Source organism: Actinophytocola sp., assembly GCF_035942955.1.
Taxonomy (GTDB): Bacteria; Actinomycetota; Actinomycetes; order Mycobacteriales; family Pseudonocardiaceae; genus DASYTH01.
On sequence record NZ_DASZCQ010000049.1, the window covers coordinates 1 to 55,282 of the forward strand.

The 55,282-nt window shown below is 69.7% G+C and carries 58 protein-coding genes, 1 tRNA gene and 1 pseudogene; 32 read left to right on the forward strand and 28 right to left on the reverse strand.

What is annotated here, in order from left to right:
• From VGX25_RS04795 to VGX25_RS04830, 8 genes and pseudogenes are all read right to left on the reverse strand, one after another.
• Positions 1 to 285 (reverse strand): DUF222 domain-containing protein (locus VGX25_RS04795; RefSeq protein ID WP_326916361.1); only part of this gene is annotated, 285 nt, incomplete at its 3' end.
• A 116-nt stretch (positions 286 to 401) separates the two neighbouring features.
• Positions 402 to 1,629, reverse strand: a pseudogene (locus VGX25_RS04800) (IS3 family transposase).
• Between the two features lie 52 nt (positions 1,630 to 1,681).
• Positions 1,682 to 2,548: an amidohydrolase family protein gene (locus VGX25_RS04805; protein WP_326916362.1), complete on the reverse strand. Its 867-nt coding sequence runs from the start codon at positions 2,546 to 2,548 to the stop codon at positions 1,682 to 1,684.
• Complete coding sequence (locus VGX25_RS04810) at positions 2,545 to 4,104, reverse strand: AMP-binding protein (RefSeq protein ID WP_326916363.1); 1,560 nt, start codon at positions 4,102 to 4,104, stop codon at positions 2,545 to 2,547. Before VGX25_RS04810 ends, VGX25_RS04805 begins: the two co-directional genes overlap by 4 nt.
• A 2-nt stretch (positions 4,105 to 4,106) precedes the next feature.
• Complete coding sequence (locus VGX25_RS04815; protein ID WP_326916364.1) at positions 4,107 to 5,351, reverse strand: ABC transporter substrate-binding protein; 1,245 nt, start codon at positions 5,349 to 5,351, stop codon at positions 4,107 to 4,109.
• The gene (locus VGX25_RS04820; RefSeq protein ID WP_326916365.1) at positions 5,293 to 6,378 is read right to left on the reverse strand and encodes a branched-chain amino acid ABC transporter permease; all 1,086 of its coding nucleotides are present in this window, start codon (positions 6,376 to 6,378) and stop codon (positions 5,293 to 5,295) included. The genes VGX25_RS04815 and VGX25_RS04820 overlap by 59 nt, the downstream gene beginning before the upstream one ends.
• On the reverse strand, positions 6,371 to 7,264 hold the full coding sequence (locus VGX25_RS04825) for a branched-chain amino acid ABC transporter permease (protein ID WP_326916366.1): 894 nt from the start codon (positions 7,262 to 7,264) through the stop codon (positions 6,371 to 6,373). Before VGX25_RS04825 ends, VGX25_RS04820 begins: the two co-directional genes overlap by 8 nt.
• Positions 7,261 to 8,802: an ATP-binding cassette domain-containing protein gene (locus tag VGX25_RS04830; protein ID WP_326916367.1), complete on the reverse strand. Its 1,542-nt coding sequence runs from the start codon at positions 8,800 to 8,802 to the stop codon at positions 7,261 to 7,263. The genes VGX25_RS04825 and VGX25_RS04830 overlap by 4 nt, the downstream gene beginning before the upstream one ends.
• Positions 8,803 to 8,907: 105 nt before the next feature.
• Between VGX25_RS04830 and VGX25_RS04835 the strand changes: the two genes are divergently transcribed.
• Both VGX25_RS04835 and VGX25_RS04840 read left to right on the forward strand, forming a co-directional pair.
• The gene (locus tag VGX25_RS04835; RefSeq protein ID WP_326916368.1) at positions 8,908 to 9,750 is read left to right on the forward strand and encodes a PaaX family transcriptional regulator C-terminal domain-containing protein; all 843 of its coding nucleotides are present in this window, start codon (positions 8,908 to 8,910) and stop codon (positions 9,748 to 9,750) included.
• Between the two features lie 4 nt (positions 9,751 to 9,754).
• Positions 9,755 to 10,540 carry a nucleotidyltransferase domain-containing protein gene (locus VGX25_RS04840; protein ID WP_326916369.1) on the forward strand — a complete coding sequence of 262 codons (786 nt, stop codon included), beginning with the start codon at positions 9,755 to 9,757 and terminating at the stop codon, positions 10,538 to 10,540.
• A gap of 3 nt (positions 10,541 to 10,543) precedes the next feature.
• On the opposite strand, the gene VGX25_RS04845 is transcribed toward VGX25_RS04840, so the two are convergent.
• A complete protein-coding gene (locus VGX25_RS04845; protein WP_326916370.1) occupies positions 10,544 to 10,999 on the reverse strand; it encodes a GNAT family N-acetyltransferase in 456 nt (151 codons plus the stop codon).
• Between the two features lie 79 nt (positions 11,000 to 11,078).
• On the opposite strand from VGX25_RS04845, the gene VGX25_RS04850 reads away from it, so the two are divergent.
• The gene (locus tag VGX25_RS04850) at positions 11,079 to 12,083 is read left to right on the forward strand and encodes an iron-containing redox enzyme family protein (RefSeq protein ID WP_326916371.1); all 1,005 of its coding nucleotides are present in this window, start codon (positions 11,079 to 11,081) and stop codon (positions 12,081 to 12,083) included.
• Here VGX25_RS04850 and VGX25_RS04855 read toward each other — a convergent pair.
• The 7 genes from VGX25_RS04855 to VGX25_RS04885 form a co-directional block, all read right to left on the reverse strand.
• A complete protein-coding gene (locus VGX25_RS04855; RefSeq protein WP_326916372.1) occupies positions 12,056 to 12,274 on the reverse strand; it encodes a CDGSH iron-sulfur domain-containing protein in 219 nt (72 codons plus the stop codon). The genes VGX25_RS04850 and VGX25_RS04855 overlap by 28 nt on opposite strands.
• Complete coding sequence (locus tag VGX25_RS04860) at positions 12,246 to 12,926, reverse strand: HemK2/MTQ2 family protein methyltransferase (protein WP_326916373.1); 681 nt, start codon at positions 12,924 to 12,926, stop codon at positions 12,246 to 12,248. Before VGX25_RS04860 ends, VGX25_RS04855 begins: the two co-directional genes overlap by 29 nt.
• Before the next feature lie 890 nt (positions 12,927 to 13,816).
• Positions 13,817 to 14,263, reverse strand: a complete 447-nt coding sequence (locus VGX25_RS04865; protein ID WP_326916374.1) for a L,D-transpeptidase — start codon at positions 14,261 to 14,263, stop codon at positions 13,817 to 13,819.
• A 1,211-nt stretch (positions 14,264 to 15,474) separates the two neighbouring features.
• Positions 15,475 to 15,630, reverse strand: a complete 156-nt coding sequence (locus VGX25_RS04870) for a hypothetical protein (RefSeq protein WP_326916375.1) — start codon at positions 15,628 to 15,630, stop codon at positions 15,475 to 15,477.
• Between the two features lie 1,030 nt (positions 15,631 to 16,660).
• On the reverse strand, positions 16,661 to 17,293 hold the full coding sequence (locus VGX25_RS04875) for a hypothetical protein (protein WP_326916376.1): 633 nt from the start codon (positions 17,291 to 17,293) through the stop codon (positions 16,661 to 16,663).
• A 13-nt stretch (positions 17,294 to 17,306) separates the two neighbouring features.
• Positions 17,307 to 17,648 carry a hypothetical protein gene (locus VGX25_RS04880; RefSeq protein WP_326916377.1) on the reverse strand — a complete coding sequence of 114 codons (342 nt, stop codon included), beginning with the start codon at positions 17,646 to 17,648 and terminating at the stop codon, positions 17,307 to 17,309.
• A 1,198-nt stretch (positions 17,649 to 18,846) separates the two neighbouring features.
• Positions 18,847 to 18,999, reverse strand: a complete 153-nt coding sequence (locus VGX25_RS04885) for a hypothetical protein (protein ID WP_326916378.1) — start codon at positions 18,997 to 18,999, stop codon at positions 18,847 to 18,849.
• A gap of 330 nt (positions 19,000 to 19,329) precedes the next feature.
• Between VGX25_RS04885 and VGX25_RS04890 the strand changes: the two genes are divergently transcribed.
• The 5 genes from VGX25_RS04890 (at position 19,330) to VGX25_RS04910 (ending at position 23,739) form a co-directional block, all read left to right on the forward strand.
• The gene (locus VGX25_RS04890; RefSeq protein ID WP_326916379.1) at positions 19,330 to 19,596 is read left to right on the forward strand and encodes a hypothetical protein; all 267 of its coding nucleotides are present in this window, start codon (positions 19,330 to 19,332) and stop codon (positions 19,594 to 19,596) included.
• Between the two features lie 674 nt (positions 19,597 to 20,270).
• Complete coding sequence (locus tag VGX25_RS04895; protein ID WP_326916380.1) at positions 20,271 to 20,678, forward strand: Lsr2 family protein; 408 nt, start codon at positions 20,271 to 20,273, stop codon at positions 20,676 to 20,678.
• Between the two features lie 891 nt (positions 20,679 to 21,569).
• Entirely contained in the window at positions 21,570 to 22,010 is a 441-nt protein-coding gene (locus VGX25_RS04900) for a helix-turn-helix domain-containing protein (RefSeq protein ID WP_326916381.1), read from the forward strand.
• A complete protein-coding gene (locus VGX25_RS04905) occupies positions 22,007 to 22,558 on the forward strand; it encodes a hypothetical protein (RefSeq protein ID WP_326916382.1) in 552 nt (183 codons plus the stop codon). Before VGX25_RS04900 ends, VGX25_RS04905 begins: the two co-directional genes overlap by 4 nt.
• A 29-nt stretch (positions 22,559 to 22,587) precedes the next feature.
• On the forward strand, positions 22,588 to 23,739 hold the full coding sequence (locus VGX25_RS04910; protein WP_326916383.1) for an MAB_1171c family putative transporter: 1,152 nt from the start codon (positions 22,588 to 22,590) through the stop codon (positions 23,737 to 23,739).
• Between the two features lie 409 nt (positions 23,740 to 24,148).
• Here the strand turns inward: VGX25_RS04910 and VGX25_RS04915 are convergent, their stop codons facing one another.
• The gene (locus tag VGX25_RS04915) at positions 24,149 to 24,463 is read right to left on the reverse strand and encodes a hypothetical protein (protein ID WP_326916384.1); all 315 of its coding nucleotides are present in this window, start codon (positions 24,461 to 24,463) and stop codon (positions 24,149 to 24,151) included.
• 422 nt (positions 24,464 to 24,885) lie between these two features.
• Here VGX25_RS04915 and VGX25_RS04920 point away from each other — a divergent pair, with 422 nt between their 5' ends.
• Positions 24,886 to 25,440: a hypothetical protein gene (locus VGX25_RS04920; protein WP_326916385.1), complete on the forward strand. Its 555-nt coding sequence runs from the start codon at positions 24,886 to 24,888 to the stop codon at positions 25,438 to 25,440.
• Positions 25,441 to 25,725: 285 nt separating this feature from the next.
• Here VGX25_RS04920 and VGX25_RS04925 read toward each other — a convergent pair whose 3' ends face one another.
• The gene (locus VGX25_RS04925) at positions 25,726 to 27,879 is read right to left on the reverse strand and encodes an NACHT domain-containing protein (RefSeq protein ID WP_326916386.1); all 2,154 of its coding nucleotides are present in this window, start codon (positions 27,877 to 27,879) and stop codon (positions 25,726 to 25,728) included.
• A gap of 426 nt (positions 27,880 to 28,305) precedes the next feature.
• On the opposite strand from VGX25_RS04925, the gene VGX25_RS35605 reads away from it, so the two are divergent.
• A complete protein-coding gene (locus VGX25_RS35605; RefSeq protein WP_414635715.1) occupies positions 28,306 to 28,917 on the forward strand; it encodes an SAVED domain-containing protein in 612 nt (203 codons plus the stop codon).
• A 119-nt stretch (positions 28,918 to 29,036) separates the two neighbouring features.
• Here the strand turns inward: VGX25_RS35605 and VGX25_RS04930 are convergent.
• A tRNA-Arg gene (locus VGX25_RS04930) sits at positions 29,037 to 29,109 on the reverse strand.
• A 97-nt stretch (positions 29,110 to 29,206) separates the two neighbouring features.
• Here VGX25_RS04930 and VGX25_RS04935 point away from each other — a divergent pair.
• From VGX25_RS04935 to VGX25_RS04980, 10 genes are all read left to right on the forward strand, one after another.
• Positions 29,207 to 29,542: a metalloregulator ArsR/SmtB family transcription factor gene (locus tag VGX25_RS04935; protein ID WP_326916387.1), complete on the forward strand. Its 336-nt coding sequence runs from the start codon at positions 29,207 to 29,209 to the stop codon at positions 29,540 to 29,542.
• Positions 29,539 to 30,261, forward strand: a complete 723-nt coding sequence (locus VGX25_RS04940; protein WP_326916388.1) for a DUF4440 domain-containing protein — start codon at positions 29,539 to 29,541, stop codon at positions 30,259 to 30,261. The genes VGX25_RS04935 and VGX25_RS04940 overlap by 4 nt, the downstream gene beginning before the upstream one ends.
• Positions 30,262 to 30,276: 15 nt before the next feature.
• A complete protein-coding gene (locus VGX25_RS04945; RefSeq protein ID WP_326916389.1) occupies positions 30,277 to 30,981 on the forward strand; it encodes a VOC family protein in 705 nt (234 codons plus the stop codon).
• Between the two features lie 17 nt (positions 30,982 to 30,998).
• Positions 30,999 to 31,922, forward strand: a complete 924-nt coding sequence (locus VGX25_RS04950; protein ID WP_326916390.1) for an ATP-binding cassette domain-containing protein — start codon at positions 30,999 to 31,001, stop codon at positions 31,920 to 31,922.
• Between the two features lie 100 nt (positions 31,923 to 32,022).
• Positions 32,023 to 33,213, forward strand: a complete 1,191-nt coding sequence (locus VGX25_RS04955) for an ABC transporter permease (RefSeq protein WP_326916391.1) — start codon at positions 32,023 to 32,025, stop codon at positions 33,211 to 33,213.
• 54 nt (positions 33,214 to 33,267) lie between these two features.
• On the forward strand, positions 33,268 to 33,915 hold the full coding sequence (locus tag VGX25_RS04960; RefSeq protein ID WP_326916392.1) for a response regulator transcription factor: 648 nt from the start codon (positions 33,268 to 33,270) through the stop codon (positions 33,913 to 33,915).
• A gap of 88 nt (positions 33,916 to 34,003) precedes the next feature.
• Complete coding sequence (locus VGX25_RS04965; protein WP_326916393.1) at positions 34,004 to 35,413, forward strand: ABC transporter substrate-binding protein; 1,410 nt, start codon at positions 34,004 to 34,006, stop codon at positions 35,411 to 35,413.
• A 9-nt stretch (positions 35,414 to 35,422) separates the two neighbouring features.
• Entirely contained in the window at positions 35,423 to 36,463 is a 1,041-nt protein-coding gene (locus VGX25_RS04970) for an ABC transporter ATP-binding protein (RefSeq protein WP_326916394.1), read from the forward strand.
• Between the two features lie 2 nt (positions 36,464 to 36,465).
• Entirely contained in the window at positions 36,466 to 37,419 is a 954-nt protein-coding gene (locus tag VGX25_RS04975) for a sugar ABC transporter permease (protein ID WP_326916395.1), read from the forward strand.
• Entirely contained in the window at positions 37,419 to 38,315 is an 897-nt protein-coding gene (locus VGX25_RS04980; protein WP_326916396.1) for a carbohydrate ABC transporter permease, read from the forward strand. Before VGX25_RS04975 ends, VGX25_RS04980 begins: the two co-directional genes overlap by 1 nt.
• Here the strand turns inward: VGX25_RS04980 and VGX25_RS04985 are convergent.
• On the reverse strand, positions 38,305 to 38,838 hold the full coding sequence (locus tag VGX25_RS04985) for a hypothetical protein (protein ID WP_326916397.1): 534 nt from the start codon (positions 38,836 to 38,838) through the stop codon (positions 38,305 to 38,307). The two genes, VGX25_RS04980 and VGX25_RS04985, sit on opposite strands and share 11 nt — an antisense overlap.
• A gap of 189 nt (positions 38,839 to 39,027) precedes the next feature.
• The gene (locus VGX25_RS04990) at positions 39,028 to 39,228 is read right to left on the reverse strand and encodes a hypothetical protein (RefSeq protein WP_326916398.1); all 201 of its coding nucleotides are present in this window, start codon (positions 39,226 to 39,228) and stop codon (positions 39,028 to 39,030) included.
• 48 nt (positions 39,229 to 39,276) lie between these two features.
• Here VGX25_RS04990 and VGX25_RS04995 point away from each other — a divergent pair, with 48 nt between their 5' ends.
• The 6 genes from VGX25_RS04995 to VGX25_RS05020 all read left to right on the forward strand — a co-directional run bounded on the left by VGX25_RS04995 (position 39,277) and on the right by VGX25_RS05020 (position 45,363).
• Positions 39,277 to 39,594 carry an EthD family reductase gene (locus VGX25_RS04995; RefSeq protein ID WP_326916399.1) on the forward strand — a complete coding sequence of 106 codons (318 nt, stop codon included), beginning with the start codon at positions 39,277 to 39,279 and terminating at the stop codon, positions 39,592 to 39,594.
• Between the two features lie 168 nt (positions 39,595 to 39,762).
• The gene (locus tag VGX25_RS05000; RefSeq protein WP_326916400.1) at positions 39,763 to 40,959 is read left to right on the forward strand and encodes a GNAT family N-acetyltransferase; all 1,197 of its coding nucleotides are present in this window, start codon (positions 39,763 to 39,765) and stop codon (positions 40,957 to 40,959) included.
• Positions 40,960 to 41,010: 51 nt separating this feature from the next.
• Positions 41,011 to 41,706, forward strand: a complete 696-nt coding sequence (locus tag VGX25_RS05005) for a response regulator transcription factor (RefSeq protein WP_326916401.1) — start codon at positions 41,011 to 41,013, stop codon at positions 41,704 to 41,706.
• Positions 41,707 to 41,797: 91 nt separating this feature from the next.
• Positions 41,798 to 43,186 (forward strand): HAMP domain-containing sensor histidine kinase, encoded by a 1,389-nt coding sequence (locus tag VGX25_RS05010; RefSeq protein WP_326916402.1) that lies wholly within the window; start codon positions 41,798 to 41,800, stop codon positions 43,184 to 43,186.
• A 37-nt stretch (positions 43,187 to 43,223) separates the two neighbouring features.
• Positions 43,224 to 44,015, forward strand: coding sequence for a DeoR/GlpR family DNA-binding transcription regulator (locus VGX25_RS05015; protein ID WP_326916403.1), 792 nt, complete (start codon positions 43,224 to 43,226; stop codon positions 44,013 to 44,015).
• An 85-nt stretch (positions 44,016 to 44,100) separates the two neighbouring features.
• Complete coding sequence (locus VGX25_RS05020; RefSeq protein WP_326916404.1) at positions 44,101 to 45,363, forward strand: S1C family serine protease; 1,263 nt, start codon at positions 44,101 to 44,103, stop codon at positions 45,361 to 45,363.
• A 110-nt stretch (positions 45,364 to 45,473) separates the two neighbouring features.
• Here VGX25_RS05020 and VGX25_RS05025 read toward each other — a convergent pair whose 3' ends face one another.
• The 5 genes from VGX25_RS05025 to VGX25_RS05045 are packed head-to-tail and all read right to left on the reverse strand — an operon-like array spanning position 45,474 to position 48,925.
• Positions 45,474 to 45,887 (reverse strand): hypothetical protein, encoded by a 414-nt coding sequence (locus tag VGX25_RS05025; protein WP_326916405.1) that lies wholly within the window; start codon positions 45,885 to 45,887, stop codon positions 45,474 to 45,476.
• Positions 45,884 to 46,996: a molybdopterin-dependent oxidoreductase gene (locus tag VGX25_RS05030; protein ID WP_326916406.1), complete on the reverse strand. Its 1,113-nt coding sequence runs from the start codon at positions 46,994 to 46,996 to the stop codon at positions 45,884 to 45,886. The genes VGX25_RS05025 and VGX25_RS05030 overlap by 4 nt, the downstream gene beginning before the upstream one ends.
• Positions 46,993 to 47,604: a class I SAM-dependent methyltransferase gene (locus VGX25_RS05035; protein ID WP_326916407.1), complete on the reverse strand. Its 612-nt coding sequence runs from the start codon at positions 47,602 to 47,604 to the stop codon at positions 46,993 to 46,995. The genes VGX25_RS05030 and VGX25_RS05035 overlap by 4 nt, the downstream gene beginning before the upstream one ends.
• On the reverse strand, positions 47,601 to 48,275 hold the full coding sequence (locus VGX25_RS05040) for a TIGR04282 family arsenosugar biosynthesis glycosyltransferase (RefSeq protein ID WP_326916408.1): 675 nt from the start codon (positions 48,273 to 48,275) through the stop codon (positions 47,601 to 47,603). Before VGX25_RS05040 ends, VGX25_RS05035 begins: the two co-directional genes overlap by 4 nt.
• Positions 48,272 to 48,925: a glycosyltransferase family 2 protein gene (locus VGX25_RS05045; RefSeq protein ID WP_326916409.1), complete on the reverse strand. Its 654-nt coding sequence runs from the start codon at positions 48,923 to 48,925 to the stop codon at positions 48,272 to 48,274. Before VGX25_RS05045 ends, VGX25_RS05040 begins: the two co-directional genes overlap by 4 nt.
• A gap of 139 nt (positions 48,926 to 49,064) precedes the next feature.
• Here VGX25_RS05045 and VGX25_RS05050 point away from each other — a divergent pair, with 139 nt between their 5' ends.
• Genes VGX25_RS05050 through VGX25_RS05060 form a run of 3 tightly spaced genes read left to right on the forward strand, consistent with a single transcriptional unit; the run spans position 49,065 to position 52,240 of the window.
• Entirely contained in the window at positions 49,065 to 50,483 is a 1,419-nt protein-coding gene (locus VGX25_RS05050) for a hypothetical protein (RefSeq protein WP_414635716.1), read from the forward strand.
• Between the two features lie 4 nt (positions 50,484 to 50,487).
• Positions 50,488 to 51,174 (forward strand): response regulator transcription factor, encoded by a 687-nt coding sequence (locus tag VGX25_RS05055; protein WP_326916411.1) that lies wholly within the window; start codon positions 50,488 to 50,490, stop codon positions 51,172 to 51,174.
• A 13-nt stretch (positions 51,175 to 51,187) separates the two neighbouring features.
• Entirely contained in the window at positions 51,188 to 52,240 is a 1,053-nt protein-coding gene (locus VGX25_RS05060; RefSeq protein ID WP_414635717.1) for a sensor histidine kinase, read from the forward strand.
• Positions 52,241 to 52,247: 7 nt separating this feature from the next.
• Here the strand turns inward: VGX25_RS05060 and VGX25_RS05065 are convergent, their stop codons facing one another.
• Positions 52,248 to 53,309, reverse strand: coding sequence for an NAD-dependent epimerase/dehydratase family protein (locus VGX25_RS05065; RefSeq protein ID WP_326916413.1), 1,062 nt, complete (start codon positions 53,307 to 53,309; stop codon positions 52,248 to 52,250).
• Between the two features lie 105 nt (positions 53,310 to 53,414).
• Here VGX25_RS05065 and VGX25_RS05070 point away from each other — a divergent pair, with 105 nt between their 5' ends.
• Both VGX25_RS05070 and VGX25_RS05075 read left to right on the forward strand, forming a co-directional pair.
• Complete coding sequence (locus tag VGX25_RS05070; protein ID WP_326916414.1) at positions 53,415 to 53,921, forward strand: molybdenum cofactor biosynthesis protein B; 507 nt, start codon at positions 53,415 to 53,417, stop codon at positions 53,919 to 53,921.
• Entirely contained in the window at positions 53,918 to 54,085 is a 168-nt protein-coding gene (locus VGX25_RS05075; RefSeq protein ID WP_326916415.1) for a hypothetical protein, read from the forward strand. The genes VGX25_RS05070 and VGX25_RS05075 overlap by 4 nt, the downstream gene beginning before the upstream one ends.
• On the opposite strand, the gene mscL is transcribed toward VGX25_RS05075, so the two are convergent.
• Positions 54,073 to 54,480: a large-conductance mechanosensitive channel protein MscL gene (gene mscL / locus VGX25_RS05080; RefSeq protein WP_326916417.1), complete on the reverse strand. Its 408-nt coding sequence runs from the start codon at positions 54,478 to 54,480 to the stop codon at positions 54,073 to 54,075. The two genes, VGX25_RS05075 and mscL, sit on opposite strands and share 13 nt — an antisense overlap.
• A 104-nt stretch (positions 54,481 to 54,584) precedes the next feature.
• Between mscL and VGX25_RS05085 the strand changes: the two genes are divergently transcribed.
• Entirely contained in the window at positions 54,585 to 54,899 is a 315-nt protein-coding gene (locus VGX25_RS05085; protein ID WP_326916416.1) for a PadR family transcriptional regulator, read from the forward strand.
• Positions 54,900 to 55,282 lie beyond the last annotated feature (383 nt).

The following is a 55,282-nucleotide window of genomic DNA, read 5'->3' on the forward strand; positions in this document are numbered from 1 at the left end:
GTACTCCTCGATCCACCCCTGATCCAACGCCACCAACGTCTGCGGCAGCCGGTCAACCAACGTACGGGCGAACTTCAGCCGGCATCGGGCGGCCCGGTCGGAGATGTGCAGCTGGGTGGCCACCTCCAGGTAGGCAAACTCGTCACCCTCGGTGTCGCGGGCGTAGGCGGCCAGCTGACGCAACTGGACGGCTTGGTAGTGGCCGATCAGGACACCGGCCAACGCCGCATCCCCGAGGAGATCCCGAGGCTCGGTCGCGGGCTGGTGGTCCTGGATGACGAGCACACCGACACGCTAGCCGACCCCACCGACAATTCCGGGCCACCAACGGGCTTGATCAACAAAATTGGAGGGAAGATCTTCTGAACCGCCCCGGGTTCGGTAGAGACTCGTTCCTGGGGTCAGGCGACCAGGCTGGTCAGGTCGCCGATCTCGTACAGGGTCTCGAACTCGGTCGGTGGCCGGTAGCCACAGGCCCGTGTAGTCGCCGGTTGTTGTACCAGTCGACCCAGGCATTTGTGGCCGTTTCGACCTCACGTAGATTACGCCAGGGACCTTGCGGGTTTGATCAACTCCGTTTTGTCGAGACCGGTTGTGGATTCCGCGAGCGCGTTGTCGAGCGCGTCGCCGACGGTGCCGATTGACGCGTCGATAAGATGCTGGGTGAACCGGAATGACGTGTATTGGGTTGACTCCCGGCGTCAGAATGGTGAACGAGCTTGCTCACACCGTCCGTTGATCGATAGTTGCGGTGCCGCAACCCCATGTCGATGGCGTCGAGCACCAGGCTGGTGTCCTTCGACATACTGGCCCTGCAGCCGACGATCTTGCCGGAGAACACGTCGATGGCCAAAGGCGACGGAGACGGTGGCGGCCCAGGTGGCGACGTGGGTGAAGTCGGCTACCCACAGCCGGTTCGGCGCACCGGTCGTGAACTGGCGTTTCACCAGGTCCGCGGCCCGCGCCCCGCCGGGGTCCCGGACCGTTGTGCGCACCGTCTGCCGCGTAAGGCGCTCACGAGACCGAGCTGGCGCATGAGCCGCTCAACCCGACCGCGGCCCACCTCGATGCCCTCTCGGTTGAGCTCACGCACATCTTCTTGGCACCGTAGACCCGATAGTTCTCGTCATACACCCGCTGAATTTCTGTCCTCAGTTTCTCGTCGTCAATCTCGCGCCGTGATGGCGGGCGCGACCGGGCGGCATAATAGATGGACGGAGCGGTCTTGATACCGAATTCGGTCGGCACGGTACAGATCGGCTCGACTCCGAACCGGTCCTTGTGTTCGGTGATGAACGTTACGAGCGTGGCGGTCGAGGGTCGAGCTCTCTGGCGAAGAAAGCCGACGCCCCTTCAAAAATCTCATTCGCCCGACGCAACTCCGCGTTCTCCCGACGCAACCGCTTCAGCTCGGCCGACTCCTCACTCGACGTGCCCGACCGCATCCCCGCGTCCGCCTCGGCCTGCCGCACCCACTTGCGGCACCGTCTCGACAGACACGTTCAGCTTCGCCACCGAGCAGATCGCCTCCCACTGCGACCCATGCGCCTCGACCTGCTCAAACACCAACGCCACAGCGCACTCACGGAACTCCCGCGAATACCTCGTCCTCCTAGCCACGATCCACATCCTCACTCGACGAGTGAGCCTCCATCAGACCCCGGGGCGGTTCATTCTGGGGTCAGAGGTTGAGTAGGCGGGCGGCGTTGTGTTTGAGGATGAGGGGGCGGACTTCGGGTTTGATGTCGAGGGTGTCGAAGTCGGTGAGCCAGCGGTCGGGGGTGATGAGGGGGAAGTCGGAGCCGAAGAGGACCTTGTCCTTGAGGAGGGTGTTGGCGTAGCGGACGAGTTGGGGTGGGAAGTACTTGGGGGACCAGCCGGACAAGTCGATGTGTACCAGCGGTTTGTGGGTGGCGATGGCGAGGGCCTCGTCTTGCCATGGGAACGAGGGGTGGGCGATTACGATCTTGAGGTCGGGGAAGTCGGCGGCGACGTCGTCGAGGGCTAGGGGGTTGGCGTACTTGAGGCGGATTTTGCCGCCGCCGGGGAGGCGGGCGCCGATGCCGGTTTGTCCACTGTGGAACAGGGCGATGAGGCCCAGTTCCTGTAGGGTGTCGTAGAGTGGGTAGGCCATGGGGTCATTGGGGTGGAAGGCTTGCAGGCTGGGGTGGAACTTGACGCCGCGGATGGAGTAGCGGCCGGCCAGGCCACGTATGAAGCGTACGGCGGCTTGGCCGCGCCACGGATCGACGGTGGCGAAGGGGATGAGCACGTCGGCGTGTTCGGCGCAGGACTCGGCGATCTCCTCGCTGGAGATCGGTGGGTGACCGGTGGCGGTTTCGGCGTCCACGGTGAACACGACGGCGGCCATTCGGCGCTCACGGTAGTAGGCGGCGATCTCCGGCACGCCGGGCGTGCGACCGTCGTCGGCGACGTTGAAGTACGCGGCCGATCCGGCCATGAGGTGCGCGGGCAGCGACGGGTGGCTATCGGCGGAGATCTCGACGTGGGCGTGGACGTCGATGGCAACGAGGTCGTCGACGTTCATGGCCGGTCGCGGACCCAGGCGCGCAGGGACGGTTTGTCGAGCTTGCCGGATGGGCTGCGGGGCAACGACTCCCGGACCAGGACGCGGGTGGGAAGTTTGTACCGGGCGAGGCGGCCGCCGGCGAACTCGGCGAGGTCCTCGACGGTCGGGGACGCGCCCTGCGCGCAGCTCAGCACGGCCACCACGGTCTCACCCCACGTCTCGTGCGGGGCGCCGACGACGGCCACGTCGAGGACGCCGGGATAGTCGACGAGGACCCGTTCCACCTCGGCAGGGTACACGTTCTCGCCGCCAGTGATGATCATGTCCTTGAGCCTGTCCACAATGTATAGATAGCCGTCGGGGTCGAGCTCGCCGATGTCGCCGCTGTGGAACCAGCCGGCGTCGTCGAACGCGGCGGCGGTCTCGGCCGGGTTGTTCCAGTAGCCGGGTGTGACGTTGGGGCCGCGGACGCAGATCTCGCCGCGGACGTGCGGCTCGGTGATCTCTTCGAGGGTGCCGGGGCGGACGAGGCGGATCTCGGTGTACGGCGCGGGAATCCCGGCCGAGCCGAGCTTGGCCATGGTCCGGCCGGCCGGCAGGTGGGTGGCCATCGGGGCGGTCTCGGTCAGGCCCCAGGCCTGCTCGAGCATGATTCCGTGCTCGGCGTACTCGGTGATCAGGCCAGGCGGCACCGGCGCGCCGGCGACCATGGTGGTGCGCAGCGACGAGCGGTCGCCGTCGACGAACGCGGGGGGGCGCAGCAGCGCGGCGTACATGACCGGCACGGCGAACATCCCGGTCACCCGGTGGCGCGCGATGTCGGCGGCGACCCGTTCGGGATCGAAGCCGCGGCGGACGACCACGGTCCCGCCCCTGGCCATGATCCGCAGGGCGAAGCCGTTCAGGCCGCCCACATGGAAGAGCGGGGCGACGACCAGGCCGACGTCGTCGGGCCCGGTGGCCGTGACGGCGTCGAAGTTGCGGTCGTTCCACCAGAGGTTGCCGTAGGTGAGCATGACTCCCTTGGCCCGGCCGGTGGTTCCCGACGTGTACAGCAGGGCGGCCAGATCGTCGGCGCGGCACGGCTGGGGCGGCGCGGGTGTGCCGGTGGTCGCGTCGAGCGCGGCGGACAGCCGCCGCCATGGTGGCGACGGGTCGCCGGTCACCGGCACGGCCGGGTCGTCGTCGACGAGCAGGTACCGGCGGACCGGCACCGCGCCGGCCACCTTGTCCACAATGGAGCGATGACCCTCCTCGGCGATCACGGTGTGCGCGCCGGCGTCGTCGAGGACCCGGCCGACCTCCTCGGCGGCGAGCCGGAAGTTGACCGGCAGGAACACCGCGCGCAGCCGCATGCAGGCGAGGTAGGTGATCAGCAGGGTGGCGCTGTTGAGACCGGTGTAGGCCACCCGGTCTCCGGCCCGCACCCCGCCCACGGCGAGCAGGGTCGCCAGCCGCGCGGCCCGGCCGTCCACCTCGACGGCGGTGAACGTGCGCTCTCCGTACACGAGAGACGGTGCGTCCGGAAGGTAGCGGGCGAGCCGGTGCACCGCGCTCGCTGGGCTGAGATCCATGGTCAGGCCTTCGGTTGGTAGGACTTCGCGGCCTCGGCCTCGACCGGGCCGCCGACCGCCTTGAGCCCACCCGGGACGGAGGAGTCGGCTTGTGCGATGTAGACGGTGCGGGTCGGCGGCTGGTCCGGGTTGGTGTAGTCCAGCGGGCCGGCGACCAGGCCGCCGGTGTCCAGCCCGGAGATCTGGTGCAGGGCGGTCACCAGGCCCTGCCGGGTGAGGTCCTTGTTGTCGCAGGCCTTCTGCAGCACGGCCCTGGTGGCCTGGGCCTGCGCGTAGCCGAACACCGAGCCCACCTGGGTGGGCTGCTCGTTCGGGTGCGCCTTGGTGAACAGGTCGGCCAGCGTGCGCGCGCCGGGGCTGTCCAGTGACGGCGGCGCCATGCTGGACACGACGTGGAGGTTCTCCTTGAGGGCGGCGCCGGCCGGGGTGCTCAGCAGCTGCGGGGTGAAGCCGGGGCCGTTGGCCACGATCGGCACGGCCAGCCCGACAGACCTGGCCACCCCGGCCGCCGACGCGGTCTGGGCCGGTCCGGCCGACATCAGGATGGCCGCGACCCCGGCGTTGCGCAGCGCGGCGACCTGTGCGGACAGGTCGGTGTCGGACGCCTTGATCTTCTGCTCGACGATCGTCAGGCCGTTCTGCCCGGCAAGGTACTTGCTGCCGCGCAGGGCATTCTCCCCGTAGTCGCCCTCGAAGTAGATGTGCCCGATCTTGTCGCCGGCCTTGATTCCCTTGCTGCGCATGAGGAAGTCCAGGCCGGTGATCATCTCGATGTCGTAGGTGGTGCCGAGGATCTGGATGTGCGGGTCACCCAGCATCGCTCCGGTCCAGCCGGCGAACCCGACGAACAGGTTGTCCTGGGCGATGCTCGAGCGCAGCGCGGTGATCACCGGCGAGCCCAGCACGGTCTGCAGCCCGAGCACGTCGCCGGACACCTCGCGGTAGAGCGCGACCGCCTTCTGCGGGTCGTAGCCGTGGTCCTTGACCGTGACCTCGACCGTGCGGCCGCACACCCCGCCCTTGTCGTTCTCCTGCTTCCAGAACAGCTGCGTGCCCTGCACCAGGCTCTTGCCGAGCGGGGCGAACACGGCGGTCAGGTCGACCAGGCTGCCGAGCTTGATCGTGGAGTCGGTCACCCCGGGTCCGGTCTTCACTCCGCCGGCGTTCTGGTCGCCGGAGGTGGCCTTGCTACAGGCCGTCAGCGCGAGGAGCAGGGCGGTCAGCAAGGCCAGCAGTCGTCGGTTCATGGCGGGCGCTCCTTGGGGTCCGGATACGGCGGGCGAGCTGGGCTAGGCCGCCGGGTGCGAACAGCAGCACCACGACGATCGCGGCGCCGTACAGCAGCCGGGCGGCCTCGGCGGCGCCGATGCCGGCCTCGCCCGGTTGGGCCAGGAACGGCAGCGCGTCGCTGTAATGGTTGAGGACCAACGGAAGCGCGGTGACGAACACCGCGCCGGCGGCCGCGCCCCCGATGGACCCCAACCCACCAATAATGATCATTGCGAGGAAGTCGATGGACAGCAGGAAACCGAAGCTCTCCGGCACGATCCGGCCGAACGCCAGCGCGAGCAGCACGCCGGCCAGCCCGGCGTAGGCCGAGGAGACGGTGAACGCCGCGGCCTTGTAGCGGCGGACGTCGACCCCCATCACCGCGGCGGCGACCTCGCTGTCCCGCACGGCGACCAGCGCGCGCCCCGGCCGGCCGCGGGCCAGGTTCCCGGCGTACCACCAGGACACCGCCACCAGCAGCAGCCCGAGGTACCACAGCCGCTCCAACGGTCCGAACGGGACATCGAGCACGGTCAGCTCGGGATCGGTCGCGGTGAACGAAAAGCCGAACAGGTTGAACGGCGCCGCGTCGCGGCCGTTGAAGCCGCCGGTCACCGCGGTGGCGTTGGTCAGGATGTGCTGACCGAGAAACACCAACCCCAGCGAGGTCAACCCGAGGTAGATCCCGCGCAACCGCCCGGCGATCGGGCTGAACAGCGCTCCGGCCAACCCCGCGAGCGCCACCGCGCCGATGGCGGCCAGCGGTGGCGGCCACCCGATGCCGGCCAGGTAGGCGTAGCCGTACGCGCCGACCGCCACGAAGAAGGCGTGCCCGAGGGACAGCTGCCCGGTCACGCCGACCAGCAGGGTCAGGCCGATCGCGCCGATCACCGCGGCCATCGCGAACAGCCCGGTCTGCAGCCAGAAGCCGGCCAGCTCCAGCGGCGCGGCAAGGGCCAGCAGCACGACGGGCGGCCACAGCAGCAGCCGGACGCGGTCAGACACGGGTGATCTCCTTGCTGCCGAACAGGCCCGCCGGTCGCACGAGCAGCACCAGCAGCATCACCACGTACGGCGCGACGGCGCCGAACCCGCGGCCCAGAAAGGCGAGCTGGTCCTGGTATCCCGCGGCGAACGTGGCGGTGAACCCGACCGCCATCCCGCCGATCAGCGCCCCGGTGGTCGAGTCCAACCCGCCGAGCACCGCGGCCGGGACCGCCGCGCCCAGCGCCGCCTGCCCGACGCCGCCGGTGATTCCCGGCGACGGGAACGCGGTGAAGAACAGCCCCGCGATCGCGGCCAGCCCGCCGGCCAGCACCCAGGCGCTCGCCGCGACCCGGCGCAGCCTGATCCCCATCAGGGTCGCGGTGGCCGGCCGCTCGGCGGACGCGCGCAGTCCGATGCCCCAGTCGGTGAACTTGACCACGGCCAGGAAGCCGGCCACCAGCACGACCGCAACGACCGCGGCCGCGACCCTGGTCTGCGGCACCTGGATTCCGCCCAGCGCAACGACTTCGGCGCCCCACGGGTCGCCCGTGGTGAGCAGGTCGGTGCCGATGCGCCGGGTCAGGTCGGTTGCCAGCACGATGTCCACGCCGAGGGTGACGATGGCCAGCGCGCCCGGATCGGCCTGCCGAAGCCGGCGCAGCAGCACCACCCCGATCAGCGCGGCGACCGCCGCGGTCACGACGAGCGCGAGCAGCACGGCCGCGGCGAACCCGAGGGCCGCGTGGGCGCGGCCGATCACGTACGCGCCGAGCAGCAGCAGCGAGCCGTAGGCGAAGTTGACCACCCGGGTGGCCTTGAACACGATCACGAAGCCGAGCGCGATCAGCGCGTCGAGGCAGCCCAGCGACAACCCGTTGACCACCAGCGTCAGGAAATGGTTCATCGGGCGGCCCCCAGATAGGCCCGGACCACCTCGGGGTCGCGCTGCACCTCGGCCGGTGTGCCGCAGGCGATCCGTTTCCCGAAGTCGAGCACCGTGACCCGGTCGGCGATCCCCATCACGAACGTCATGTCGTGCTCGACGAGCAGGATCGAGATGCCCAGCTCGGCCCGCACCCTGGCGATGATCCCGGCCAGCCGGGCCGACTCGTCCGCGGTCATTCCCGCGACCGGCTCGTCGAGCAGCAGCAGGGTCGGCTCCGCGCACAGCGCCCGCGCCAGCTCGACCCGCTTGCGGTCGCCGTACGGCAGCGCGGCCACCGGCCGGTCCAGCGCGCCGGACAGCTCGAGCAGCTCGGCGATCTCCCGGACCCGACCGTCCTGTTCGGACTGCTCGCGCCGCGCCCCCGGCGTGCGCAGCCCGGCGGCGACGAACCCGGCGCGGGTCATCCGGTGCCGGCCGAGCAGCAGGTTGTCCGCAACGGTCGCGGTCGCCGACAGCGCAAGGTTCTGGAACGTCCGGCCGACCCCGAGCCGGGCGATCCGATGTGGACGCAGGCCGGTCAGCTCCACCCCGCCGTACCGCGCGCTGCCCGCCCGCGCCCGGTAGACGCCGGTCAGCACGTTCAGGCAGGTGGACTTCCCGGCGCCGTTCGGCCCGATCAGCGCGTGCACCGAGCCGGGTGCGACGGACAGCGACACGTCCGAAAGGGCGGCCACCCCGCCGAACCGGACGCTGATCCCTTCCACCACCAGCTCCGGCTTGTCCGTCTCCTGTGTATGGTCCGGAGTGGAGTGATCGGCCGCCACGCCCACCCCCAGGTACCGGTCGCGCACCTCGTCGGTGGCGGCCAGCCGCGCCGCCGGGCCGTGCAGCGCCACCCGACCGACCTCGAGCACATAGGCCACGTCGGCCAGATCCAGTGCCAGCGCGGCGTTCTGCTCGACCAGCAGCACGGCCGTGCCCTGCCGGTGGATCTCGGCGATCACCGCGCCGATCCGTTCCACCATCCGCGGCGCCAGCCCCAGCGATGGCTCGTCGAGCAGCAGGACCCGCGGCGCGGCCATCAGCGCCCGCCCGATCGCCAGCAGCTGCTGCTCCCCGCCGGACAGCAGCCCGGCCCGCTGGCCCGCGCGCTCGGCCAGCACCGGAAACAACTCGTACACCCGGTCGCGGGCCGGGCCGCGGGCCCGCCGGGCGACGGCCAGCCCGCCGGCGCGCAGGTTCTCTTCCACGGTCAGCTCGCCGAACACCTGCCGGCCCTCGGGCACCTGCACCACACCGGCGCGCACCACCGCCGCCGGATCCATCCGGTCCAGCCGCCGGCCGTCGAGCTCGACCGACCCGCCGTCGATCGCGCCGCCGGCGAACGGCAGCGTGCCCGAGATCGCCCGCAGCAGCGTGCTCTTCCCCGCGCCGTTGCCGCCGAGCACCGCCACCACCGCGCCGTGCGGCACCTCGAGCGACACGCCGCGCAGCGCCCGCACCGCCCGCGCGTACGAGACGTCCAGATCCCGCACCCGCAACAGCGGTGGATCCACGGGCCTCACCCCGATCTGCATGGTCGACGCGGCGGCCCCCACATGATGCGACATAGGCATAGTCTCCCGTCAAGCTAGTGGAGACTTTTCGCGGAAAGGTTGATCATGCCGATACCCGGCCAGGTCCGCGGCCCCAGCGCCAGGGCGTACCTGCTGATCGTGCTCGGCGAGTACGCGTTCGACCACGGCGACGCCGCCTGGACGCACACCATCGTCGACGCGCTCGCGCTGGCCGGCTTCGAGGAGAAGGCCGCCCGCCAGGCCCTCAGCCGGACCGCCGCCGCCGGCCTGCTCACCCCACAGCGCACCGGCCGGCGCACCCGCTGGCACATCACCCCGGCCGGCCGCGAATCACTGGCCGCCGCCAAGGACCGGCTGTTCGCCACCGGCCCGGAGAGCGACTGGAACGGCGACTGGCTCATCCTGCTCACCACCGTCCCCGAGCAGCACCGCAACCTGCGACACCGGCTGCGCACCACGCTGGGCTGGGCCGGGTTCGGATCGCTCGGCCCCGGGGTCTGGATCAGCCCGCACCCCACGCACGCCGCCGAGGCCCGCCAGGTGCTCGACTCGCTCGGCGAACCCGTGCACGGCACCCTGCTGCACGCCCGCCTCGACGACCCCGGCGAGCGGCACCGCCTGGTCACCCAGGCCTGGGACGTCGCCGACCTGGACCGCCAGTACCGCGCCTTCCTCGACCGCTTCACCCCCGCGCGGCCCCGGACACCCGGCGAGGCGCTCGCCCAACTCGCCCACCTCGTCTACCAGTGGCGCCGGCTCCTGCTGGCCGACCCCGGCCTGCCACCCACCCTGCTCCCGCCGCGCTGGAGCGGCGAGCAGGCCCGCCGGCTCCTGCTCACCCGCCACACCCGCTGGCTGGCCCACGCCCGCACCTGGTGGCAGGCCAAGGAAACCGAGCACGGCCGGCTCGGGATCATGGTGAACTAGGCCCGTGTACCCCCATCACGCCGAGTCGATCCGGCGGATCGTCGAGCACTTCGAGGCGCTGCCGGAGGTGGACGCGGTGCTCCTCGGCGGCTCCATCGCCCACGGCTTCGCCCGCCCGAGCTCCGACGTCGACATCATGATCCTGATCTCGGACGCCGACTACGAGCGGCGGTTTCGCGCCGGCCGGCTCACGTTCTACACCCGGGATCTGGCCACGTATCCGGACGGCTTCGTCGATGGCAAGTACCTCCGGCCGACCTTCCTCGAGCAGGTGGCCGACCGGGGCAGCGAGCCCGCCCGGTTCGCCTTCGCCGACGCCCGGATCCTGTTCAGCCGCATCGACGACCTCGATCGGGCCGTGCGCGCCGCCGCCCGCTACCCGGTCGACGGCAAGACCGACCGGATGCGCCGCTTCCGCGCCCAGCTCGACGCCTGGCACTGGTACGCCCACGAGGCGCTCAAACTGGACAACCGCTACCTGCTCGGCCTGTCCGTCGCCAAGCTCGTCCTGTTCGGCGGCCGCCTGATCCTCACCCACAACGAGACGCTTTACCCGTACCACAAGTGGTTCCTCGAGGTCCTGCGCCGGGTCGAGGACCGCCCACCCGACCTCTTCGACACGATCAAGGACCTCTACGACAACCCGTCCGCCGTCTCGGTCGACGCCTTCTACGACACCGTCCGCACCTTCCAGGACTGGCCGGCCCTTGCATCCGGCTGGGGCGACCAGTTCCTGCTCGACAACGAACTGACCTGGCTCACCGGCTCCGCCCCGGTCGACGACCTGTAGCGGCTAGATCGTCCTGGTCATGAACACGCTGTTGGGGTCGGGCCGGTAGTCGGCGAACGGCGGGCAGTAGTCGAAGCCGAACTTCTCGTAGAGCTTGCGGGCGCGAAGGTACGGCTCGGCGGAGCCGGTCTCCAGGCTCAGGCGGGTGAACCCCATGCGCCGGGCTTCCGTGAGGATGTGCTCCATCAGAAGGGACGCGATCCCGGTGCGCTGGCGGGCCGGCGCGGTGCGCATCGACTTCACCTCGGCGTGCTCGGCGTCGAGCCGCTTGAGCGCCCCGCAGCCGACCAGAGTGTCCCCGTCGTAGACCGACCAGAACGTGATCTCCGGCCGGCGCAGCGCGTCCAGATCGAGGGCGTGCTTGCTCTCCGGCGGCGTGACCGACAGCATCTCGGCGATGTGCTCGTCGAGGAAGGCGGCGATCTCCGGACCGGACAGGTCGTCGACAACGATCTTCATACCGCTGGCCTCCCTCGGGCCCTTCGATACCGGAGCCGGGGTGAGCGTAACCCGCCGGCGCAGCGGGTACCCCCGGCCCATGCTGCCGCAGCCTCGTGGTCCGCTGTCCGCCGCGGTGATCGCCGCGCTCGGGCGCGACGATCCGCTCGATCACGGGTCGCTGGCCGCCGCGGCGAGCCGGGCGGATCCGTACGGCGAGGACCTCACGCTCGCCCTGCACACCTGCTACGAGCTGCACTACCACGGCTTCCCGCGGGTGGATCCGGCCTGGGAGTGGGATCCGGACCTGCTGCGGATGCGGCGGGCCATGGAGGAACGGTTCCTGGCCGCCCTGCGCTCCGATGTGGACGGTGGGGACGACCTGCCCGGTGAGCTGGACGCGCTGCTGGTCGAGCCGGTGCCCGGCGGCGGGGTGTCGCACTACCTGCGCGACCACGGGGACTGGTGGCGGATGCGGGAGTACCTGGTGCACCGGTCGATCTACCACCACAAGGAGGCCGACCCGCACGCCTGGGTGATCCCCCGGCTGCGCGGCCAGGCCAAGGCGTCGCTGGTCGCGGTGGAGTTCGACGAGTTCGGCGGCGGCCACGGCGAACGCATGCACTCCCGGCTCTACGCCGACCTGCTGACCGGCGCGGGCCTTTCCGCCGACTATTTGTCCTATTTGGACGAGGTGCCGGCGCCGGCGATCGCGATCGTCAACATGATGTCACTGTTCGGGCTGCACCGGGCGCTGCGCGGGGCGATGGTGGGCCACTTCGCGGCGGCGGAGATCACCACCGCGCCCAGCGCGCAGCGCCTGGCCCAGGCGCTGGAGCGGCTGGGGGCGGATCCGCGGTGCACGCTGTTCTTCACCGAGCACGTCGAGGCCGACGCGGTGCACGAGCAGGTGCTCCGCCGCGACGTGCTCGGCGACCTGCTCGGCCGCGAGCCCGAGCTGACCGCGGACGTGGTGTTCGGCATCCAGGCGACCGAGCTGCTGGAGTCGCGGCTGGCCGAGCACCTGCTCAGCGCCTGGCGCGCGGGCCGCACGTCGCTGCGCCGCCCGCTGCCCGCCTACGCCGAGCCGGTGCGCACGCGTTGACGGTGGCTGGTGTCGCACAAGGGAAATCGCTTGCTGCGGCGGCAGGTGCACACGGCGACCAGGAAGCGGTCCGAGCACACCGTCGTGCCGTCCTCGGTCACCAGCTCTACCGGGCCCTCGACGAGCAGCGGCCCGCCCGGCACGACGGTCACCCGGCGCCGGTCAGCGGTTCGGGTCGGGTCGGTCGCCACGGATCACCACCAGCTCCTCATGACGTTGGCCGGGCTCGATCAGCCCGTGCCCCTCCAGGTAGTCCACTTTGGACCACAGCACCGGCCCGAACGGCTCGATGCGCCGGGCGACCACCGCCGCCTTCAACCCGTTGGCGCGCAGCCGCCACAGCGTACTGTCCACTCCGCACAGCTCGGAGTGCACGACAAGGAGGACGCCGCCCGGATAGAGCAGGTCGAACGCCGCGTCACACAACGGATCCAGCAGCTCACGCCCGTCCAGCCCGGCGTCCCAGGCCCGGGCCGCGCCGCGCGGCGGCCACCGTCCCGGCACGTACGGCGGATTGGCCAGGATCACGTCGAACCGCCGCCCCGCAACGACGTCCGGCGCGCTGCCGCGATGCACCCGAACCGGCAGCCGGCGCAACCTCGCGTTGAGCCGGGCCGACAGAACCGCCGCGGCCGACACGTCGACCGCGGTCACCTCCGCCGCACCGGCCCGAACCGCGGCCACCGACAGCGCCCCCGTCCCGGTCCCCACGTCGAGCACCCGCGCCCCCTCCGGGATCGCCGCCCCACGCAGGGCACCGATCAGCAGCCAAGTATCCGCCTGTGGCCGGTAAACCCCCGGCGCCCGCAGCAGCATCACCCCCGAGAAATACCCGGTCCACATCGGTCAAACCTTGCCCCGGCTCACATTCGGCGAACCGGCCGCACCACCGACGGCAGGCGCCGACGCCGCGCTTCGGCTCGCTGACCGCGCCGAGGGTCGCCCGGATGCCTGCGGCGCGGCCCCCGGACCCAGCCCTCGCGTCGCGGCTCATCAGCTGTTTCCGCCATGCGGTCGGTAGCGGTCGTGGCTTCGAGAGTGGCGAGCAAGCGGCCACGGATTCATCACGACCAGCGGCCAACCTGCTTGGCGGCTAGCCGGAATCCGGGAGGGCGCCACCTGGTTTGCCGGAGACGGCCATGCCCGGCTTCCAGCCAGCAGGGGGTGAGAAACTCCCGCTGGCGGTGCAGACGCAACGCCGGTCGGATCACGAGACTGGACGCGGTTCAGGTGCGTGTCACCAACAACGCGATGGCCGATCGGAGTTGCGATGGAGAAGACGCGGTTGGCAACGGTGCCGCTGGGGCGGACCGGGCCGGAGATCACCCGCGTCGGGGGGCGGCGTGGCTCGATCCCGTGTGCGGCGGAGGCGGGCCTGCGGCGGCTCGGCATCGACGCGATGACCCGCCAGCGGATCGCACATCTGCCGGCCGACGATTGGCGCCGGCACCACCCAGCGCTTCCGGAAGCCGCTGCTGTCGCGGCATCTTGCGTGGGTACGGCGGTTGACCGTGGTCCGCCGACCGTCACCGGATGGCCGCGGGCGCCGTCGCGGCGGCCTGGACGTTGCGTAGATACAGAGGGCGTCAAATTCCTCCACGAGGCCTTGCGCAACCCATCAGCCGTATTGGAATCAATGAACCCGTCGTTGCAGATGTACGCGACAACCCCAAGATCCCCTATCCGGTTCGAAGTCCAGCGGATGGCCCGGATGTAAGAGTCTTAGTGCCGCGTCAGGCTACGACCTCGACAACGTCACCCGGCTGAAGGCTATCGAAGTATATTCGCGCCGCCTGCGGCGACAGGTGGATGCACCCGTGCGACTGCGCGGTCAGGCTGCCTTCGTGGAAGGCAATGCCGCTCTGTGTGAAGAACACCGAGTACGGCATTGGCGCGTTGTAGGCGTTGCTCCAGTGATCGATATCCTTGTAGGTGACGTGGAATGTCCCTGCCGGTGTCTCATACCCCGGTTTACCGGAGGTAATCGGCACGCCACCATAGGTCACAACCCCGTCGTGCATCAGCCACGATTGGTTCGCACTCAGGTCAATGCATGCGGCCGCCTGAGCACTACACGGCGACGCCGCGGCTTGCGCGTTGCCGGGCAACGCCAGCATCGCTGCCGCGCCCAACGCCACCGAACCAGCGGACAGACTTATTGTTTTCCGCAGCTTTCCCATGATCGGACCTCCCATCCACCCGAAAATTGGTTCGTGTTCGGTACTGCGATCACTCATGGTGTACCACGTGCGACGCGGCCCAAACCCACCGGTACATGGCACGGCGCGTGCAGTCCGCAATGTCACACGAATGGGGGATGGACACCGACGGTCGAGCCATCAGGCCAGCGACTTACCTCCATCAACGGCGTGCATTCGTCAGCTATTGTCGATGTGACAGAAATCCAGGAATCATCGATTAGCGATTGATACATGCTGATAATCGCCAGATATCGTTAGGATCGGCTTCATTGTGGCTGGGTGGCAGTCAACTTGTCGCACGTGCCTGGGTGGATCATGGATCGGCAACGGTGCGCGTGGTGACCACATTCAGTCTGTAACGGTTGTTGCACAGTGTGCGATGCGATGCACGTTCAGCTGCACGTCCATGTGGAGGTATGGCGGTGAGTGAAGCCGCGGCCGGCACCAGTGACGGTTCCAATGACGCGGTGTTGCTCAGCGCGGCGCGGCGATGTCGCCGCGTACGGCCTGCTCTACCAGCGTCATGTCGGAGTCGCGCGGCGTGCTGCCGCTAGGTTGGTGGCCACCGCTACTAGCAGGAGGACCTGGTTGCCGAGGCGTTCACCCGGGTGCTGCGGGTGCTGCGCACCGGCCGTGGTCTCACCGAGGGTTTCGGCCGTACCTGCTTGGTGACCATGCGCCACATCATGATCAACTGGGCCCGCCAAAGACCGGTCAGCTCGGTGGTTGCCGAGATACCCGAGGTCGGCCCAGCGGCCTGGTATGACCACGCAATGACAGACCAGATGCGCGCCAGCGTTGCCGCCGAGGCTTTTGCCAGCCTGCCCGAGCGGTGGCGGATGGTGTTGTGGCACCTCGAGGTCGAAGGCGAGACGCCGGCCGAGGTCGCGCCGCTGTTGTGGCTGACGCCTAACGGTGTGTCCGCCTTGGCTTACGGGCCCGGCAGGGGTTGCGGCAAGCCTACCTGGAGCAGCCCGTGCCCACCCCGCGCCGCGGGGACTGCCAGGCTGCCACCGCCCATCTCGCGGGTGGGTCCGCAACGGGTCGTCGGCCCGCAAGGTAGACCGGATCACACATCCTTTAGACCAGTGCCCGGACTGCCGGCAGTTGGCCGCCGACCTGCAGCAGCTCAACCGCCAGTTGCCGGCGGTGATCGCGCCATTGGTTCTGGGCGCCCCGTTCGCCCTGGCTTACCTGGCAACGTCGGCCGGCTCGACTACTGTGCCGGCCGGTGTAGCCCTGGCCGCGGCTGCCGCCGACACCAGCGTGGCCACCGCCTCCTGGCTGGCCACGGTGAAAACCGCCGTGGCCGGCGCGGCTATTGCCACCTCCGCAGCAGTCGGCACGGTCACCGCCACCCCACCACCCGACCCGGTCGACGACCGCATCGCCCGATCGATCCCCACTCGGCACCTGCACACCAACCCGCCGCCAACGCCCCCCAGCCCGAACGAACCCGGACCAGCCCGCGGTGACACCGACCGCCCCGGCACCGAGACCCCGCCACCCGCCGCGAACCCAACCCCAGTGGCCGCCCAGCCGCACAAGCAGACCAGGCAGGCCGAAAGCACGCGGTCAAGGCCACGCACAAGGCCCGCCAAGGAAGACCAAACGGCCGCGAAAAAGGCATCCCAAGGAGGAAGAGAAGGCGGCCCGGCCCCGAGGCACGAAGCCGAAGTAACCACCGCAGATCACGTTCCCTCCGACTGCGACCAGCCAGAACGTGATACCTTCCGGACAACACTCCAGCCACCCCACCTCGGTGGCAGGGTCCTCCTCGGAGCCTCCACCAGCCGAGAAGAGGCTCGATTTGGGATTTCGCGTCATATCTGCGGGGCGGCCGGGCTCCTACCTAAGGTGGGACACCAGAAGCGAAAGCGAGGCTGGCGACCCACGCCGGGCCGCCGCTCTCGCTACGGGTGGCGGTTGGGGCGCGAGTCGGCTGGAGCTTAAGGGGTGGGGCCGTGATGATTTGACAACCGGAGGGCGAAACTTAGCCGACAAGCTGAATTATCTCTTCGCACACTACACCCAACCCGACGGTCACGAGTATACCAATGAGCAGGTTGCTGCCATGATCTGCGTGCACGGGGAGTTCCCGATCTCCCAAAAGCTACATCTGGCAGCTTCGGAGTCCCACAAAGACAACCCCAACATACAAACACCTATAGGCGCTGGCTGGTTTATTCGAGGCTCCGGTCAGCTACTTCGTCAACAACGAGGTCACCGGCCGAGTCAACGCGCAACACCTACTACGCCTACAGGCACGTGACCGCCCCCGATTGGCCGTCTACAGGCCACCTATGATCCACTTAATAAATAGATAGTCGAGGCCACACAGTTTCTCCTTGGTGACCCACGCATACCATGACGGATTCAGTTGTCGAACCAGTCATGGGCCGAGCGCAAGTTGAGCGCAGTAATGATCACTACTGGCGAGATAATCAGAACGACTCCGACCACCGTGAGAACAGGAACAGCGAACGCGAATCCGACCGTAATGAGTCCGCCATAGAAAAATACTTCAAAGTAGGTGCAGTTCAGCACCTTGGCGTGGCATTCAGCGTTCCCGCGCCTGAGACCCCGCGCCATCCGGAACATCCACTGTATCACCAGGGCCTGGATCAGCGCTGCGGCCAGCCCGCCGACAACTACCGCAACAGTCGCACGTGAGTCCGCTTCGGATGGTCGTTTACCAAAAGCCTCGATGAGGGAAATCATGACGTTGTCGAGTACGGCTGGTCTCCCAGCGGCAGCGGAAGCAATTCCTTCGATGCTCAGCAGTGTCAACGCACCCGAAACCAGAATGCCTATCCATCCCAAGACGACGTAGAGCCCAATCACCACTCCCACCGACGTCGGCATCGGTCCGCGGCGGGCCGGAGCTCCGCCATAGTAATGGTGCTGGTATATGTACTGGTCATGGCCGGCCGTATAGGCGTCGCGGTCAGCAAACGTGTGCTGCCATCCGCCGTCGCCGACCGGTCTCCAACCCCTATCGCGGTTCATGATCGGCTACCCCTCAGCGCCACGTATGCCGGACGATTGTCTGGTCTCGTCCCGCGACATAGGCGTCACTCCCACAGTGAACGCTCTGGTTCACCACGCGAGGGTATCGCTGCGTGGTGTCTGGCCGGGCAGAGCCGATCCCCGTCGCCACCCCTCGACCGCGCCAGATCATCCAAGCGCTGAACAGCGCGGTCAGGACGCCGACAAGATTGAGGAAAACACCAAAGACGCTCGCCCACTGAGCGGAACGATCAAGGCCCTGGCGGACCAGGAACACGCCAACGGCCACCAGCCCCATCCCAAGCACCAGAGCAGCCACCATCCCTGCGATGCGCACACCGAGTGCTCGCTCCATCACCGAAGCATACACTCACCACCTCCGGTGAAACCCATTCGCTCATGACGGCTACACCGACCAACTCCTCCACTGGACCCACACTCGCCTCAAGATCGTGCTGCAGATCATCAAACGCAGCGACGACGCGACCGCGGCCGCGGACCATCATCGGTGTGGGAACCAGCGCGTCGACCGCGTAGGCCAATGGAGCCGGGACGCACTCGGATTCGACGTCCCGGGTCTCCACATTTTCGGTCTGCTCCGAACCACCCGGAAAATGGCCGCGCGAAACCGCCACGCGGGCTGCGGGTCAAGAAAAATGAGCGTTCGGCACCGTCACCCACGCGATGCCGAACGCCGATAGAACGAACAGACCCGCCGAATTCACCCGCGATTACAGGTGCTCGACATGTACCAACCTAACCCCTGAAACCCGCCGGTACCGACCCGCACCGTGGCACAACGCCACACCACTCGCAGTGGCGCCGGACCACACCACCCGCCGTGGCAGCACCCCTTAACGTGGCACCCACTTCCCTGGCACCGGCCCAGCACACGCCGCGCCGATCGGCTACCTCGGCACGCCGTCTTCAACAACCCCGATCCACCGGAGAGGAACACCCAGCACTCGCTTGGACCTGGAAGACATGACGGGAGCGGGTAGATGTTTCCTGACTGGGGTCGCCGACGAGTTGGGCGTCAACCCGTCCATGGCGACGCGGACGGCTCATCGGCTGGTGACCGCGGGTTTGGTCAGCCCGGCAGGCTACCGTTGTCCGGCTGGGGACTGATCGTCGATCTCACAGCTACGGCTGGGGAACGGGTCCATGAAACCAAGCGGAATTTTCGAGGAGTAGGTGCCGTGCGGGAACGTTCACCGGTCTACCGGGTCGGGTCCGTCATCTGGAGGCGGCGGTTCAGTGTTGCCGCGGTTGTTAGACCATTTTACGCAGCCACTCATCCCAGTTCATCCGGTAGCGGGTGAACCATGCGTACCGAGGAAGGCACTCAGCCCAAGAGCATCGCCACAAAGATCCACAGAGCAATGGGACTCGACACGATCGCGGCCACCGGTCACCTCCCTTGTCACATGACGAATACCCTCGCTACCTGGATCAAAGCCTCTTCCGGCGGGTAGACACCATCGGGACAGCGAGACGGATCATGATGAGCTCGTAGTCCTGTGTCCGATCGGGGTTGTCCTTGCCGCTGCCGGTTACGACGGCAGCAGGTCGAGATGAGCCAGGATGCTGGGAATGACGACCAAGACGACGGCCAGCAGCGTGGGTGCGGCCAGGATCCCGATCGCGGCCCAGGTCCAGCCGGTGCCGTGGCGCCGGTGGTAGGAGATCGCCAGCACGCGGAACATCGTCGCGCCGGCGAGGAAGAACAGTACGTAGAGGTGGTACAGCGCGGTTGCCGGCCGTGCGCGCCGGTTGCGCGGTCATGCCCAAAACCCTCACTTCCCGACTGAGCACCGTGCAGAAAGCGGGCACACCGGACCAGATGTTCCGCACACGGCACCGAGGGTTGCCCTCATCACAGCGCTATGGCGGCGACGACCTGCCCTCGGACCGATCACCAATCGTCGCGACCCCCACCCCGTTGAGTATGAGAACGCGTCGCGCTCGAGCAGCGTGTGGGGACACGTTAATTGCCAGCAGCAGGTTGGACCAGGCGCCAGACTGGGGGATATCCGATGACCAACGTCGCGATCAGGAGGGTGGGCACGTCTCAAGCCTGGCAGGCAGTGCTACCAGGAAAGTCGGTCAACACCGTCAGCGACCGCGACGCCGACGATGAGCAGGACACCGAGCAGCAGCGCTACACGCACCAGGACGGACCAGGGCGGCAGCCGATGTACCACCGGCGCATACCAGACGGGTTCGGGCGCGCGGTGGCGGCCGCCGCGCTGCGGACGCTCCTGGTGCTGCGGAGTCGGTCCGGGCGCCGGCCGCGGAGTTGAGGATGGTCGGGGATGGAGCACGATGCGCTGCCGCGTGGGCCGGGATGCCGCTGGGTTGTCGTTGTGGGCTGCCGAAGCGGGGGCGTGTACTGGAGTCGTCGGGTATGTCGGTTTCGTGTCTGCCACGGGTACGGCATCGTTTTCGTCCGTCAAGTCGGACGGCAGCGAACCCGAATCCCCCGTGGGATGGACAGCTGCACTCATATCGAGTGAATGCGGCGGGCTGGTCTTCATGCTGGTCATGGTCACCTCCTACTCATAGCGATTCATCGTGCCGATGCCCATCCCCACCGCTCACACTACTAGTTGACCTGCAGCGAGTGGTAGCCACACACGGTAGACGCGGTGCGCCGGCCGGATGCACTGACTGTGCCAGTGTCGGTTGAGAATACTCCCCGTTCCAGCGAATCCACCATCTCCGAATGGGTTTGATGGTTATCAACCCAATCTGGCTGGAGACGTACAGCTAGTAGCAATAAAAGATGCTTGGGTGAGACTCGATCGGGTTACCGTGCCACGATCGGTGGGTTCTCGCGCTCGCCACGGTGGGCACAGCCCTGCCGCAGCCGGTCCGGTGAACCTGGTCGTATGCTCGTCTCACAGGGACCCCACCGCTGCGCCGGGACGCACTGTGGCTCATCGGCGTTTCGGCCAATTTCAGATCGAGGTATCCCATGGCCCAGAAAGTCACCGTCGAACTGGTCGACGACCTCGACGGCACCACTTCCGACGACATCAGCACCGCCGCCTTCGGCGTTGACGGTGTCCACGACGAGATCGACCTCACTGACGACAACGCCACCCGACTGCGCGTCAGCCTGGGTGACTACATCGCCGCAGCCCGCCGCACGGGTGGCCGCCTCAAGCGCGGTACAGCCAGCGGCACCACGTCAGCAGCCAGTCCGACCGACCGTGAACAGACCAAGGCCATCCGCGAGTGGGCCCGGCAGAACGGCTACGACCTGGCCGACTGTGGGCGCATCCCCGACCACGTCCTCGTCGCCTTCGCGCAAGCGCAGACCGAAACCAGCAAGACCAAGAAGCGCCGACGCAAGACCACGGAACCAGCAGTCTCGCACTGAACGGTTGGGCTGCCGTGCCACCTCGCTCGTCGCTGGCGACCGCTGCCTCCAGCAGCACCCCCAGGTGTTCGGCCGGAGCAGACTGGTCGAATCAACTTTCACCCTCCCCGCAACGGAGGATAAATGACGAATGTTCATCCGCTTGAGTGAAGTTTTGTGGCGGCGGCCCCACTTGGAGCGAGATTTGCCGGTTCGTTCTCACCCATGGCCTGCAGCGAGAGAATGGACAGCGGACATGGTCCTCTGGGCGCCTTCAGGGCAATGTCCATCTGCGCCGACACGGATGTGAACGCCGATTTGATCGATGCTCCAGCGCGTGTACGTGATCTCGTGTCTGGCGCAGGACATATGCTTAGGGTAGTGTCTGGCGAAGTCGTGCCATTACTGCTTCGAGCACCGCGTGAGACGTTGATAGTGCTCGGCGCCATATATTTGGGCGGTCTGCTCGGCAGCAGTGCCCACCAACCCGCCCGTATACACACTGAATAATGCTGCGTCGCCGGTGTCGGCCAGCGGCCTCACCCCGCCACTGCCATATGTCGTGCAACAGAATTCTACATAATAGCGACGGATGTTCCAGATTCCGTCGACTGTCTACGTGTGCATGATCGATCACCGGCAAGGTGGTGGACAGATCCGGGGGTGACGACGCATCTTGGTGTGTGTCATACCGAGGCATGACGCGATCATCCTAAAGTTGACCTGATTGAGACTTTGACCTGCCTGCTTGATCTCGTGTTTGGTGGAGTCATAGGCTGAGTGGCGACACGCGCGTCGTCTCATGAATAGGCCTCTACTGTAACGGAATTTCACGGTAGTGAAACGGTAGTGGAAGCGTGTCGGCTGCTGGAGAGGGTTGTGATGGTGGACAGGACGAGCGCAGGTCGGGGTTTGGCCGATAAGCTGAATGATCTGTTCGCGCGCTACCCGTCGCGGGATGGTCAGGAGTTCAGCAATGAGCACGTGGCCGCGGCGATCTGCGCGCGGGGCGAGGCCACAATCTCGCAGAGTTATATCTGGCAGCTGCGTAAGTCCAAGAAGGATAATCCGACGTACAAGCATCTGCATGCGCTGGCCGGGTTCTTCGGTGTTCCGGTCAGTTACTTCTTCGACGACGAGGTGACCGATCGGGTCAACCAGCAACTGGACAAGCTGCGAGCCGAGCAGCGGCGGCTCGACGAACTGGCTGGCCGCGATGACGTGCAGCTGATGGCTATGCGTGCCGGGCAGCTGTCCCCGCAGCGGCGGCGTTTGGTGATGGAGTTGCTCAACGTGGTGTACCGCGAGGAGCAGGCGGTGGGCCGAGACCATGGTCTGAAGGAGTGCCGGTGAGGGAGCGCGTGCTGCGGCAGCGGTGCCGCGCCTTGCTCAATGCGTTGGACATCCGCCCGCCGCTGGACGTCACTGAGCTGTGCCGGCGCGTCGGGCAGCAGCGGGGCCGGCCGATCCGGCTGATCCCGCATCCCATCCCGGTGCCAGGGCCGTTCGGGGTATGGATCGCCACCACCGCCACGGACTACATCCTCTATCAGCAGCACACCAGCCCGGCGCATCAGGGTCACATCGTGCTGCATGAGTTGGGGCACATCCTGGCCGGGCACTGCAGCGACGAGGCGGATGACGGGCTGTTCGCCGAGCTGTACTCCGGCCGGGAGCCGGATGCGGTGCCGGAGGAGTTCCCCGATCTGGCGCCGGAGGCGGTGCGTCGGGCGTTGCGCCGCACGTCCTACGACACCGACCAGGAGCGCGAGGCCGAGCTGGTGGCCACAATCATCCTGCAGTGGGCGTCGGTGCTCGACCGGGTCGCCCGGCCGGCCTCGGCGGACGTGGTGGCGCAGCGGATGGGCACCGCGCTGAGTGATCGGATGGGTTGGCTGTGACCGTATTGAACGCTGTGACCGTATTGAACATGGTGCAGGCCGTCGCGACCTGCCTGGTGCTTGCGGTGTTGGTGTACCTGCTGGTCCGCGCGCCGGGTAATGTGCCGCTGCGCGCGATCACGGTCACGGTCGCGTCGTTCATCTTGACGGTGCTGTTCAGCGCGACCGCCACCGCCGGTGCGATCATGCTCGGCGTCGCACCACTCATAGCCCGGTTGGCCCAGCACCTGGGCATGCTCATCGGCGGCTACAGCCTGATCGCGTTCTACCTGTTCTCCGCGCTGGACCGAGACCAGGCGCGCCGGCAGGCCATGCGGCAGGCGATCCCGCTGACCGTTGCGGCGGTGCTGGAGCTCGTCGCCACCGTGGGGATGCCGGCCGACCTGCACACCGCCGCCGCCACACTGGCCTATGCCGCACCCGGGGCTGCGGCCACACCGCCCGAGCCCACCGTGGCGGTGTTCTACCTGGCCCCGAACCTGTACCTGGGCTACGCCTGCGCCACCGCGGTGTGGTGGACCCGCCGCTACGCCCAGGGAGCCGAGCCCCGGTTGCGGCACGGGCTGGCACTGGCCTCGGTGGGCCTGGCGGCGCTGGCAGTGGGCGAGGTGGTGTTCGTGCTGGCGACCACCGCCCAATGGGCCGGCCTGGCCGTGCCACGCTGGGTGTATCCCCTGGGGCTGTGGGCCATAATTCCCGGCACCGCAGTCTTCATGATCGGCTTCGCCTACCCGGCGATATGCATGCGCCTGGCCGCCCTGCGCGTCTGGTGGCACCACCGACGGACGTACCACCATCTCGAACCACTATGGACCCTGCTGCACCAGCAGTTCCCCGAAGACACGCTCAACCAGATGCCGGCCGGCCGGTGGCGCGACAAGGTGAGCCTGCACGGGGTGCACCGCCGCTACTACCGCCGCGTCATCGAATGCCGCGACGGACTGGTCCGGATCAGCCCCTACCTCACACCCACCAGCAACGACGACACCACCTCGCTGGCCGACCGGCTACGCGACGCCCTACAAGCACGGGCCACCGGCAACACCGCGCCGAACCAGGCAGTACCGGTGGCTATCCCCGCCGTCGACGGCCTGGACGCCGACGTGCGCGAGCTGGTCGCCCTGTCCAAAGCCATGCGCCATGTCGGGCCACCGAACCCAACTCCACAGCCTCGGCACTAGATCAGGGACGGTAGAACTACCAGCGGTCGCCTCGCAATAGGGACTGCGTGGCCGCTATCCCGCCAGTGCCGGCCCAGCCGAGAGACGTTCGCCGCTACGGTCACCGGCACCGACGGCCAACCCAGCTGCCACCAACACGAGCCATATCATCTCGACACCGCGTTCTTGGGGTGACTGTGGCATGCCGCTCGAGGCGACAATCGCTAGATCGAGCCGGGCGACATCGCACCAGCCAAAGCTGGCGCCCAGGATGAACCTCCGGCCCTGTTCTGAGCAGCCGTGCGGCGTGCTTGTCAGCGTCGACGGTCCGAGCTGGGGCAACAACAAGCCGACGTAGTTGCCGACCTCGACTTGGATGTACGAGGCAACTTTGTAACGTTGCGACGTCAGGCAGGCTGCAGTGCTACGCCTACGGCACGGCAGGGGTGGCTTCTCCGTGGTACATCCCGAGGAACGGGGCGATCAACGCGGCGATCTGCGTGAGCACGAACCATCCGACGGCCAATACCGGCACGGCGGCCAACGCGCCGACAGGGACGGCCGACGCGATCGTCCGCGCGCTGTTGAGCGCGGCGCGTCCCGCGTTGAATATCGTGACCAGGGCTGTCGTGATGGGGAGCAAGACGATCGTCGCTCCGAACAGCAAGAGCAGGATCAGCCCGACGTGCTCGGCAGTCCAGGCGAAAAGGTTGTGCAACCACTCGAGATCGAATGGCGGGTCCATGTCCGGCAGCCCGGTCCCGCGCCACCATCCAGGCCCGAATGTCACCAAGGGGTAGTAGACCACGGCCGCTACCGCTGACAAGATCACCGCAGGCCAACTACTCGACGCGTCCCGCTGCGTTGGGTCCGACGACGACATTGGTGCCTCTTGATCGAGATGGGCTACCGTGAGGAGAACGAAGCGATGATACAGCGCTACCTGCCTCGGGCGCCCTGACATCGAGCTTCTTACACCCAGAAATTGGCCGAGTTGGTGATGCGATCATGTGCAATCGGCATTTCGCCAGGTGGAGTGTTTCGTTCGTGGCTCCCGCCTTCCGTGTTGTCCGCCCGATCGAGTCAGGAGCGTAGCGACGCTACGTGGCATGACGATCTCCAGGTGTGGGACCCAAGAGTTGGGTGGCCGCGAAGGGAGCTTGACGGGTGCAGTCGTTCCTACAGCAGTTGCCGGCGCTGGTCGGAGTGCTCGTCGGCGCGTTGGCCACCTTTGCCGTCACCTCCGCAGCTGAGCGTGCGCGATGGCGCCGAGCCCAGGCTGTTCGTTGGGACGACCGCCGGCTCAGCGCATATGCCGAGTACGCCCACGCGGTCAAGAAGGTGATCTCCCTGTGCGTCCGGATAGCCGCGCATCGGGGTGTTCACCCCTACAACGACCGGCTTTCTCCTGAGGAGGGCATGCCCGCGCTGGTCGCGGCGGAGGAGGAGCGCACGATGAAGTGGGAGGCTGTGCTTCTGCTCGGCACGGACCGTACGGTGGTCGCCGCTCGGGCCTGGCACAACAGCGTGTTCCGTCTGCAGCGTGTCGCGGAGGGGGAACCCATCGAGGGCACGTGGGCAGACGCCTTGGATGCCGTCAGCCGCACCCGGCGGGAATTCTACGAGGTTGCCAAGCAAGATATCGGGATCGCTGTCGGTGACGCACCAGAAAGCTACGAATGGCAACTGGCCAGGTTGACACGCCTCCAGGACGCGTCATAGCCACCGAAATTCTGGCGGTGCACCCCTCATAGGGCATAGCGGCTCGTATTCCACCAATGCCCAGTGACTTTGCGTTACAACCTGCCTGGGTATGAGTCGCTCAAATATTCTCGTCGCAGAGCTAAGCGTCTCGATGCGGGCGGGGGTGCCGTCGACAGCCATTCCTGGAATATCGGTTATGTTCAACCGCTCATCGCCAATACAACTGGTGGTGTGTCGGTAACTTGATGCGTGTGGGCACGGTGAATGGCGCTGGTTAGCGGCTGATTGATTTCAGGTCACCGGTTAGCTTGGGTCACTTTCCGGCGTCGAAGAATGCCCTGGGCGGTACTCGCCGGGCGCAGCGAGATGATCCTGAAGGCGGGCATGTCGGAATTGATACACCCCGCCAGCCTGGCGCAGTACGCCGCGCTGGTGCGCGTCGGCCAGGAATGCCATTAACGTCCACGGTAGCCGCCCGGTCAGTGCCAGCCAGAACCGTGCGATGAGCCATGGGCCCCATGCGGTGCCGAACAGCATCCAGATCGACATGCCGCCGGCGGCGATGACGAGCCAGTTGAGTGCCCACAATCCGTGGCTGTAGGCGACGGCGAACGGCATGCCCGACGCGGGCTCGAAAGCCAGGCCTGTCACCAGCCACAGCACTGTCGAGCTACCGATGCCGAAGGTGAGCCCGTCACGCTGTGCGGTGGCGCGGTCGGCGTGCAGGAATTCCGCCGGGCTTACCGTGTCCGTGGGATCAACCCAGATGCTGAGGGAACGCATCGCCATGGCGACGAGCCCGATACCGGCCCCGATGACCGTGCCGGCCGCGATGCCCAACGGAATGCTGATCGCCAAGCCGCTGATCGTTTGGGCGGCCCACCCAAACAGCAGGCCACAAAGAGCCCAGACGGCGAACCAGATCGGGCCTCGCCAGCTGCGCAGGTGTTGGGCTATGGCCCGAGGGAGGTGCTGGAGCCTGCCGCGGATCTCGAACCGCATCCTGACCGGCGCGGGGCGCAGAGTGCGAAATTGGCCGACGACGACACCGCTGGCCACGCCGGCGAGCAGACCGGCTGCCAGGCTCGCCCGCAACCAGGTGTCGCGCAACGCATCAGGCATCCCGCTCAACAAAGCTGGCAACCCGGTCGTCCACCAGGTCGCCAGAGTGAGCAGGGCGCCGGACAGCACAGCGAACACGACCCGAGGGACGGCCAGCACCAGCCGCCACCAGGCCAGGTCGTAGGTGCCGAGCCGGTCCAGGTGGGCGGCGAGAAAGCCGAACCACCGGCTCACGTCGCGGTTGCTGGAGTAGACGGCGGGGACGAACCTGGCGAGCAGGCGGTCTTCGAGCTCGGTGGCCGACGTGACGCCCAGGAGCTCGGTTGGGTTGGCGTTGGTGTCGCTGAAGATGGCTCGGGCCAGGGCGACTATCAGTGGAGTGGAGAGCACCTCGGACAGGGGCGAGGGCCCGGCGCGCAGGTAGTCCAGGACCGGCTCCCACTTGTTCCGCCCACTATGAACCTTGCGAGTGGTGAGCGGGAGATAGCCGGCCAGATCGGCGATCGTAAGGTCCTCCAGGCGCACCACCGCGGCAGCGGTGAGTACGTCCCCGGATCGCACGGCGGCCGCGTACTCATCGGGACGGCTGGTCAACAACAACCGGTCGCCGGGTCGCAGCCCCAGATTAATCGCGTTGATCGCGTCGACCCGCAGGCCTTCGCTGATCTCGTCGAAACCGTCGAGCACCGGAAGGACGCGGCCGGTGGTGAGCAGCTGGTCGGCAACCGTCGCGCCGCTGGAGTCGCGCTCAGCAAGGATCGGATAGGTGGCGATCAGCTGGTCAACCAGCCAGGCACGCAGCGACTGAGTGCTGGGATCCCAGGAGCCGAGAGAGAAGATCACCGGAACCGGCAGCGGGCGAGTTGCCAGGAAGGTGAGGACAAAGCGCGAAGTGAGGATGGTCTTGCCGGCGCCGGCGCGGCCCAGGACCACCAACCGGCCGGACGGGATCCGGTCGAACGTGTCCACGATGTGATCGCCGTGGCCGTCCAACACGAGCGGGTGCGGCTGGCCGCGAATGGTCTGCCAGTGATCCATCAGGTGCTCCGGGGCGGTGGACCAGCGCACCGGCAGCGGGAACGGATCGTGGATACGGCGGACCTGCTCCTCGGCCTCCCATTGGCAACGCACCGAAATGGCCAGCGCCTCGGCCATCTCATCAAGCCGCTCGGCCAGAGTAAGCACCGCCCGAGCCGGCTGACCCTGGCGGACCGTCACAACAATCGCCAGCACGCTCAGCGGAAGCGTGAAGAGCGTGACCGACATGCTGACAATGCTGGCCAACTTGTCGCCCCGGTCCAAATCACCCTGCGAGAACTGAAGGACCAGCCAGATCGCGAACGCGGTCAGACACACCACGGGGATGACAACGCTAAGCCAGCGCCTGAACGGCACGAGTAACCATCATGCCAGAACGAACTCGACTCCGGCGGCGTTCGACGAGATCAGCCTGCCCTGACCTGACCTAGAGGTCCTAACAAATTATCTTGCGTCTTGCGTGGTGTTGATCCTGGTTGGTAGGACTGTCCGGCGCGCAAAGGGTGAGCAGTTGCCGTGGATTGCGCGGATGTGCTGGGGGAGCGGATTGAGCCGTTGCTGTCGATGATCCAGCGGCGGCAACAGCACCTGAACTCGACCTCGACGCCATCAAGCACGCCGTGGACGAACATCACCTACACGCCGGGCCCGCGCGCACCGTGATATCCATCGCCACTCTCAAGCCCGACCCCGTCGCCCACCAGGCGCACCACGCACTGGACTGGGTCGACCGGTTCGACGGCCTCGACGCCTACAGCAAGCGGCGCCCCAAGCCCCCGCCACCTGGGCCGACCTGCAAACCGAGATCGAGAACATTCCCGGCCATCTCGGTGGCGCCGCGAGCGTCGTCATCACCGGCAGCCTGCGGCGAGCAACCGCCTTCGCCGCCGGCGCGGCCCTGCGCATGGTCACAACACCGACCTCGCCGTCGTACAGCGGGGCGATCTGTGGTCCTCGGACGGCGCCTACGACGCGCCCAGCACGCCAACCGTCACATCTCACGACCTCGGGCTCGGAGCCGACCTCGGTGTCGCCATCGAGATCGCCACACCGATCACGGACGACGTCCTGTCCTTTCTGCGCGATCGCGACCTTCCCGCCGGGCGACTTGTTGCCACTCCATCTGGCGGGCCACGAGACAACGCGGTACGCGGCCCCGCCGACGCATGCGCGCTCGCCGTCGGCATCCGCGACGCCGTACGCCGCGAAGTGCGTGGGTACTCGCGCGTACCCCTATTCCTCGCCGGACCGATGGGCCTTGCCCTACTGCTCGGCCACCGCTGGACCGGGTCGCACCAACAACTGTCTACGAAGACCTACAAGCCGCAGGCTACGAAGCCGCCTTCGCCATCACGGCGTAACAGCGCTGCCGCCGCAGCACCCCACCGAGAGTGACTCCGACGCGGAAACCGGCTCCCAAGATGGCCCACCGAACCTGGCTACAACCGCAGTCGCGCCGAACCCTCAACGACGAACGGTGAACCTGCCGGTCAGGAAGTCGCAGTTCTGTTGGGTGCCCCCGGCAGGATTCGAACCTGCGACCTACCGCTTAGGAGGCGGGCGCTCTATCCCCTGAGCTACGAGGGCGGTGGGGACAGCGTAGCGGGTGGGGGTGGGGTTGGTTGGGGGAGCGGGCGGGATGAGGGGGTTGACATAGATAACGGTGGGGTTAATAGTTGGGAGTGTGGTTAGTGATTTGGACGGGGTGATCGGGGCGCTGGGGGATCCGGTGCGGCGGAGGGTTGTGGAGTTGTTGGGGCAGGGGCCGCGGCGGGCGGGGGAGTTGGCGGCGGCGGTGGGGATGAGTGGGCCGGCGATGAGTCGGCATCTGCGGGTGTTGCGGGCTACCGGGATGGTGGGGGTGGAACTGGTGGAGGGGGATGCGCGGGTGCGGTTGTACCGGCTGAACGCGGAGCCGTTCGTGGCGCTGCGGGCGTGGTTGGACCAGGTGGAGGCGTTCTGGACGGAGCAGTTGGGGGCGTTCAAGCGGCATGCCGAGAGCAAGGGGGAGGCGCGGTGAGGGACGAGGCGGGGGCCGTTGTCGAGGTGGAGGTGGATCCGGCGACCGCGTTCGAGGTGTTCACCGGCGAGACGGCCGCCTGGTGGCATCGCGATCTGTTCCGCGGGCCGGGGGAGTTGCGGTTCGAGCCGGGCGCGGGCGGGCGGTTGCTGCTCAACGGGGAGCGCGAGGTCGGGCGGGTGACGGTGTGGGAGCCGACGCCGCGGCTGGTGTTCAGCTATGGGCCGGCGGGGGCCGAGGTGGAGGTGCGGTTCGAGGCGACGGAGTCCGGCACCCGGGTGGTGCTGCGGCACCGGGGTTGGGCGACGGACGAAGAGGCCGGTGGGCAGTGGGCCGGGGTGCTCGCCGGGTTCGCCCGGCATTCGCTCGAGCGGGCGCTGTTGCGGCGGCTGGGGGAGTTCCTCGACGCGATCGGCGCGGGCGACGTCGAGTTCTTCGAGCGCAACCTCACCGAGGACGCGCTGATGATCTTTCCGGGGCGGGACAACACCTATACCAAGGCCGAGGGTATCGCGGCCATGAGCGATCATCCGCCGTACGTCAAGTACGACATCGCCGAGCCGCGGGTCGTCCACCTTGGTGACGACACGGCGGTGCTGACGCATCGCGCGACGGTGTGGCACAAGGAGATGACCACGCCGAGGCACGTGCGGGTCAGCAGTGTTCTGGTCAAGGTGGACGGTGGCTGGCGGCTCGCGCTGCATCAGTGGACCGAATAGGGAAGGGAGCACCTCGTGCCCGAAGGGCTGGGTTACTTCGTCGTACACGTGCCGGATGCGTTGCGCGCCAAAGAGTTCTACGGTAAGACGCTCGGCTGGCGGACCGGTGACGGCGAGGATCCGAAGGGTTACCACCACATCGAGGGGTCGTCGCCGCACGGCGGGATCAGCGGCGGCGCACGCGAGCCCCGCATCGACGCCAGCTTCCTGGTGCGGGACGCGAAGGCCACGGTCGGCAGGATCCGGGAGCTCGGCGGCAGCGCGCCGGATCCCCGGGAGTACCCGTCGGGCTGGAGCGCGGAGTGCACCGATGACCAGGGTGGCCGGTTCGGAATCTGGCAGCCGTCGGCGGACTACGCGCCCGCGGGCCCGGCGAAGCCGGGCGACGGCGACCTGTTCTACTTCGTGCTCCCCACCGCGGACGACGGGAAGGCGAAGCGGTTCTACGGCGCCCTGCTCGGCTGGGAGTTCACCACGGGCACCCATCCGCGCGGCTGGAACATCGCCAACATCGAGCCGCCGGGCGGGTTGTTCGGCGCCGGCGCGGCCGGGCCGATCTCGGTGTACTTCCAGGTCCCGGACATCGAGGCGGCGGTGGCCGCGGTCCGCGCAGCCGGCGGAACCGCGGACCCGGTGGAGACCAACAAGGTCGGTTGGCATGCCGCGTGCCGGGACGATCAGGGCACACAGTTCTATCTGGGTTCGCTGCGCGATTCGTGACCGGGCACTATTGCCCCGTGGCTGACTGGAAACTGGAGTTCGATCACCTGAGCAAGCGGTACGGCGACGTCCAGGCGCTGCGGGACGCGTCGTTCGACGTCCGGGCCGGCGAGCTGTTCGGCTTCGTGGGCAGCAACGGGGCCGGCAAGACCACGGCGATGCGGATCGCCCTCGGCGTGCTGGCCGCCGATTCTGGCGAGGTGCGGTGGGGTGGCGCGCCGATCAACCTGGAGACCCGGCGGCACATCGGGTACATGCCCGAGGAGCGCGGCCTGTACCCGAAGATGAAGGTCGGCGAGCAGCTGGTCTACCTGGCCCGGCTGCACGGGCTGTCCACCACGGCCGCGCAGCGCGAGGTCGAGGCGTGGACCGAGCGGCTCGGGGTGGCCGCGCGCCGCGACGACGAGGTGCAGAAGCTGAGCCTTGGCAACCAGCAGCGGGTGCAGCTGGCCGCGGCGCTGGTGCACAACCCGAGCATCCTGGTGCTGGACGAGCCGTTCTCCGGCCTCGACCCGGTGGCCGTGGACGTGATGAGCAAGGTGCTGCTGGAGAAGGCGGCCGAGGGCATCCCGGTGGTGTTCTCCAGCCACCAGCTGGATCTGGTGGAGCGGCTCTGCCATCGCGTCGGGATCATCCGCAGTGGACAGATGGTCGCCGTCGGCACGGTGGACGAGCTGCGCGCCGGCGCCACCGTCCGGCTGGTCGTGGACGCCCCGCGGGCCGGCGCCGACTGGGCCGACGCCCTGCCCGGCGTGACGCTGTGCGGCTGGGAGGGCAGCAAGGTGGTGCTCGAGCTGGACCACGGCGCCGACGACCAGCTGGTGCTGCAGACGGCGCTGGCCACGGGGCCGGTCCGCGAGTTCACCCGCCGCCAGCCCTCGCTGACCGAGCTGTTCCGCAACGTGGTCACGGAGAACGATGAGGAGGAGGCGGCGGCATGAGCGGAGCTTGCGGAGCGAACAAACAGCACCGCACCGTCGCCGAGGGACGAGCGAACTTTCGGCTGGGTTCTGCCGGCTGCCGGGCTTGCGAGGTGCTGGCATGAACCTGAGCTCCTGGCAGGCGGTCCGGCTGGTCGCCGCGCGCGAGTTGACGGTTCGGTTGCGCTCCAAGGCTTACCTCATCACCACCGGGGTGACCCTGGTGCTGCTGATCGGGTTCGCCGTGGTGATGCGGCTGGTGTCGGGCGGGGCGGACGCGACGGTCGGCGTCACCGGCGGGACGAGCGCGCTTGAGGTTCCGCTCAAGGCCACCGCGAGCTCGATCAACCAGAGCGTGGACACCAGGCAGGTCCCGGACGAGGCGACCGGACGCGCCCAGGTGGCCGACGGCTCGCTGGACGCGCTGCTGCTCGGCGACGGCCAGCGGATCCGGGTGGTCGTGAAGAAGCAGCTCGACCAGGGCCTGCGCAACGCGCTCAACGTGCTGGCCGGCCAGCTCGCGCTCAACCAGGAGATCGTCCGGCTGGGCGGCGACCCGGCCCAGGTCAACGCCGCGGTCGCCAACGCGAGCGTGGACGTGGAGTCGCTCGAGCCGCCGTACCCGTACCAGCCGCAGCAGCTCGTCCTCGGCATCATCGCCGGGATCCTGATCTACATGTCCCTGCTGATCAACGGCCAGTCCGTGGCCCAGGGTGTGGTGGAGGAGAAGTCCAGCCGGGTGGTCGAGCTGCTGCTCGCGACGATCAGGCCGTGGCAGCTGATGGCCGGCAAGGTGCTGGGCATCGGCCTGGTCGGGCTGATCCAGATGGCCGTGGTCGGGGCGGTCGGGGTGATCGCCGGGCTGGCCGTCGGCGCGCTCACGATCTCGGCGTCGGCGGCGTTCGGGACCGTGGTCTGGCTGGTGGTCTGGTTCCTCCTCGGCTTCCTGATCTACGCGCTGATGCTGGCCGCGGTGGCCGCACTGGTGTCCCGCCAGGAGGACGTCGGCGGGGTGACCGCGCCCGCGATCATGCTGATGGTCCTCGGCTACGTGCTGGGCATCTCGATTCTGCCGTCGGACCCGGGCAACCGGCTCTGCGAGGTGCTGTCGATCATCCCGCTGTTCGCGCCGACGCTGATGCCGATGCGGCTGGCCATGGGTGGCGTCCCGGCGTGGGAGGCGTTCCTCGCGGTGGCGTTGGCGCTGGTCACGATCCCTGCGCTGGTGTGGCTCTCCGGCCGGATCTACCGTAATGCGGTGGTGCGCAGCGGTGCGCGGGTCAAGCTGACCGACGCGCTGCGACCCGCATAGGATACTGTATGCAACTAGATGAGATCTCACCGTGGCGAGCCCTGTGAGGCGGTAGTGATCAAAGTAATGCTGGTGGACGACGAGGACCTCGTCCGCTCGGGACTTCGAACGATCTTGTCGAGCGCAAGCGACATCGAGGTCATCGCCGAGTGCGACGACGGGGTGTACGTCGCCGACCTGGCCCGCCAGCACCGGCCGCACGTGGTGCTGCTCGACATCAGGATGCGCACGACCGACGGGCTGACGGCGCTGCGCCGGCTGCGCGGCCTGCCCGACCCGCCGGCCGTCGCCATGCTCACCACGTTCGACGTCGACGAGTACGTGCAGGAGGCGCTGCGCATCGGCGCCAACGGGTTCCTGCTCAAGGACACCGAGCCGACCCAACTGGTCAAGGCGGTGCGCGACCTCGCCCGCGGCGGAGCGGTGCTCGACCCGAAGGTCGCCGCCCGGGTGCTGTCCGCGGTGGCCGACGGGGCCAGGGCCGCCGAGCCGGCGCGCCGCCTGCTCGCGTCGCTGTCCGAGCGGGAGCGCGAGGTGGTCATGCTGATCGGGCAGGGACTGTCCAATGCGGAGATCGGCAACGCGTTGCACCTGTCCGAGGCCACGGTCAAGGGCTACGTGTCGGCGGTGCTCGGCAAGATCGGTGCGGTGAACCGGGTTCAGGCGGCGCTGGTCGCCTACCGCGGCGGCCTGATCGATTGAACCGCGGGTAGCGAAACGATCACAAGGGCTGGTTATACCCGTCGCGGCGGCGTTACGGTGCCTCGTACTCCGCAGGGAGGAGCGAGCGATGAACGACAAGCTGTCCAGGCGTGACGTGCTCAAGGCGGCCGGGGTTGCCGCGCTGGCCGTCGGAGCGGGAACCGCGTGCGCAAGCGAGGAGGGCGGCGGGCCGGGCGGCGCCAACGTCCCGGCGACCGGCGCGCCCCAGGAGGTCTTCACCGATCCGCGCAGCAAGCTGTCCGGTGAGCTGAAGATCCTGCTGTGGAGCCATTTCGTACCCAGCCACGACCAGTGGTTCGACAAGTTCGCCAAGGACTGGGGCAGCAAGGTCGGCGTGAACGTGACCGTCGACCACGTGGACCAGGCGCAGATCCCCACCCGGATCGCCGCGGAGATCCAGGCCGGGCAGGGGCACGACGTCATCCAGTACATCGCCACGCTGTCCCAGTACGAGCCGAGCGTGCTGGACCTCAAGGACCTCGTCGACGAGGCGAACAACCGGTGGGGCCCGCAGCTGGACCTGTGCCGCAAGTCCAGCTCCAACCCGGCGACCGGCCGGTTCTACGCGTTCTCGCCCGGCTGGGCGCCCGACCCGGGCAACTACCGCAGGTCGCTGTGGGAGCCGGTCGGCTTCCCGAACGGCCCGAGCTCGTGGGACGACCTGCTCAAAGGCGCGGCCGAGATCAAGAAGAGCAAGGGCATCCAGCTCGGCCTCGGCATGTCGCAGGAGATCGACTCGAACATGGTCCTGCGCGCGCTGATGTGGTCCTACGGCGCCTCCGAGCAGGACGAGAACGAGAAGGTGACGCTCAACTCGCCCGAGACCGTGGCCGCCGTCGAGTACATGACCAAGCTGTACAAGGACGCGATGACCCCGGAGGTCTTCTCCTGGAACGCGGCCAGCAACAACCAGGGCCTGGTCGCCGGCAAGCTGTCCTACATCGTCAACTCGATCTCGGCCTGGCGCACCGCCCAGGGCAGCAACCCCACCGTCGCCGACGACGTGTTCTTCGTGCCCGCGCTCAAGGGCCCCAGGGCCGCGCTGCACGCCCAGCACGTGCTCTACAACTGGATCATTCCCAAGCACGCCAAGGGCGTCGACAACGCCAAGGAGTTCCTCCTGCACTACACGGCGAACTTCGCGTCGGCGACGTACAACTCGAAGCTGTACGACTTCTGCGCGTGGGACAACCTGACCCCCAACCGCAAGGCGTGGGTGGAGAACGACCCGTTCGGCGCCAAGCCGGCCGACAAGCTCAAGCTGCTGTCCGACCCGGTTCCGTGGAGCGCCAACATCGGCCACCCCGGCCCGTCCAGCACCGCGATCGGCGAGGTGTTCAACACCTTCATCATCCCCAACATGTTCGCAAGGGCGGCGCGCGGCGAGGCGTCCCCGCAGCAGGCGGTCGCCGACGCCGAGCGGCAGGTGACGGCGATCTTCGACAAGTGGCGCCGCGCCGGGCTCGTCGGCGGCTGAGGCGACGACGTGGCTACCGTTGAGGTTGTCGGGCTCGCCAAGTATTTCGACGGCGGGCAGGTGCACGCGATCGACGGCGTCGATCTGGTCGCCGAGGACCGCGAGTACCTCGTGCTGCTCGGGCCGTCCGGCTGCGGCAAGACCACGCTGCTGCGCACGATCGCCGGCCTCGAGGAGCCGTCCGCCGGCGACGTGCTGATCGACGGGCACGTGGTCACCGGGCTGCCGCCGCGGGCCCGCAAGATCGCGATGGTGTTCCAGAGCTACGCGCTGTATCCACACAAGACGGTGCTGGCCAACATCGTGTTCCCGCTCAAGGCCGCGGGCATGCCGCCGGACGAGCGGGTGCGCAAGGCCCGCAGGGCGGCCGAGATGCTCGGCATCGAGCGGCTGCTCGACCGCAAGCCCCGGCAGCTGTCCGGCGGTGAGCGGCAGCGGGTGGCGCTGGCCCGCGCCCTCGTGCGGGAGCCGCAGGTGTTCCTGCTGGACGAACCGCTGTCCAATTTGGACGCAAAGCTGCGGGCCAGCGCGCGCGACGAGCTCAAGCACTTCCAGGACGAGATCGGCATCACCACGATCTACGTGACCCACGACCAGGTCGAGGCCATGGGCCTGGGTGACCGGATAGCGGTGCTTGCCGACGGCCAGGTGCGCCAGGTCGGCCCGCCGGTGGAGATCTACGACCACCCGGCGGACACCTTCGTCGCCACGTTCATCGGGTCACCGCCGATGAACCTGGTGCCGCGGGACGGCCACCTGGTCGGCTTCCGGCCGGAGCACCTGCTGCCGATCGAGAACGTGCGCTCCGACGACCGGGCCACCATGCCGCTGGCCGTCGACCGGATCGAGTACCTGTCCGGCGACCGGCACGTCTACGGCACGGTGACCAGGATCGGCGAGGAGACGAGGGTCGTGGCCCGCCTACCCTCCACTGTGGACACGCCGATCGTGGCCGGCGAGACGCACGAGTTCGCGGTGCACGGCAGCAAGCTGCGGTTCTTCGCCGCCGGCAGCGGGGTCGCCAGCGCACCGGTGCGGTTGGAGAGCTGACCATGGCCACCGCGACCGAGCAGGCCCAGGCGGCGCGGCGGGAGCCGCCGGTCCGGCCGGGCGCCCGGCGGCGACTGTCCGATCGGGAGGGCGCGCTCGCCTGGACCTTCATGCTGCCCAGCGTGATCTACATCATCGCGCTGGTCGCGCTGCCGTTCGGGCTGGCGATCGCGTTCGCGGTCTCGGACGTCAGCGCCGGCGACCCGTCGTACGACTACGTCGGCATGCTGAACTTCGAGCGCGCCTTCGACGATCCGGTGTTCTGGCGCTCGCTGGGCAACACGCTGATCTTCACCGGCATCTCGATGGTGCTGATCGTGTTGCTCGGCAAGGTGCTGGCGAACATTCTGGTGGCCAACTTCAAGGGCAAGTGGCTGGTGCGATTCCTGGTGCTGCTGCCGTGGACCACGCCGGTGGCACTGTCGTCGATCTCCTGGCTGTGGCTGCTCGACTCGATCTACTCGCCGATCGACTGGGTGCTGCGGCTGTTCGGGTTCCTCGGGCCCAACGACAACATGTACTGGCTCGGGGAGCCCAACCTGGCCATGGGCTCGATCATCGCGGTCCACGTCTGGCGGCTCACCCCGCTCGCCGCGGTCATCATGATCGCCGGGCTGGTGGCGATCCCGAAGGACATCGACGAGGCGGCCAGGGTGGACGGCGCCGGCTACTGGCGGCGGATGTTCGAGATCACCATCCCGATGGTGCTGCCGGTGGTGGCCGTGTCGGCGCTGTTCGGCGCGATCTTCACGTTCACCGACATGGCCGTGGTCCGGGTGCTCACCAGGGGCGGCCCGAACGACTCCACGCAGGTGCTTGCCAGCTGGGCGTTCTACCGCGGGATCGAGGGCGGTGACGTGGCCCAGGGGGCCGCGGTGGCGCTGTTCCTGTTCCCGCTGCTGCTCGCCGCCGCGATCGCCATCCTGCGCGTGGTGCGCCGGATCGAGGTGGGCTGATGGTCATCGAGGAGATCCCCGGCGCCGAGGCCGCGCGCGCGTTGCGCCGCAAGCACCACCGCCAGTACGTCGCGCGGCGGATCGGCGTGTACGTCGCCGCGGTGCTCGCCGCGCTGCTGTGCGCCGGGCCGTTCCTGTGGAGCGCGATCACCTCGTTCAAGCAGAACCGTGACCTGTACGACCCGACCAAGAACCCGTTCATCTTCAACCGGCCGCCGACGCCCGACCACGTCACCTACCTGTTCACCGACACCGCGTACCTGACCTTCGCGTGGAACACGCTGTGGGTTGGCGTGCTGGTCGTGCTGATCACGCTGGTGCTCGGCCTGCCCGCGGCGTACGCGCTGGCCCGGCTGGACCGGCCGTGGTCGGGGCCGCTCGGCATCGGAATCTTCCTGGTCTACCTGGTGCCACCGAGCCTGCTGTTCCTGTCACTGTCCCGGATGGTGGTGGCGATCGGCTTGCAGGACTCCACCTGGTCCCTGGTGCTGGTCTACCCGACGATCACCATCCCGGTGTCGATCTGGCTGCTCATGGGGTTCCTCAAAGGGATTCCGCGGGACATCGAGGAGCAGGCCATGGTGGACGGCTACAGCCGGCTCGGCGCGTTCGTACGCGCCGTGGTGCCGCTGATGTTCCCGGGCATCGTCGCGGTGGTTGTGTTCGCCTTCACGCTCACCGCCAGCGAGTTCATCTACGCGCTGGCGTTCGTGGCACCCACCGACTCGATGCCGGTCAGCACCGGCGTGCCCACCCAGCTGGTCCGCGGCGACGTGTTCTTCTGGCAGTCCCTGCAGGCCGCCACGGTCCTGGTGGCCGTGCCGATCGCGTTCGTGTTCAACCTGTTCCTGGACAAGTTCGTGGCCGGCTTCACCCAGGGCGCGGTCAAGGGCTGAGCTTGCGCACCAGGGTGACGAACGTCAGCGGGTCGGTCCCGATGTCACCGGTGACCGCCCAGCAGCCCTCCGCCGGGAAGTAGACGCCGCTGGCCTGGAAACCGGTGTCGCCGTAACCGTCTGGAACGTCCGCGCGCAGCGGCGGAGCGGCCGCATCGAGCCGGTGCCCGGTGATGGTCAACCGGCCCCGGCCGGCCCGCCACCAGCCCAATTTCCAGCCGATCGCGCCGTCCGCCTCGACGAAGTCCGGGGCGGCCGTGATCACCCCGTCCGGTCCGAGCGCACCCACCCACAGCGTCCCGTTGCCGTGTGAGGTGGCCGACCCGAACAGCGAGCCCGGTGCCACCCCGTCCGGCGGCCGGAACACGCTCGGGTGGGTCACCGGGCAGGCCTCGCCGGGGGCGAGCGTGCTCGGCGGCGCCGGAGTGCTGCTGGCGCTCGAGGTGGGCGCGGGTGCCGCGGCGGGGTCGGCCGAGCAGCCGGCCAGCAGCGCGCCGGCGAGCAGGAGGAGCCGTGCTCTCATGTCCTTGCTACACCGCGGGAAGCCGGGTGGTTCCGTCCGGCGAGTCGCGCCACTGGTCGAACGGGCGGTCCAGCGTCCACTTCTTGCCGTCGTGGGACATGACGCGTTACTCACGTCAGTCCGGAGTGGACAGTGGCTCGAACAGGTCGATGGTCCAGGCGCACATGCGGCGGCAGAGCAGGCGCATGGTCAGGCCGTGCGAGACGACCGGCGCGGTGTCCGGGTGGGTGGGGTCGGACTCGACGTGCTGAGCACCGCGCGCAGCACCGGGGCCGCCCGCGCCTGCCGCCGGCCCAGCTCGGTGAGCCGAAGGGAGTCGGGGATGCGGCAGTGCGCCAACTCGTCCACGTAGCTGAGCTTCTGCGCGTGCCGGAGCAGGATGATCTGCACGGCACTATGTTGCCTTGTGGAACCGTGACCCCGCGAAGGAGCGCTCGCATGATCAAGTATGTCGCCCTGTACCGCAAGCCGGCTGACGCCGCGGACTTCGACGAGAAGTACTTCGGCAGCCACAAGCCGCTGATCGACGCGGTGCCCGGCCTGCTGCGGCAGGAGATCGCCAAGGTGACCCGGACGTTCGTGCCGGGCTTCCTCGGCGAGACCGAGCCATACCTGATCGCCGAGCTGTACTTCGAGTCCAAGGACGCGATGAAGGCGGCCTTCGGCACCCCGGAGTGGCAGGCCTCCGGCGCCAACCTCACCGAGATCGGCGGAATGGAGCTGGTCTGCATGTTCTCGGCAGAAGTGGTGGCGTAACCCAATGACTCCGCGGCCGGCAAGGCGACCACCGAGCGCGCCCGGGCCGAAGGCGCGGGATCGCGGTGGCAGGGCGCCGATGAGCTGGCTGTGCACGGTGAGGGTCGCCAAAGCCCTGCCGGAGCGATCTCGGTCGCGCGCAGGCTTGCGGAAAGGACGGGTGGTGGAATGACGGATCTGATCGTCCGGGAGGTCCGGGAAGAGGACGCCGAGGAGCTGTGGCGGATCCGGCGGATCGCGTTCGGCGGGCCGCGGGAGCCGGAGCCGCGGCCGGGCGGGAACCCGTACTGGCCGCCGGAGGGATTCCGGGGTTGGTGGGGCCTGGTCGCCGAGCTGGACGGCCGCCCGGCCGGCTTCCTGCGCTCCCGGGACTACCGCCAGTTCTTCGGTGGCCGGCCGGTGCCGATGGGCGGGTTGGCCAGCGTCGCGGTCGACCCGTACGCGCGGGGCCGCGGGGTGGCGTCGGCGTTGCTGGACCGCGCGCTTGCCGGGCTGCGCGAGGCCGGCCAGGTGATCTCCGCGCTCTACCCGTCGGCGCCGCCGCTGTACCGCGGCCGGGGTTGGGAGCAGACCGGCGTCTACGAGCGGATGATCCTGCCGCTTGACCTGCTGGCCACGCTGCCCAAGCCGACCGCGCACCGGACCATCCGGCCGGCCCGGCCCGCGGACCTGCCCGCGCTGCACGACCGCTACCTCGCCTTTGCGTCCACAGTGGACGGAATGCTGGACAGGGCGACGGCCGCCTTCCAGCTCGACGAGATCCTCGAGCTGGACATCGTGGACCTCGTGCCCGGGGTGGACGGCATCCGCGGCTACCTGACCGCCGAGCGGCCCGAGGGCGAGCGGCTGATCGTCTACGACCTGATCGCCGACGACGTCGACACGGCCGGCAAGCTGCTGCGGTCGCTGGCCAGCTGGGCCGGTGTCCTTGCCGACGTGTCGCTGCGGGTGGTCGACCCGGCGGTGCGCGACCTGCTGCTGTCCCAGCCGGTGCTGCACGACGTGCGCAACCACCCGTGGATGCTGCGGGTGGTCGACCTTCCCGCCGCGGTGGCCGCCCGCGGCTGGCCGCTGACCGCGCTGATGCGCCCGCTGTCGGTGGACCTCGAGGTGATCGACGAGCACGCCCCGTGGCAGGCCGGCCGGCACCGCATCGTGTTCGACGGCGACGCGGTGTTCTGCGAGCCCGGCGGATCCGGCGCGGTCCGGCTGCACACCAGGGCCCTCGGCCCGTGGTACGCCGGCTCGGCCGACTCCGCGATGCTGCGCCGCGCAGGGCTGCTGGAGGGCGACCTCAAGGCGGCCGCCCTGCTCGACGCCCTCACCGGCGCCCCTCACCCGGTCCGCATGGCGGATTCCTTCTGAGCGGCGCCCCCTTCTCAGGCGGGTCTTAGGACCAGGGGGAACACTGGCGGCATGCGCATCCTCGTTGTCGACGACGATCGGGCCGTGCGGGACTCGCTCCGGCGCTCGCTGGAGTTCAACGGGTACCAGGTCGAGCTGGCCAGCGACGGCCAGCAGGCGCTGGAGGCCGTGGAGTCGGCGCGGCCGGACGCCATGGTGCTCGACGTGATGATGCCGCGGCTGGACGGTCTCGAGGTGTGCCGGCGGCTCCGGGGCACCGGCGACGACCTGCCGATCCTCGTGCTCACCGCGCGCGACCTGGTGTCCGACCGGGTGGCCGGGCTGGACGCGGGGGCCGACGACTACCTGCCCAAGCCGTTCGCCCTCGAGGAGCTGCTCGCCCGCCTGCGGGCGTTGCTGCGCCGCGCGGTTCCCGAGCGGGACGGCGCCGCGCACGCCGCCGCCCCGCTGCGGTTCGCCGACCTCGCGCTGGACCCGGGCACCCGGGAGGTGCGCCGCGGAGACCGGTCGATCAGCCTCACCAGGACCGAGTTCGCGCTGCTGGAGCTGCTGCTGTCGCACCCGAAGCAGGTCCTGACCCGCGGCCGGATCCTGGAGGACGTGTGGGGCTACGACTTTCCCACCTCGGGCAACGCGCTGGAGGTCTACATCGGCTACCTGCGCCGCAAGACCGAGGCGGCCGGTGAGCCCCGGCTGATCCACACCGTCCGCGGCGTCGGGTACGTCCTGCGCGAGACGCCCCCGTGAGCAGAGCTTGCGGAGCGAACCGTCGAACACCGCCCTGTGGCCAAGGGACGAGGCGACAGGGTCGCCATCACCGAGCTTGCGAGGTGATGGAATGACGACGCTGACCCGCTGGGCGGAGGAGCGCCGCCAGCGCTTCTCGCTGCGCACCCGCGTCGCCGTGCTGGCCGCGGTGTGCGTCGCGGGCGCGGTCGCGCTGGTCTCCATCGGCGCGTACGTCACCGTCCGCCAGAGCCTCTACCAGCAGGTGGACGACAACCTCGCCGTGCGGGCGGAGAACGTGCTGCGGAACCCCGACATCGCGGCGACGTCGGATCGCAGCTTCCCGGCGGCCCTGCTGTCCCTGACCGACGTGGAGTTCGCCGTGATCAACGGCGCCGGGGACAACCTGATCGATCTCGGTCAGCGCGAGCCTCCGGTCGGCGTGGACGAGGTCCGGGTGGCGCGGGGACTGATGCGCGACCACATCCGCACCGACTCCCCCACCGACCGCCGGGTGTACGCGGTCCGGTACGGCAACGGCGCCCTGGTCATCGCGCAGCCGCTGGGGCCGACCAGGGACCTGCTGGAGAACCTCGCCGTCGTGCTGGTCGTGATCGGCGCGGCCGGGATCGTGCTGGCCGCCTTGGCCGGAACCGCCGTCGCGCGCGGCAGCCTGCGCCCGGTGCTGCGGCTGACCAGGGCGACCGAGCGGGTGGCCAGAACCGGTGACCTGCGGCCGATCCCGGTCTCCGGGGACGACGAGCTGGCCCGGCTCACGCAGAGCTTCAACACCATGCTCGGCGCGGTCGCCGAGGCGCAGGAGCACCAGCGCCGGCTGGTCGCCGACGCCGGCCACGAGCTGCGCACCCCGCTGACCTCCTTGCGCACCAACCTGGAGCTGCTGCTCGCGGCCGAGGCGCCGAACGCGCCCTCACTGTCCGAACAGGACAAGGCGGAGATCCACCGGGACCTGCGCGCGCAGCTCGACGAGCTGACCACGCTGATCGGCGACCTCGTCGAGCTGGCCCGCGAGGACGCCGAGCAGACCACCTGGGAGCCGGTCGAGCTCAACGAGGTGGTCGAGCAGGCGCTGGACCGGGCCCGGCGGCGCGCCGGCGACGTCCACTTCGACGTGCAGGTCCGGCCGTGGCGGCTGATCGGCGACGGCCCCGCGCTGGAGCGGGCGGTGCTCAACCTGCTGGACAACGCGATCAAGTTCAGCCCGCCGGGCGGCACGGTCCGGGTCCGGCTCGGCGCGACCGGCGACGGGTTCGCCGTGCTCGAGGTGGCCGACCAGGGTCCGGGGATCGCCGACGAGGACCTGCCGCGGGTGTTCGACCGGTTCTACCGCTCGCAGGAGGCGCGCACGCTGCCCGGCTCCGGGCTGGGCCTGGCCATCGTCAAGCAGGCCGCGGTGCGGCACGGCGGTCAGGTGCTCGCCGGCCGGGCGCCGGACGGCGGCGCGCTGTTCACCATGTGGCTGCCGGGCAGCCCGGAATAGCACAAGATTGAGCGTTCGACTGTGTAGTCTTTTGTTCGTGCTAGCCCGGCAGCGTCAGGAGCTGATTCTCGACGAGATTCGCCGCACGGGCGCCGTCCAGGTGCACGCGCTGGTCGGCCGGCTGGGCGTGTCCGACATGACCGTGCGCCGCGACCTCGACGTGCTCGCCAAGCGCGGCCTGGTGGAGAAGGTCTACGGCGGCGCGACGTCGGTCGTGGGGCGCAGCACCGAGGAGCCGGGCTTCGAGGCGAAGTCGGTCCGGGCGCTGCCGCAGAAGGAGGCGATCTGCGCGCGGGCCGCCGGGCTGATCCGGCCGGGCACCGCGATCGGCGTCTCCGCCGGCACGACCACCTGGACGTTCGCCCGGTTCCTCGACGACGTGCCGGAGCTGACCGTGGTCACCAACTCGATCCGGGTGGCCGACGCGCTGCAGCGGTCCGGGCGGACCGACCGCACGGTGGTGCTCACCGGCGGCGTGCGCACCCCGTCGGACGCGCTGGTCGGGCCGGTGGCCGTGCAGACGCTGCGCTCGCTGCACCTGGACGTGGTGTTCCTCGGCGTGCACGGGATGGCCGACGGACCCGGCTTCACCACGCCCAACCTCAACGAGAGCGAGACCGACCGCGCCCTCGTCGAGGCCGGCCGCCGGCTCGTGGTGCTCGCCGACCACACCAAGTGGGGCGTGGTCGGCATCTCCACGATCGCCGACCTGGACGAGGCGCACGTGCTGGTCACCGACGACGGCATCGCCGACGACGCCCGCGAGCTGCTTGCCGACCGGGTCGGTGAGTTGATCATCGCGAGAACCGTTGCCGACAGCGGGGTTTAGCCACGGTGCCGGCTGGCTAATAACCCTCTGGGATTGCACAGGTTGATCTCAGGCGGTTCTCAGCCCACGGCGCCATGGTGGTGACATGACCGAGGACAAGCCGGGCGGGGTTCCCAACGAGCCGGCTCCGGGGGAGCGTGTGCTGTTCGGCTCCGCGTTCGCGGGAAGCTCCGACCAGCCGGGCGCCACGTCGGGGTACCAGCTGCCGCCGCAGTACCAGCCGCCGACCTATCAGCAGATTCCCCCGCAGCCCGGGCCGGAGCCGGGCCGCAGGGGCGGTGGGATCGTCGCCGGGGTGACCGTGCTCGCGCTGCTCGTCGGGGGAGCAGCGGGAGCCGCAGGCGGCTACCTGGTGGCCGACTCCCGCACGGCCGGTCCCGCCGCGCCCAACGCGCTCAACCAGGCGCCGCCGGCCCGGCAGACCGGGGCGGCCCCGGCCGGGTCGGTCGAGGCCGCGGCCGAGCGGGTGCTGCCCAGCGTCGTCCAGCTGCAGGTGCAGAGTCGGTCCTCGGCAGGGGAGGGTTCCGGCTTCGCGATCAGCTCGGACGGGTTGATCGTCACCAACAACCACGTGGTCGAGGGCGCGGCGCAGGGCGGTCAGATCGTGGCCGTGTTCCAGGACGGCAAGACGGCACGGGCCACGATCGTCGGCCGCGACCCCAACTCGGACGTGGCCGTGGTCAAGGCGCAGGGCGTCAGCGGCGTGCCGGTCGTCGAGCTCGGCCGCTCCGACGACCTGCGGATCGGCCAGGGCGTGGTGGCGATCGGCTCGCCGTTCGAGCTCAGCGGCACGGTCACGTCCGGCATCATCAGCTCGCTGCACCGGCCCACCAGGGCCGGCGGCGACCGGGGCGACCAGGCCACGGTGCTCGACGCGATCCAGACCGACGCCGCGATCAACCCGGGCAACTCCGGCGGCCCGCTGATCGATCTGCAGGGCCGCGTGGTGGGCATCAACTCGGCCATCTACAGCCCGCGCGCCTCCGGCGAGGGCGCCGGCTCGGTCGGCATCGGCTTCGCCATTCCGATCGACCAGGCTCGGCGCACCGCCGACGAGATCGTCAAGACCGGCAAGGCCACCCAGACCGTCCTCGGCGTCAGCGTCAACGACAACCCGCAGGGCGGCGCCCGCATCATGAGCGTCACCCCGGACGGGCCCGCCGCCAAGGCCGGCCTCAAGGAGGGCGACGTCGTCACCCGATTGGACGATCGCCGGATCGACACATCGGACGCCCTCGTCGCCGCCGTTCGCGCACACGCACCGGGCGACTCGGTCAAATTGGTCCTGGCCGACGGATCCCGGACCGTTGACGTAATTCTTGCTGGACAACCGGTCGAACCGAACTGAGGATTAAGACGCTCGGCCGCAGGAGGCGGCCGAGACCAACCCCGGCTCGATGCCCCCGAGCCGGCAGAGCTCCAGGCGGGGCTCTAAAGCGGAGCCGCACGCGGACGGTTTCACCCCTCGCCCGCCCGCGTGCGGCTCCCTGTCAGTCCGGCGATGAGCACGCCGAGCCAGACCACCCCGAGGGTGATCAGAAGGCGGGGAACATAGTCGGCGTCGTGCAGGCCGGGGTTGGCCGGAACCCCTACCGGCCGCCACAGCAAGGGAATCGCGAGCAGCGCGAGCACTCCGCTGAGCACCCCGCCGACCGCCACCGGCGCCCGCCACGCGCGCGGCAGCCCGCGGGCGATCAGCAGGCCGGCGACACCCACCGCCGGCGCGAGGATCGCGTCGTGGGCGACCGGCCCGCCGACGAACCAGGCCAGCGCCTGCAGGCCGTCCCGGGCCGAGGCCGTGGCGAAGTCCCAGGCCAGCCAGGCGCCCCAGGCCAGCGCGGTCAGCCCGGCGACGGCGAACAGCGTCCTCATCGGGCCTCCAGCCGGCGCACCCACTTGGTCTGCAGCACGCCTGGCCGGTTCGGCGCGATGATCCGGCACGGGAACCCGTGGTCCAGCCCGAGCACCTCGCCGTTGAGCCGCAACGCCAGCAGCGTCCGCGGGTCGGCGGTGTGCTCGACGGGCAGCACGCTGGTGGCGTACAAACCGTTGCGCTCCAAGGAGGTCACCCGAACCTCCGCGCCCCGCAGGCCGGGCAGGTCGGCGACGCGCACCCCGGTCCAGGTCGCCGACTGGCTCCAGCCCTCGACGCAGGCGATCGGCAGCTCGGCCGTGACCTGGGGCAGCGCGGCCAGATCGTCCAGCGTGAGGCTGGTTGTCCCTTGTGGGGTAACGACTTCCAAGCGCCAGCCGGGATCGCGTGCGGTGTCGAGCACGCCGGCCGCCTCGGCCGACCGGTTGACCGGGAGGCCCTGCGGACCGTTGCCCGTGCGCCAGGACAGCGGGGAGACGTTGCGCAGCAAGGGAACCGTGGCACCCGCGGTCACCACGACCGCGCCGCCGGCCGCCAGCCACGTGGTGCGCAGGAAGGCGCGCCGGGACAGCGCGCCCGCGCCTGCGGGCTCGGGACCCGGCCGGGTCAGGCCGCGGCGGATCACCGGCAGCTTCACCGCGACGTGCAGCAGCACCGATCCGATCGCGACCCAGGCGACCGCGTAGTGCGCGGTGGGGAAGTAGAAGCCCCACAGGTAGTTCTGCGCCGAGTTGAGGATGCCGGTGGCCAGCTCGAAGAACGCCGCCCCGGACAGCACCAGGATCGACGCCCGCTCCAGCGCGTGCGGCAGCGAGCGCACCACCGGCCGGCCGAACAGTCTGGGGTAGACGCTCCAGAGCTTGGCCAGCAGCAAGGGGATCGCGGCCACTCCGGCGAGCACGTGCAGACCCTGGTTGATCCGGTACAGGTTCACCGGACGGCTGGGCCAGAAGAACCACGACGGCGGGTGCTGGATGGCGTGGCTGATCAGCCCGGTGAGGAAGCAGACGGCGAACGCGATGCCCAGCCACAGCCCGACCCGGGACGCGACCCGCTCGTCGTGCGCGGCGCCGCGGAAGTCGGACTCCTTGGGAACGCGGGGAATCATGACCGGCCCAGCTCGGTGAACCAGCGCTGGCCGTGCGCGCGCACCCACCGGGTGGACATACCGGCCGCCGCGGCCGTCTCCGCGATGGCGTCGGCGCCCAGCCGGGCCCACGGGAACCACTCGTCGTCGCCGGCCACCCGGACCCGGTCTAGCCGCAGGCCCACGCCCGGCGCGTCGAGCTCGACAAGGGCCGTGCCGTCGGAGCGCAGCAGCTCGCCGAGCCGGCGCAGCAGCCGCACCGGATCGCCGCCGATGCCGATGTTGCCGTCGGCCAGCAGGGCGTGCCGCCACCGGCCCGCGCCGGGCACCCGGTCGAACACGTCCCGGCGGATCGCCGGCGCGCCGCGTGCGACCGTGAGCCGCACGGCGACCGGCGAGACGTCCACGCCGAGCGCGACCACACCCCGGCGGACAAGTGCGCAGGTGAGCCGTCCCGGCCCGCAGCCGACGTCCAGGGTCGGCCCGGTGCAGCGGCCCAGCAGCAGCTCGTCGCCACCCTCCGGCTCGGACCGCCAGCGGTTGACCGGGAGCACGATCAGTTCTCCGGTGGCCAACTCCAGCCAGCAGGTGTGGCCGAGCAGGCCCGGTTCGAACGCGGTGCGCCTCATGCCCGCGCTCCCGACGGCACGCCGCACCGCGCCACCTCGGCGGCGAACCGGCCGCCGGGCACCGATGCCGCAACGGCGTCGGCATCGGCCATGGTGTCTACATCGGACAGCTCGGGCAGCGGGCGCACGGACAGGCCCGCCGCGGCGAGCGCCGACCGCGTGCGTTCCCCGGTGTCCGAACGCGACATCGGCACCGAGCGGAGCACCCGGGCGTCGGCGGGCGAGCGCAGCCCGACGGCCCACCAGCCGCCGTCGGTGGCCGGGCCGAGCACGGCGTCCACACCCGGCGCGTGCAGCCGGTCGATCGACTCGGCCAGCAGGGCGGGGCTCACCTGCGGGGTGTCCATCCCGATCTGCAGCACCGACCGTCCCAACGGGACGACGTCGGCGTGCGCGTTGGCCAGCCGGTCGGCGAAGTCGTTGCCGCGCTGGGGAATGACGGTGCACGCGGCCAGCGCCGCGGCCAGCTCGCCGGCCAGCTCGGCGCGGGCCGGGTCGCCGACCATGGCCACCACGGGTACCACGCCCGGGGTAGCCAGCACGGCGTCGAGCGTGTCCAGCAGCGCGGCCGCGGCGATCCTGGCCGCCCGCCGCGCGCCGACCGCGGGGCTCAGCCGGGTCTTGGCCAACCCGGCGACCGGTGCCTTGGCGACCACCAGCAGGACGGTCACCGCAGCACCCCGGCCATGTCCCGGACCGCGCGTAGGGTGCCGCGCACCGAGCCGGAGACCTTGGATCTCGTCCCCGCGGTACGCGGCCGGTACGCGACGTCCAGCTCGACCACCGGCCAGCGCGCGGCGGCGGCACGCAGCAGCAGCTCGAGCGGGTAGCCGAAGGCACGGTCGCGCACGCCGAGCTCGAGCAGGTCGACCCGGCGGGCGGCGCGCATCGGCGCGATGTCCGACACGTGCAGCCCGCGCCGGCGCAGAATCGTTGCCAGCACGAGGTTTCCGGCCCTTGCGTGCCACGGCCACACCCCCCGCCCGACCGGCACCCGGCGGCCGACCGCGAGCCGGGCAAGGCCACCGGCGACCGGCGCGACCAGCTCGGGCAGCTCACCCGGGTCGAGCGAGCCGTCCGCGTCGAGGAAGCAGACGATCTCCGTGCCGGCCCGCTCAAGACCGGTGTGCACCGCGGCCCCGTACCCCCGGCGCGGCTCGTGCACCACCGTCGCCCCGTGCGCGGCCGCGATCTCCGGCGAACCGTCGGTGGATCCGTTGTCCACCACGATCGCCCGGTACCCGGCCGGCAGCGCGGCCAGCACCCCCGGCAATGCGGCTGCCTCGTCCAGACAGGGCAGCACCACGTCCACGTGATCCATACGGCCACGCTAGGTCCACGGCGGACACTCGCAGAACCGTTGCGGCGCTTACCAAAATATGACGAGTCCGCAGTCATTACGGAGTTCTGACAGAACGCCGCGCCGTTGAGCGAAGCCCGCCGGACCGGGCTACCGTCCGCTGGTGTCCCTCCTGTCCACCCGGCCGGTCGAGGCCGCAGCGCGCCCGAAGCGGGAGCGTCGCGCCGACCTGATCGCCGGCGGCGCCGCGCTCGGTCTGGTCGCGATCGCCGCCGCGGTAGGGCTCGTCCTCGACGTCACGCTGCACGGCGATCCGCACTTTCCCGGCGCGGCCGACACCTTCGGCGAGTGGCCGATCCTCGGCGAGCTTGCGCCACACGTCGGACCCGGCACCCCGCCGGCCATCATGATCGCGGTGGCGGCGGTGGCCTGGGGCCCCGGCCTTGCCGCGCGGCTGTCCTGGCGCGTGGCCCTGGCCGCCGGGTACCTGCTGGCCGTGGCGTGGACGTTCGCCCTTGTCCTGGTGGACGGCTGGCGGCGCGGGGCGGCCGGGCAGCTCAGCTCGCCGGACGAGTACCTCGCCGCGGTGCCGGGGATCACCGACATCCCGGCGATGCTGCGCACGTTCTCCGGCCGCATCCTGGACTGGCAGCCGGACTCGTGGATCACCCACGTGGCCGGGCATCCGCCGGGCGCGACGCTGGTTTTCGTGTGGCTGGACCGGATCGGGCTGTCCGGCGGCGGGTGGGCGGCCGTGGTCTGCATCCTGGTGGGCGGCGCGGCCGCGGTGGCCGTCCCGGTGACCGTCTCCGCGCTCGGCGGCCGCGACCTGGCTCGGGCCGCGCTGCCGTTCGTGGCGCTGCTGCCCGGCGCGGTCTGGCTCGGCGTCTCGGCCGACGCCCTGTTCACCGGGGTCACCGCGACCGGTGTGGCCCTGCTGGCGCTCGGTGCGAGCGCGCTGCGGGACGGGCGGCGGCGCGGAGTCGCCGGTTGCGTCGCCGGCGGGGTGCTGCTCGGCTTCGGGATCTTCCTGTCCTACGGCCTGATCCTGATCGGCTCGATCGCGCTGGCCGTCGTCTTGGCCGTCCGGAGCCGGGCGGCGTTCGTGCTGGCGGTGCTCGGCGCGCTCGCCGTGGTGGCGGCGTTCGCGCTGGCCGGGTTCTGGTGGCTGGACGGATACCGGCTCGTCGTCGAGCGGTACTACCAGGGCATCGCCAACGCGCGCCCGTACCACTACTGGGTATGGGCCGACCTCGCCTGCCTGGTGCTGGCCACGGGTCCCGCGGCGGCGGCCGGACTGCGGCGGGCGGCGCCGCGCCTGACCGCGGGACTACCCGGCGGGCGGGCGGTCGACGACACTTATCCGGTGCTCGCCGTGGTCCGCGGCGCGGCGCTGGCCGTGCTCGCCGCGACCGTCTCCGGCCTGTCCAAGGCGGAGGTGGAGCGGATCTGGCTACCCTTCGCGGTCTGGCTGGTGGCCGCGGCCGCCCTGCTCCCGGCCACCACCAGGCGGGGCTGGCTCGCCGCGGGAGCGGCCGTCGCCCTGGTAATGAACCACGTCCTGCTCACAAACTGGTGATGGCATGACCCGAGTGCTCGTCGTCGACGACGACCTGACCGTGCGCGACGTCGTCCGCAGGTACCTGGAGCTCGACGGGCACCAGGTCGCCCTGGCCGACAACGGGGAGGACGCGCTGCGCTGGATCGGCGAGAACCATCCGGACCTGGTGGTGCTCGACCTGATGCTGCCGGGCATCGACGGGCTGGAGGTGTGCCGGCGGCTGCGGCAGCACAGCACGATCCCGGTGGTCATGCTGACCGCGCTTGGCGAGGAGGAGAACCGGATCGCCGGCCTGCAGCTCGGCGCGGACGACTACGTCTCCAAGCCGTTCAGCCCGCGCGAGCTGGCGCTGCGGGTGTCGTCGGTGCTGCGCCGCGCCAGCGCGAAGCCACCCATGGCCGGTCCGCGTCGGCTGGTCGACGGCGACCTGGCCGTCGACGTCGCCGCGCACCGGGCCAGCCTGCGCGGCGCCGAGCTGGCGCTGACCACCCGCGAGTTCGACCTGCTGCTGTTCTTCATGTCGCACCCGGGCGAGGCCTTCACCCGGGAGCAGCTGCTGGAAAAGGTGTGGGGCTGGGACTTCGGCGACCAGTCCACTGTGACCGTCCATGTGCGACGGTTGCGCGAGAAGATCGAGAAGACCCCCGCGAAGCCGAGCCGGATCGTCACCGTGTGGGGATTGGGGTACCGCTATGAACGCGCTGGCTGAGCAGCAGCCCGGGGTGATCGAGTCGGACGAGCCGCTGAGCGCGATGCTGCTGCACGCCTGGCACATGCTGCCGTTCGTGCTGGCCCTGACGGCGCCGGTGATCGCGCTCGGGGTGGGGCTGCTTTACCTGCTGCGCAAGGGATCGCTGGCCACCAGCATGACCCTGCTCGTGCTCATCCCGGTGGCCGCGACGGTCTCCGGGGTGCTCGGCGTCAGCGGCTTCATGTTCAACACCACGCTGACCACCATGCTGCTGGTCTGCCTGATGACCGCGCTGATCACCGTGCCGGTGGCGGTGCTGCTCGGCCGGATCATCGCCCGGCGCAGCGTCTGGGAACGGGAGGCGCGCGACCGCGAGCGGACCGCCGAGGCCTCGCGCCGGGAGCTGGTCGCCTGGATCAGCCATGACCTGCGCACCCCGCTGGCCGGCATCCGGGCCATGGCCGAGGCGCTGGCCGACGGGGTGGTCTCCGCGCCCAGGGACGTGGCCTTCTACGCCCACCGGATCGGCAACGAGACCAGGCGGCTGTCCGGCATGGTGGACGACCTGTTCGAGCTGTCCCGGATCACCGCGGGCGCGTTGCAGCTGACGATGTCCGCCGTGCCGCTGCAGGACGTGGTCGCCGACGCCCTCGTGGCGCAAACCCCGGTGGCGCAGCGCAAGCGGGTCACGGTGCGGGCCAACGCCGAGACCTGGCCGGTGGTGCTCGGCAGCGACCCCGAGCTCGCCCGGATCGTGCGCAACCTGGTGTCCAACGCGATCCGGCACACCCCGCCGGACGGCACGGTCGCCGTGCAGATCGGGGTGGACGGCGGCGAGGCCGTGCTGGCCGTCGAGGACGGTTGCGGCGGCATCCCGGAGCACGAGCTGTCCCGCGTGTTCGACGTGGCCTACCGCGGCACCTCCGCCCGCACCCCGGCCACCGGCCGCGACGAGCCGGCCAGCGCCGGCCTCGGCCTGGCCATCGCCAAGGGTCTGGTCGAGGCCCACCGCGGCCGCATCGGCGCGCACAACCACGGCCCCGGCTGCCGGTTCGAGGTCCGGCTGCCCCTCGCCCCCGTCTGAGCCGCGGTCAGCCGAGCGCGGCGGGCTCGCGCAGCGGGTCGGTGGCGAACGCCGCCACGCCGTCGGCGAACCGGACGGCGGCGCGGAAGCCGAGCAGGCTGCGGGCGTTGGCGGGGTCGGCGACCACGTGCCGCACGTCGCCGGGGCGGGCGCCGCCGACCACCCGCGGCTCGGGCCCGCCGCACGCGGCGGCCAGCGCCGCGGCCAGCTCGCCGACCGTGTGCGGCTCGCCGGAGCAGATGTTGACCGGGATCATCGACCCCGGCACGCCGGCCGTCTCCACGGCGAGCACGTTGGCCGCCGCCACGTCCGACACGTGCACGAAGTCGCGGCGCTGCCGGCCGTCCTCGAGCACGACGGGCGCCTCCCCGCGCCGCAGGGCCGACCGGAACAGCGACGCCACCCCCGCGTACGGGGTGTCGCGCGGCATCCGGGGCCCGTACACGTTGTGGTAGCGCAGCGCCCACACCTCGCCGCCGGTCTGCCGCGCCCATGCCGACGCCAGGTGCTCCTTGGCCGCCTTGGTCGCCGCGTACGTGCTGCGCGGGTCGATCGGCGCGTCCTCGGCAACGAGCCCCGGCGACAGCTCGGCGCCGCACCGGGGGCACCGCGGCTCGAACCGCCCGGCCTCGATGTCCTCGGCCTGCCGGGGCGCGGCCCGCACCACGCCGTGCGCCGGGCACGCGTACCGCCCCTCGCCGTAGACGACCATCGACGAGGCCAGCACCAGCCGGCCGATCCCGGCCGCGTGCATGGCCGACAGCAGCACGGCGGTGCCGTAGTCGTTGTGCCGCACGTACTCCGGCGCGTCGGACGGGTCGAGCCCGTGCCCCACCATGGCGGCCTGGTGGCACACCGCGTCCACTCCGCGCAGCACGCCGGCGAGCAGGTCGGGGTCGCGAAGATCGCCGACGATCAGCTCGTGCCGGTCGCTCCACTCCGGAGCCGCCGTCCCGTGCGCCTTGGGCAGCAGGTTGTCCAGCAGCACCGGATGATGTCCGCGGTCGGCAAGGGCGTCGGCGGCGTGCGAGCCGATGAACCCGGCCCCACCCGTGACCAGCACACGCATGCCGACGACGCTAGGCCGCCGGTGTTGATCGTGCCGAGACCCGGTTGCGTGCCGTCATCGAACCGTCAGATTCGCCGAGTTCGGCGGGCCGCTACGGTGGGCGGCATGGAACGCAGCGCGCAGCGGCTCGGCCGGGCTCTGATCGTGATCGTGGACGACAAGGTGGCGCATGGGGAGCACGACGACACGGTCGGCCCGCTGGTCGTCGAGCTGCTTGAGGAGGCGGGCTTCATCGTCGACGGCGTGGTGTCGGTCGCGGGGGAGACGGTGGACATCCGCAACGCCCTGAACACCGCGGTGATCGGCGGCGCCGACCTCGTGGTGACCGTCGGCGGCACCGGCGTGTCCCCTCGGGACGTCACCCCGGACGCCACCCAGGGCGTGCTCGACCGCCCCATCCCGGGCATCGCCGAGGCCCTGCGCTCGTCCGGCCTTGCCGCCGGCGCGGTCGACGCCGGCATCTCCCGCGGCCTGGTCGGCGTCTCGGGCAGCACGCTCGTGGTCAACCTCGCCGGCTCCCGCGCGGCCGTGCGCGACGGCATGGCCACCCTGTCCTCGCTGGTGCCCTACGTCATCGGCGAGTTGTCCGGTTTGGACGAGATGAGCCGGTGACCGACGAGCCCGCCCGCCCCCGGCCGCGGCCGCGCCGCCCCGACCTCGACGAGATCTTCGGCGAGGTGCTCCCGACCACCACCTCCGACGAGCGCGACCCCGAGCCACCCCGCTCCGACGACGACTGGTACGAACAGAATCGCCCGCCCCATCACGGCGCCTGACCCCGGGTCTGCTGCTGGCGCAGCAGATCCCTGATCTCGGTGAGCAGCTCGACGTCGGTCGGCTCTGGCGGCGGCGGCTCCTCGCCACGCCGCCGGCGCTCGAGGACCTTCCGCACCGGCATCATGATCATGAAGTAGACCACCGCCGCGATGATCAGAAAGTTGATCAACGCGGTGAGCACCGCGCCGAAGTCCAGCACGCTCTTGTCATTGCTCTCGATAAGCTTCACGGCCAACCCGATCTCACGATTCCCGCCGAACGAGGCGATCAGCGGGTTGATCAGGCTGTTCGCCACGGAGTTCACGACCGCCGTGAACGCATTGCCGATGATCACGGCCACGGCAAGGTCGATCACATTGCCGCGCATGATGAATTCCTTGAAGCCCTTGAGCACGGACACCGCACGCTCCTCCGCTTCGGGGGTGGGGACCTACGGGAGGGTAACGGTCGCCGCCGAACCGCGGACGCCCTAACTCTTGCTATATAGACTTATGCTCCGTGCCCCGCTCCCGGCGCCCCTCGGCGCAGACCACGGCGGTGCTCCTCGCCCTCGCGGCTTCCCCGACCACCTGGCGCTACGGCTACGAACTGTGCCAACAACTCGTCCTCAAAGCCGGCTCCATGTACCCGATCCTGACGCGGCTGGCCGACCGCGGCCTACTGGAGACCGCGTGGGAGACCGACGCCCCACCCGGCCGGCCGCCCCGGCATCTCTACCGGCTGACCGACCCCGGCCGGGCCCTGGCCGCGGAGCTGACGACCGACCGCGGCACCGCCAGGGCCCGGCCGCACCCACGGCTGAAGGACCCATGACCCCGCTCGCTTCGGAACCGGCGCCCGCCAAGCCAACCTAACCTGCCACCCCACCTCGCGCCCCAAGGCCAACCGGCAGCGGCCGCCGCAACCGACCATCCACCCCACCCCGCGCCCCACCCGGAGCCGCCAGTCGCCACCGCAACCCGACCATCCACCCCACCCCCGGAACCGGTGCCCGCCAAGGCAACCCGACCACCCGCCTAAACCCTGCGCCCCGCCCCGGACCGGCGGCCCGTCGCCGCAACCCGACCACCCGCCTAAACCACCGCCCCACCCGCCGACCGGTGCCCGCCAAGGCAACCTGACCACCCACCCAAACCCGCGCCCACCCTTGGAACTGAGCTTCCCCCGCCAAGGCAACCCGACCATCCACCCCACCC

What these genes read in the sequence shown, in the direction of transcription:
- VGX25_RS05000 (WP_326916400.1), top strand. Translation starts at nt 39,763, where the DNA reads ATGACGGATCTGATCGTCCGGGAGGTCCGGGAAGAGGACGCCGAGGAG.
- VGX25_RS04825 (WP_326916366.1), bottom strand. Translation starts at nt 7,264, where the DNA reads ATGAACCATTTCCTGACGCTGGTGGTCAACGGGTTGTCGCTGGGCTGC.
- VGX25_RS05010 (WP_326916402.1), top strand. Translation starts at nt 41,798, where the DNA reads ATGACGACGCTGACCCGCTGGGCGGAGGAGCGCCGCCAGCGCTTCTCG.
- VGX25_RS04985 (WP_326916397.1), bottom strand. Translation starts at nt 38,838, where the DNA reads ATGAGAGCACGGCTCCTCCTGCTCGCCGGCGCGCTGCTGGCCGGCTGC.
- VGX25_RS05025 (WP_326916405.1), bottom strand. Translation starts at nt 45,887, where the DNA reads ATGAGGACGCTGTTCGCCGTCGCCGGGCTGACCGCGCTGGCCTGGGGC.
- VGX25_RS05005 (WP_326916401.1), top strand. Translation starts at nt 41,011, where the DNA reads ATGCGCATCCTCGTTGTCGACGACGATCGGGCCGTGCGGGACTCGCTC.
- VGX25_RS04910 (WP_326916383.1), top strand. Translation starts at nt 22,588, where the DNA reads ATGGTGCAGGCCGTCGCGACCTGCCTGGTGCTTGCGGTGTTGGTGTAC.
- VGX25_RS05030 (WP_326916406.1), bottom strand. Translation starts at nt 46,996, where the DNA reads ATGATTCCCCGCGTTCCCAAGGAGTCCGACTTCCGCGGCGCCGCGCAC.
- VGX25_RS04965 (WP_326916393.1), top strand. Translation starts at nt 34,004, where the DNA reads ATGAACGACAAGCTGTCCAGGCGTGACGTGCTCAAGGCGGCCGGGGTT.
- VGX25_RS05055 (WP_326916411.1), top strand. Translation starts at nt 50,488, where the DNA reads ATGACCCGAGTGCTCGTCGTCGACGACGACCTGACCGTGCGCGACGTC.
- VGX25_RS04835 (WP_326916368.1), top strand. Translation starts at nt 8,908, where the DNA reads ATGCCGATACCCGGCCAGGTCCGCGGCCCCAGCGCCAGGGCGTACCTG.
- VGX25_RS04895 (WP_326916380.1), top strand. Translation starts at nt 20,271, where the DNA reads ATGGCCCAGAAAGTCACCGTCGAACTGGTCGACGACCTCGACGGCACC.
- VGX25_RS05035 (WP_326916407.1), bottom strand. Translation starts at nt 47,604, where the DNA reads ATGAGGCGCACCGCGTTCGAACCGGGCCTGCTCGGCCACACCTGCTGG.
- VGX25_RS04890 (WP_326916379.1), top strand. Translation starts at nt 19,330, where the DNA reads ATGACCAACGTCGCGATCAGGAGGGTGGGCACGTCTCAAGCCTGGCAG.
- VGX25_RS04805 (WP_326916362.1), bottom strand. Translation starts at nt 2,548, where the DNA reads ATGAACGTCGACGACCTCGTTGCCATCGACGTCCACGCCCACGTCGAG.
- VGX25_RS04810 (WP_326916363.1), bottom strand. Translation starts at nt 4,104, where the DNA reads ATGGATCTCAGCCCAGCGAGCGCGGTGCACCGGCTCGCCCGCTACCTT.
- VGX25_RS05070 (WP_326916414.1), top strand. Translation starts at nt 53,415, where the DNA reads ATGGAACGCAGCGCGCAGCGGCTCGGCCGGGCTCTGATCGTGATCGTG.
- VGX25_RS04865 (WP_326916374.1), bottom strand. Translation starts at nt 14,263, where the DNA reads ATGGGAAAGCTGCGGAAAACAATAAGTCTGTCCGCTGGTTCGGTGGCG.
- VGX25_RS04875 (WP_326916376.1), bottom strand. Translation starts at nt 17,293, where the DNA reads ATGAACCGCGATAGGGGTTGGAGACCGGTCGGCGACGGCGGATGGCAG.
- VGX25_RS04860 (WP_326916373.1), bottom strand. Translation starts at nt 12,926, where the DNA reads ATGTGGACCGGGTATTTCTCGGGGGTGATGCTGCTGCGGGCGCCGGGG.
- VGX25_RS05065 (WP_326916413.1), bottom strand. Translation starts at nt 53,309, where the DNA reads ATGCGTGTGCTGGTCACGGGTGGGGCCGGGTTCATCGGCTCGCACGCC.
- VGX25_RS04915 (WP_326916384.1), bottom strand. Translation starts at nt 24,463, where the DNA reads ATGGACCCGCCATTCGATCTCGAGTGGTTGCACAACCTTTTCGCCTGG.
- VGX25_RS04955 (WP_326916391.1), top strand. Translation starts at nt 32,023, where the DNA reads ATGAACCTGAGCTCCTGGCAGGCGGTCCGGCTGGTCGCCGCGCGCGAG.
- VGX25_RS04815 (WP_326916364.1), bottom strand. Translation starts at nt 5,351, where the DNA reads ATGAACCGACGACTGCTGGCCTTGCTGACCGCCCTGCTCCTCGCGCTG.
- VGX25_RS04975 (WP_326916395.1), top strand. Translation starts at nt 36,466, where the DNA reads ATGGCCACCGCGACCGAGCAGGCCCAGGCGGCGCGGCGGGAGCCGCCG.
- VGX25_RS05045 (WP_326916409.1), bottom strand. Translation starts at nt 48,925, where the DNA reads ATGGATCACGTGGACGTGGTGCTGCCCTGTCTGGACGAGGCAGCCGCA.
- VGX25_RS04845 (WP_326916370.1), bottom strand. Translation starts at nt 10,999, where the DNA reads ATGAAGATCGTTGTCGACGACCTGTCCGGTCCGGAGATCGCCGCCTTC.
- VGX25_RS04850 (WP_326916371.1), top strand. Translation starts at nt 11,079, where the DNA reads ATGCTGCCGCAGCCTCGTGGTCCGCTGTCCGCCGCGGTGATCGCCGCG.
- VGX25_RS05020 (WP_326916404.1), top strand. Translation starts at nt 44,101, where the DNA reads ATGACCGAGGACAAGCCGGGCGGGGTTCCCAACGAGCCGGCTCCGGGG.
- VGX25_RS04880 (WP_326916377.1), bottom strand. Translation starts at nt 17,648, where the DNA reads ATGGAGCGAGCACTCGGTGTGCGCATCGCAGGGATGGTGGCTGCTCTG.
- VGX25_RS04980 (WP_326916396.1), top strand. Translation starts at nt 37,419, where the DNA reads ATGGTCATCGAGGAGATCCCCGGCGCCGAGGCCGCGCGCGCGTTGCGC.
- VGX25_RS04995 (WP_326916399.1), top strand. Translation starts at nt 39,277, where the DNA reads ATGATCAAGTATGTCGCCCTGTACCGCAAGCCGGCTGACGCCGCGGAC.
- VGX25_RS04885 (WP_326916378.1), bottom strand. Translation starts at nt 18,999, where the DNA reads ATGTTCCGCGTGCTGGCGATCTCCTACCACCGGCGCCACGGCACCGGC.